General features: G+C 34.5%; 51 protein-coding genes (2 of these 51 cut by a window edge). 22 read left to right on the forward strand and 29 right to left on the reverse strand.

The genetic code is table 11. The annotated features are described in order from the left end of the window. A protein-coding gene (locus tag DOS84_RS11755) for a protein-disulfide reductase DsbD family protein (RefSeq protein WP_111410324.1) crosses the window boundary here: on the forward strand, positions 1-976 show its 3' portion. The gene continues 1,046 nt to the left of window position 1, outside the view; 976 of the gene's 2,022 nt are visible here — the last part of the coding sequence; its start codon lies beyond the left edge, outside the window; the stop codon is at positions 974-976. Positions 977-1,324: 348 nt separating this feature from the next. Here DOS84_RS11755 and DOS84_RS11760 read toward each other — a convergent pair whose 3' ends face one another. The 13 genes from DOS84_RS11760 to DOS84_RS11825 all read right to left on the reverse strand — a co-directional run bounded on the left by DOS84_RS11760 (position 1,325) and on the right by DOS84_RS11825 (position 13,043). Continuing rightward, on the reverse strand, positions 1,325-1,993 hold the full coding sequence (locus DOS84_RS11760) for an FAD-binding oxidoreductase (RefSeq protein ID WP_111410325.1): 669 nt from the start codon (positions 1,991-1,993) through the stop codon (positions 1,325-1,327). 5 nt (positions 1,994-1,998) lie between these two features. Further along, positions 1,999-2,772, reverse strand: a complete 774-nt coding sequence (locus tag DOS84_RS11765) for a slipin family protein (protein WP_111410326.1) — start codon at positions 2,770-2,772, stop codon at positions 1,999-2,001. A gap of 69 nt (positions 2,773-2,841) precedes the next feature. Next, entirely contained in the window at positions 2,842-3,687 is an 846-nt protein-coding gene (locus tag DOS84_RS11770; protein WP_111410327.1) for a class I SAM-dependent methyltransferase, read from the reverse strand. A gap of 242 nt (positions 3,688-3,929) precedes the next feature. Continuing rightward, on the reverse strand, positions 3,930-5,255 hold the full coding sequence (locus tag DOS84_RS11775; protein WP_111410328.1) for an ammonium transporter: 1,326 nt from the start codon (positions 5,253-5,255) through the stop codon (positions 3,930-3,932). 604 nt (positions 5,256-5,859) lie between these two features. Next, positions 5,860-7,176 carry an ammonium transporter gene (locus DOS84_RS11785; protein ID WP_111410330.1) on the reverse strand — a complete coding sequence of 439 codons (1,317 nt, stop codon included), beginning with the start codon at positions 7,174-7,176 and terminating at the stop codon, positions 5,860-5,862. Between the two features lie 339 nt (positions 7,177-7,515). Next, positions 7,516-8,586: an aminotransferase class I/II-fold pyridoxal phosphate-dependent enzyme gene (locus DOS84_RS11790; protein WP_111410331.1), complete on the reverse strand. Its 1,071-nt coding sequence runs from the start codon at positions 8,584-8,586 to the stop codon at positions 7,516-7,518. Positions 8,587-8,590: 4 nt separating this feature from the next. Next, positions 8,591-9,607 carry a dipeptide epimerase gene (locus DOS84_RS11795; protein WP_111410332.1) on the reverse strand — a complete coding sequence of 339 codons (1,017 nt, stop codon included), beginning with the start codon at positions 9,605-9,607 and terminating at the stop codon, positions 8,591-8,593. Between the two features lie 124 nt (positions 9,608-9,731). Next, entirely contained in the window at positions 9,732-10,109 is a 378-nt protein-coding gene (locus DOS84_RS11800; RefSeq protein WP_111410333.1) for a PH domain-containing protein, read from the reverse strand. 279 nt (positions 10,110-10,388) lie between these two features. Continuing rightward, complete coding sequence (locus DOS84_RS11805; RefSeq protein ID WP_111410334.1) at positions 10,389-10,820, reverse strand: hypothetical protein; 432 nt, start codon at positions 10,818-10,820, stop codon at positions 10,389-10,391. Continuing rightward, a complete protein-coding gene (locus DOS84_RS11810; protein ID WP_111410335.1) occupies positions 10,817-11,317 on the reverse strand; it encodes a GNAT family N-acetyltransferase in 501 nt (166 codons plus the stop codon). Before DOS84_RS11810 ends, DOS84_RS11805 begins: the two co-directional genes overlap by 4 nt. Positions 11,318-11,500: 183 nt before the next feature. Then, positions 11,501-11,872, reverse strand: coding sequence for a nuclear transport factor 2 family protein (locus DOS84_RS11815; RefSeq protein ID WP_165830429.1), 372 nt, complete (start codon positions 11,870-11,872; stop codon positions 11,501-11,503). A 10-nt stretch (positions 11,873-11,882) separates the two neighbouring features. Then, positions 11,883-12,248 (reverse strand): DUF2200 domain-containing protein, encoded by a 366-nt coding sequence (locus DOS84_RS11820; RefSeq protein WP_111410337.1) that lies wholly within the window; start codon positions 12,246-12,248, stop codon positions 11,883-11,885. A 315-nt stretch (positions 12,249-12,563) separates the two neighbouring features. Then, positions 12,564-13,043 (reverse strand): hypothetical protein, encoded by a 480-nt coding sequence (locus tag DOS84_RS11825; protein WP_111410338.1) that lies wholly within the window; start codon positions 13,041-13,043, stop codon positions 12,564-12,566. Between the two features lie 251 nt (positions 13,044-13,294). Between DOS84_RS11825 and DOS84_RS11830 the strand changes: the two genes are divergently transcribed. The 4 genes from DOS84_RS11830 to DOS84_RS11845 all read left to right on the forward strand — a co-directional run bounded on the left by DOS84_RS11830 (position 13,295) and on the right by DOS84_RS11845 (position 17,023). Beyond that, a complete protein-coding gene (locus tag DOS84_RS11830) occupies positions 13,295-13,735 on the forward strand; it encodes a CPBP family intramembrane glutamic endopeptidase (protein ID WP_111410339.1) in 441 nt (146 codons plus the stop codon). Positions 13,736-13,748: 13 nt separating this feature from the next. Next, positions 13,749-14,237, forward strand: a complete 489-nt coding sequence (locus DOS84_RS11835; RefSeq protein ID WP_111410340.1) for a DUF1905 domain-containing protein — start codon at positions 13,749-13,751, stop codon at positions 14,235-14,237. Between the two features lie 168 nt (positions 14,238-14,405). Next, the gene (locus DOS84_RS11840) at positions 14,406-15,383 is read left to right on the forward strand and encodes a Gfo/Idh/MocA family protein (protein ID WP_111410341.1); all 978 of its coding nucleotides are present in this window, start codon (positions 14,406-14,408) and stop codon (positions 15,381-15,383) included. A 104-nt stretch (positions 15,384-15,487) separates the two neighbouring features. Continuing rightward, positions 15,488-17,023 carry a YifB family Mg chelatase-like AAA ATPase gene (locus DOS84_RS11845; RefSeq protein ID WP_111410342.1) on the forward strand — a complete coding sequence of 512 codons (1,536 nt, stop codon included), beginning with the start codon at positions 15,488-15,490 and terminating at the stop codon, positions 17,021-17,023. Between the two features lie 208 nt (positions 17,024-17,231). On the opposite strand, the gene DOS84_RS11850 is transcribed toward DOS84_RS11845, so the two are convergent. The 7 genes from DOS84_RS11850 to panB all read right to left on the reverse strand — a co-directional run bounded on the left by DOS84_RS11850 (position 17,232) and on the right by panB (position 28,302). Further along, on the reverse strand, positions 17,232-18,521 hold the full coding sequence (locus DOS84_RS11850; RefSeq protein ID WP_111410343.1) for a DEAD/DEAH box helicase: 1,290 nt from the start codon (positions 18,519-18,521) through the stop codon (positions 17,232-17,234). A 367-nt stretch (positions 18,522-18,888) separates the two neighbouring features. Next, positions 18,889-19,749 carry a KPN_02809 family neutral zinc metallopeptidase gene (gene ypfJ, locus DOS84_RS11860; protein WP_111410345.1) on the reverse strand — a complete coding sequence of 287 codons (861 nt, stop codon included), beginning with the start codon at positions 19,747-19,749 and terminating at the stop codon, positions 18,889-18,891. A 76-nt stretch (positions 19,750-19,825) separates the two neighbouring features. Then, complete coding sequence (locus DOS84_RS11865) at positions 19,826-23,218, reverse strand: PAS domain S-box protein (protein WP_165830430.1); 3,393 nt, start codon at positions 23,216-23,218, stop codon at positions 19,826-19,828. A 745-nt stretch (positions 23,219-23,963) separates the two neighbouring features. Next, positions 23,964-24,731 (reverse strand): DUF2189 domain-containing protein, encoded by a 768-nt coding sequence (locus tag DOS84_RS11870; RefSeq protein ID WP_111410347.1) that lies wholly within the window; start codon positions 24,729-24,731, stop codon positions 23,964-23,966. A 573-nt stretch (positions 24,732-25,304) separates the two neighbouring features. Next, positions 25,305-26,633 carry an aldehyde dehydrogenase gene (locus tag DOS84_RS11875; RefSeq protein WP_111410348.1) on the reverse strand — a complete coding sequence of 443 codons (1,329 nt, stop codon included), beginning with the start codon at positions 26,631-26,633 and terminating at the stop codon, positions 25,305-25,307. Between the two features lie 72 nt (positions 26,634-26,705). Continuing rightward, entirely contained in the window at positions 26,706-27,395 is a 690-nt protein-coding gene (locus DOS84_RS11880) for an RluA family pseudouridine synthase (protein ID WP_111410349.1), read from the reverse strand. An 88-nt stretch (positions 27,396-27,483) separates the two neighbouring features. Further along, entirely contained in the window at positions 27,484-28,302 is an 819-nt protein-coding gene (gene panB, locus DOS84_RS11885; RefSeq protein ID WP_111410350.1) for a 3-methyl-2-oxobutanoate hydroxymethyltransferase, read from the reverse strand. A 216-nt stretch (positions 28,303-28,518) separates the two neighbouring features. Here panB and DOS84_RS11890 point away from each other — a divergent pair, with 216 nt between their 5' ends. Beyond that, entirely contained in the window at positions 28,519-29,862 is a 1,344-nt protein-coding gene (locus DOS84_RS11890) for a sigma-54-dependent transcriptional regulator (RefSeq protein ID WP_165830433.1), read from the forward strand. A gap of 103 nt (positions 29,863-29,965) precedes the next feature. On the opposite strand, the gene DOS84_RS11895 is transcribed toward DOS84_RS11890, so the two are convergent. After that, a complete protein-coding gene (locus tag DOS84_RS11895) occupies positions 29,966-30,487 on the reverse strand; it encodes a hypothetical protein (RefSeq protein WP_111410351.1) in 522 nt (173 codons plus the stop codon). A gap of 362 nt (positions 30,488-30,849) precedes the next feature. On the opposite strand from DOS84_RS11895, the gene DOS84_RS11900 reads away from it, so the two are divergent. The 12 genes from DOS84_RS11900 to DOS84_RS19445 all read left to right on the forward strand — a co-directional run bounded on the left by DOS84_RS11900 (position 30,850) and on the right by DOS84_RS19445 (position 43,971). Beyond that, positions 30,850-31,131 (forward strand): DUF7674 family protein, encoded by a 282-nt coding sequence (locus tag DOS84_RS11900; protein WP_111410352.1) that lies wholly within the window; start codon positions 30,850-30,852, stop codon positions 31,129-31,131. A gap of 112 nt (positions 31,132-31,243) precedes the next feature. After that, on the forward strand, positions 31,244-31,321 hold the full coding sequence (gene kdpF, locus DOS84_RS11905) for a K(+)-transporting ATPase subunit F (RefSeq protein ID WP_111410498.1): 78 nt from the start codon (positions 31,244-31,246) through the stop codon (positions 31,319-31,321). 116 nt (positions 31,322-31,437) lie between these two features. Beyond that, complete coding sequence (kdpA, locus tag DOS84_RS11910) at positions 31,438-33,159, forward strand: potassium-transporting ATPase subunit KdpA (protein ID WP_111410353.1); 1,722 nt, start codon at positions 31,438-31,440, stop codon at positions 33,157-33,159. Between the two features lie 9 nt (positions 33,160-33,168). Continuing rightward, positions 33,169-35,202, forward strand: coding sequence for a potassium-transporting ATPase subunit KdpB (gene kdpB / locus DOS84_RS11915; protein WP_111410354.1), 2,034 nt, complete (start codon positions 33,169-33,171; stop codon positions 35,200-35,202). Positions 35,203-35,271: 69 nt separating this feature from the next. After that, positions 35,272-35,826 carry a K(+)-transporting ATPase subunit C gene (locus DOS84_RS11920; RefSeq protein WP_111410355.1) on the forward strand — a complete coding sequence of 185 codons (555 nt, stop codon included), beginning with the start codon at positions 35,272-35,274 and terminating at the stop codon, positions 35,824-35,826. Between the two features lie 78 nt (positions 35,827-35,904). Then, positions 35,905-36,981: a porin gene (locus DOS84_RS11925; RefSeq protein WP_111410356.1), complete on the forward strand. Its 1,077-nt coding sequence runs from the start codon at positions 35,905-35,907 to the stop codon at positions 36,979-36,981. A 124-nt stretch (positions 36,982-37,105) separates the two neighbouring features. Continuing rightward, positions 37,106-38,233 carry a sensor protein KdpD gene (locus tag DOS84_RS11930; protein WP_111410357.1) on the forward strand — a complete coding sequence of 376 codons (1,128 nt, stop codon included), beginning with the start codon at positions 37,106-37,108 and terminating at the stop codon, positions 38,231-38,233. A gap of 1 nt (position 38,234) precedes the next feature. Next, positions 38,235-39,971: an ATP-binding protein gene (locus DOS84_RS11935; RefSeq protein ID WP_111410358.1), complete on the forward strand. Its 1,737-nt coding sequence runs from the start codon at positions 38,235-38,237 to the stop codon at positions 39,969-39,971. A gap of 152 nt (positions 39,972-40,123) precedes the next feature. Beyond that, positions 40,124-41,236 (forward strand): sensor histidine kinase, encoded by a 1,113-nt coding sequence (locus tag DOS84_RS11940; RefSeq protein WP_111410359.1) that lies wholly within the window; start codon positions 40,124-40,126, stop codon positions 41,234-41,236. Next, positions 41,229-41,915, forward strand: coding sequence for a response regulator (locus DOS84_RS11945; RefSeq protein ID WP_111410360.1), 687 nt, complete (start codon positions 41,229-41,231; stop codon positions 41,913-41,915). Before DOS84_RS11940 ends, DOS84_RS11945 begins: the two co-directional genes overlap by 8 nt. Positions 41,916-42,026: 111 nt before the next feature. Continuing rightward, positions 42,027-43,568, forward strand: a complete 1,542-nt coding sequence (locus DOS84_RS11950; protein ID WP_341537931.1) for a KUP/HAK/KT family potassium transporter — start codon at positions 42,027-42,029, stop codon at positions 43,566-43,568. After that, positions 43,525-43,971, forward strand: a complete 447-nt coding sequence (locus DOS84_RS19445) for a KUP/HAK/KT family potassium transporter (RefSeq protein WP_341537932.1) — start codon at positions 43,525-43,527, stop codon at positions 43,969-43,971. The genes DOS84_RS11950 and DOS84_RS19445 overlap by 44 nt, the downstream gene beginning before the upstream one ends. A gap of 122 nt (positions 43,972-44,093) precedes the next feature. Here the strand turns inward: DOS84_RS19445 and DOS84_RS11955 are convergent, their stop codons facing one another. Further along, a complete protein-coding gene (locus DOS84_RS11955; RefSeq protein ID WP_111410361.1) occupies positions 44,094-45,521 on the reverse strand; it encodes an L-serine ammonia-lyase in 1,428 nt (475 codons plus the stop codon). A gap of 211 nt (positions 45,522-45,732) precedes the next feature. Continuing rightward, entirely contained in the window at positions 45,733-46,185 is a 453-nt protein-coding gene (locus DOS84_RS11960; protein WP_111410362.1) for a hypothetical protein, read from the reverse strand. 281 nt (positions 46,186-46,466) lie between these two features. On the opposite strand from DOS84_RS11960, the gene DOS84_RS11965 reads away from it, so the two are divergent. Further along, on the forward strand, positions 46,467-46,634 hold the full coding sequence (locus DOS84_RS11965) for a hypothetical protein (RefSeq protein WP_111410363.1): 168 nt from the start codon (positions 46,467-46,469) through the stop codon (positions 46,632-46,634). Positions 46,635-46,707: 73 nt separating this feature from the next. Here DOS84_RS11965 and DOS84_RS11970 read toward each other — a convergent pair whose 3' ends face one another. Together DOS84_RS11970 and arsC are read right to left on the reverse strand one after the other, a co-directional pair. After that, positions 46,708-49,152, reverse strand: coding sequence for a TonB-dependent receptor (locus tag DOS84_RS11970; protein WP_111410364.1), 2,445 nt, complete (start codon positions 49,150-49,152; stop codon positions 46,708-46,710). 82 nt (positions 49,153-49,234) lie between these two features. After that, positions 49,235-49,576, reverse strand: coding sequence for an arsenate reductase (glutaredoxin) (arsC, locus tag DOS84_RS11975; protein ID WP_111410365.1), 342 nt, complete (start codon positions 49,574-49,576; stop codon positions 49,235-49,237). A 106-nt stretch (positions 49,577-49,682) separates the two neighbouring features. Between arsC and DOS84_RS11980 the strand changes: the two genes are divergently transcribed. Then, on the forward strand, positions 49,683-50,600 hold the full coding sequence (locus DOS84_RS11980; RefSeq protein WP_111410366.1) for a CPBP family intramembrane glutamic endopeptidase: 918 nt from the start codon (positions 49,683-49,685) through the stop codon (positions 50,598-50,600). A 36-nt stretch (positions 50,601-50,636) separates the two neighbouring features. After that, complete coding sequence (locus DOS84_RS11985) at positions 50,637-51,689, forward strand: AMP-binding protein (RefSeq protein ID WP_111410367.1); 1,053 nt, start codon at positions 50,637-50,639, stop codon at positions 51,687-51,689. Positions 51,690-51,769: 80 nt separating this feature from the next. On the opposite strand, the gene DOS84_RS11990 is transcribed toward DOS84_RS11985, so the two are convergent. From DOS84_RS11990 to glgP, 3 genes are all read right to left on the reverse strand, one after another. Further along, entirely contained in the window at positions 51,770-52,201 is a 432-nt protein-coding gene (locus DOS84_RS11990; RefSeq protein ID WP_111410368.1) for a DoxX family protein, read from the reverse strand. Positions 52,202-52,483: 282 nt separating this feature from the next. Next, complete coding sequence (locus DOS84_RS11995) at positions 52,484-54,112, reverse strand: acyl-CoA carboxylase subunit beta (RefSeq protein ID WP_111410369.1); 1,629 nt, start codon at positions 54,110-54,112, stop codon at positions 52,484-52,486. A gap of 185 nt (positions 54,113-54,297) precedes the next feature. Continuing rightward, positions 54,298-55,962 (reverse strand): alpha-glucan family phosphorylase, encoded by a 1,665-nt coding sequence (glgP, locus tag DOS84_RS12000; protein WP_111410370.1) that lies wholly within the window; start codon positions 55,960-55,962, stop codon positions 54,298-54,300. Between the two features lie 323 nt (positions 55,963-56,285). Between glgP and DOS84_RS12005 the strand changes: the two genes are divergently transcribed. Further along, positions 56,286-57,188 carry a phospholipase A gene (locus DOS84_RS12005; protein WP_243636372.1) on the forward strand — a complete coding sequence of 301 codons (903 nt, stop codon included), beginning with the start codon at positions 56,286-56,288 and terminating at the stop codon, positions 57,186-57,188. A gap of 78 nt (positions 57,189-57,266) precedes the next feature. On the opposite strand, the gene prfB is transcribed toward DOS84_RS12005, so the two are convergent. After that, positions 57,267-57,671 (reverse strand): peptide chain release factor 2 gene (gene prfB / locus DOS84_RS12010; RefSeq protein WP_111410371.1) (it continues 694 nt past the right edge of the window). Within the gene, positions 57,267-57,671 belong to an annotated coding region that runs on past the window's edge; the region does not span the whole gene.

A 57,671-nucleotide genomic window follows, 5' to 3' on the forward strand; every position in this document is an offset into this window, starting at 1 on the left:
TTTGGTGGATGCAGCTTCCAAGGGAGGAATTGCCCCGATAATCGGGATGTTCGGTTTTTCATTGGCTTTGGCTTTGCCTTTTATGCTTTTTGCAATGTTCCCAGGATGGTTGCATTCTTTACCAAAATCGGGAGGATGGTTGAATACCGTTAAAGTGGTATTAGGATTTTTGGAATTGGCTTTGGCGTTTAAATTTTTATCCAATGCTGATTTGGTTTTACAATTGCATTTATTGGAAAGAGAAGTGTTCTTGGTAATTTGGATTGCTATTTTTGGAACTTTGGCCTTTTATTTATTTGGAAAAATTACGTTGCCACATGACAGTCCGATATCACATATTTCGGTTGGAAGATTGTCTTTAGGTTTGTTAGTTTTGTCTTTTACAATTTATTTAATACCAGGACTTTGGGGTGCTCCACTTAAATTGATAAGTGCATTTCCTCCACCAATGGAATATAGTGAAAGTCCATTGGGTGTAGGCAGTTCGAATGTTGGAAATGCTTCGGCGGTCGTTTTGCCGGAAGGAGCAAAATTAGGTCCAAACCAAATTGTTGTTTTTGATGATTATGATAAAGGTCTGGCTTATGCTAAAACGGTGAACAAACCCATAATGCTAGATTTTACAGGACATGCTTGCGTGAATTGCCGAAAAATGGAAAACAATGTCTGGTCGGATGCAAGTGTGCTTCCAATTCTTAAAAATGAAGTTGTAGTAATTTCATTGTATGTGGATGACAAAAGACCATTGCCAGAAAGCGAACAGTTTGTTTCCAAATCGACTGGATCTGAAATTGAAACGATAGGCGATAAATGGACAGATTTTATGATTTCCAAATACAATACTAATACACAGCCGTTGTATGTTTTAACCGATTTGCAAGGTAATAGTCTCAACGAAAAGCAACCAACGATAAGTTACGTGAGTGTTGAAGAATATGAAGCTTGGTTGAAAGCCGGTATTTCAAAGTTTAATTAGTTTTTTTTTCGTAGAGGCTAGGTCATTAAGTAACTAATTCACTGAGATTAATAAGGTAGAATGGTTAAAAAAATAAATTAAAAATCCCAATCTTTTTTTAAGATTGGGATTTTTTGTTGATTGTCTTTTTTTGAAAAGTTCATATGCAGTCAAAAAGTATGTTGTTGAAAAAGTAATAATCTGATGAAATGCTAAAGCCGCGTAAGGGATAGTAGCAAGCTACCGAAGTAGCGCGGATAGCCCGACCGCATGAGGAAAAGGGGCAGCTAAAGATAACGACAAGTAAGCCCCTTTTTATTATGTGGTTAAGCCCAAATGAGTTTTAGTAAATTGATGAAGTTAATGTTTTTATTTTTCGAAAATCATGGTGTTTGCTGTTGCTCCAAGATCCAATAGGTGGCTAGTGATGTTTTTCACAAAATCAGTGGGGCCGCAGACATAAAAGTTTTGACTGAAGTCGGCAATGGTTTCAATTAGGAAATTGCGATCAATTCGTCTTTCTTGATACCCTATCACATTCTCCCGGGTGAAAATTTTTAAGAAATCTTTCTTCAACATTTTTTGTAATTCCTCAGCCATGATTACATCCTCCGTAGTTTTGTTGCTGTAAATTAGTTTGTTACCAAGTAGGTGTTGTTTTTTGTACAAATCACGGAAAATGGAAATAAACGGAGTAATACCAGCGCCTCCTGCAATAAAAGTTCCTTTTCCTTTGTATTGTATGGCTCCGAAAACATCGTGAAGAATCAATTCGGCTCCCGCATTGATGCTGCCTAGTTTATTTGTTACTCCCTCGTGTTCCTTGTAGATTTTAATCATGAATTCAAGATAATTCTGTTCCCTTAAATTGGTGAAGGTAAAAGGGCGTAATTTGTCTGACCATTCAGGAAGGTTTATGGAAACGTCGGTAGCTTGACCCGGAATAAAATCGTATCCGGCGGGTTTTTCAATCACAAAGCATTTTACGTCATGGGTAATGTAAAAAGCTTTTAATATTTTAACAATATGAGTATCCATATAGTTTAAGATTTATCTAATTTGCTTTCATTAGCAAGTTTTGTTAAACTTTTTGCGGCATTTGTGAAGTCTGATGGCATAAGGATTACGGTAGTGGTATTGTTGTCAATACCTATTTCAGCCAGCATTTGCATGCGTCTTAATTCTAAGGCAATTGGACTTTCTTCCATTTTTTTTGCACCTTGCGTTAGCTTTATGGATGCTTCAAGCTCCGCTTCAGCTTTTACAATTCTGGCTCTTTTTTCTCTTATGGCTTCTGCTTCTCGTGCCATGGCTCTTTGCATTGCTTCCGGAATTTCGACGTCTTTCATTTCGACCATTTCTATTTTTATTCCCCATGGTTCTGTTGCCGAGTCTACAATTTTTTGAAGTGTACCATTAATTTGTTCTCTTTCTCGTAATACTTCGTCAAGGGAATGTTGTCCGATAATATTTCGTAATGCAGTAACCGAGAATTGGTAAACAGCCTTATTGTAGTCCGCTACTTTGATAATTGCATTTTCAGGGCTCGTTATTTTGAACCACAGCACCGCATTTACTTTAATCGTTACACTGTCTTTTGTAATGGTTTCCTGCTGTTCAAGATCGACAGTTTTTGTTCGAATGTCCACCCGTTGTTGCCTTTCAATGAAAGGGATAATCCAATAGATTCCCGGGCCCATTATGTTTTTGAAACGGCCAAGTCTAAATACCACCGCTCGTTGATATTCTTGTGCAATCCGAATACCTCCTATAAAGAACATAACTAGTATGGTTATGATAATTTGTAAAGATGTCATGTTTGCTTTTTTAAGCGTTTTTTTGTTTGTGATTTGTTGTTTTAAGTGTTGTTAATTTGAAATCTGTCGTCATTTCTCCCCATAGATTATAAGTGCACTAGAATCAATAATAACATTGTTGTCAGGGTATTTTTGATTCACCAATGAATAGACTTCTTCTTTTATTTTTTGTCTCATGACATTGTCTGCTTTGCTAAGAGCGGCTACAACAGGAGCTGCAACATCATTCATTAGGCTCCAATAAACATCTGTTGTTTTACAATTTAATTTTCCTGCAACTTCATTTTCTTTAATGTTTTTAAGACCTGCTTGTGAAAATAAATCTGACATGAATCCGCTTTTGGAACAACGAAACATTCCGGGAGCGCCTGGTGGAGGGGGTGGTATCTCTATGTTCTTGCTTATTGTTTCCATGGTGGCGGTTATCCAGAAATTTTTTTCAGGAATGTTCCAAACGGCAGTTGCAATTTTGCCTCCGGGTTTAAGGACTCTAGTCATTTCTTTTATGGCTAATAGCATGTCAGGGAAAAACATAAATCCAAAGCGGCAACTGATGGCATCGAAAGTATTGTCTGCAAAGGGCAGTTCGCTAACGTCACACACTATGGTTTCAAAATTTTTGACCCCTCTTTTTTTTGCATTTTCTTGGGCTATTTCAAGCATTCCTTCTGCTAAGTCAGTTGCGATTACTTTTCCCCCGTTTAAATGAGATGCAATGGTCAGACCTGGTTCTCCTGTGCCTGCGGCAACATCCAAAACGAGAGCATCGTTTTTTAGATTGAGTAACCTTATGATTTCATCCCCCATTGGTTTTAGGAAATCCATTGTGAGTTCATCCCATTTTTTCCAACCAGGAGAAAACCTGTTCCAGGTTTCTTTTTGTTGGTTCCTAATTTGTTCAATTTCTAGTTCCATAATAGTATAATTTATTTGATCTTAATTATATTCTGGATGACACGACTTTGTAGGGGAAAAAATGGCGATTTGTGGGGTGTTTATTATTGTAAAATAAGCCTATAAATTTAAGAATATAATGTGTCTGCTTGTGTTAAAGTCATCATATATTTTACATTAGAAGGAAAGAGTAGTTTATGTATGAAAAAAAACACTCTAAAATAAATTCTAGAGTGTTTTTTGAAGTATTGGGAAATTGAGTTTTATAAGAATTCTCCGTGTTGTGAAATATCTAATCCAAGTTCTTCTCTTTCTTCAGTAACTCTTAGTGGAGTTATTTTATTTACAATGAAGAACAAGAAATAAGAGACACTGAAAGCAAATATAGAAACAAGAACCAATGCTTTCAATTGAATTAAGAATAAAGTAGGATCACCAAAAATCAAACCTTGGTTATCACCAACAATTGGGTTTATTGCTTTTGATGCAAAAACGCCAGTTAAAAGCATACCTACCATACCGCCAACACCGTGACAGGCAAATACATCCAAGGCATCGTCGATTTTTCCTTTAGGGAATTTACTCACAACAAGGTTACTTACAATACTGGCGATAATACCAATTGCCATAGCATGAGGAATGCTTACGAATCCTGCAGCAGGAGTAATGGCAACCAATCCCACCACGGCACCGATAGAAGCTCCCATTGCTGAAAGTTTGTGTCCCATAATTTTGTCAAGGAATACCCATCCCATTGCGGCAGCGGCAGCGGCTACTGTTGTGGTTCCTAGAGCTTGGGCAGCAAGACTACCTGCGCCTACAGCAGATCCTGCGTTGAAACCAAACCAACCGAACCATAATAAACCAGTTCCTAATAATACATAAGTGATACGAGCTGGGTTTGTTTTTTGTACTTTTCTTTTTCCTAAGAACATTGCACCTGCAAGAGCAGCCCAACCAGCACTCATGTGTACTACTGTTCCTCCAGCAAAATCCAATACTCCCCATCCAAAGAATAATCCATCAGGATGCCAAGTCATATGACATAATGGAGCATATACAAATAATATGAACAATACCATAAATAATAGATAAGCCCAAAAACGTACTCTTTCTGCAAAAGCTCCAGTGATTAACGCAGGAGTAATGATAGCAAATTTTGCTTGAAATAAGGCAAACAAAATAAAAGGGATTGTAGGAGCTAATTCCCAGGCGGTGTTAGCACTTACTCCACTAAAAAACAGGTTTGAGGTTGGATCACCAATAAAACCTCCAATTGAAGGACCAAAACAAAGTCCAAAGCCAATTACAACCCATAATATGGTAACTATAACCATAGCCATATAGCTTTGTAGCATAGTACTAATAACATTCTTTTTACCTACCATTCCACCATAAAAGAATCCAAGTCCTGGCGTCATTAATAATACTAGGGCTGTGGCTACAATCATCCAAGCCGTGTCTCCAGTGTCTAATTTTAATTCAACAACGTGTGCTCCAAGTTTGGATGATTCATTCAGTAAATGAATTGAAAAAATGGATAGTACCAGAATGGTGATTAGTATCACACTTAAAATAATTTTTCGCATAGTTTTCGGTTTTTAATTTTTTATAAAAGTATTAAATGATTTTATACCCTCCAAAAAATAAGGGTAAACAAGAGTCTTTTTATGGATATTGTATTTCATACCCCTATATTTTGATGGGTATTTAATTTTTGAAGTCAAAAAATAGAATGTGTTAATGGAATTTTAAGTTTTTTTTAAGGTTTGATCTTGAATTAACTGATTATTCATCAAATTATAGCCCATTTTGGTAATTAAGCGAACTTTTTGTTAATGATAACTTAAAATTGTTTTCTCTGCGATGAGTTTTAGCAGGGATTTATATTTAATTTTTTACGTCGGTTTGGGTGGAGGTAAATGGTGTTTTGAATACTTTTTTGTTTTTATCATTGTAGTCAAATTTGTTAAATTTATTAAAAATATGTTTAATATTTACAAATTATATTATGATTTATTTGTACTGCTTGAATTTACTCATTTTTTTGTTAAGGCTTTACTCTTAAAAAAGAGTGACCATTGTTCGGGAGTGATCTGCTTGATATAATGAATTTACTGATGGCTGAAATGGCGCAAAAAAAAAACACTCTAATTTCTTAGAGTGTTTTGGTTTTATAGTTGAAGATAGAAATTATAAATATTCTCCGTGTTGTGTGATGTCGAGTCCAAGTTGTTCTTTTTCTTCAGAAACTCTTAGAGGTGTGATTTTATTAACGATATAAAAAAGAAAGTAGGACATTATGAAAGCGAAAATAGAAACTCCAACAAGTGCAATTATTTGATGAGTGAATAATTTGGTTTCGCCAAAAGCAAGTCCTTGATTAATTACTGCAGGGTTGATATCTGTAGAAGCAAAAACTCCAGTTAATACCATTCCGACCATTCCGCCAACACCGTGACATGCAAATACATCTAAAGCGTCATCGATTTTAAATTTATGAAATTTACTAACAGTAATATTGCTGATTATACTTCCAATAATTCCCATAGTGATTGCATGTGGCATGCTTACAAATCCTGCTGCTGGTGTGATAGTTACCAGTCCAACTACTGCACCAATACAAGCGCCCATTGCGGAAAGTTTGTGTCCCATAATTTTATCAAGAAATACCCAAGTCATTGAGGCGACTGCAGCAGCAACGGTTGTTGTTCCAAGTGCTTGTGCGGCAAGACCGTTTGCTCCCATGGCAGATCCGGCATTGAAGCCAAACCATCCAAACCATAATAAACCAGTTCCTAATAATACATAAGTAATACGTGCTGGAGTTGGTTTTGGTGATTTGCGTTTTCCTAAAAAGATAGCTCCGGCAAGCGCTGCCCATCCTGCACTCATATGCACAACTGTTCCTCCTGCAAAATCCAATACTCCAAAATTATACAGTAATCCATCGGGATGCCATGTCATATGTGCTAATGGAGCGTATACAAAAAGTATAAAAAGCACCATGAATAATAGATAAGCCCAAAAACGAATACGTTCTGCAAAAGCTCCTGTTACTATAGCAGGTGTTATAATAGCGAATTTAGCCTGGAATAGTGCAAACAACAAAAAAGGAATTGTTGGAGCTAATTTCCATGAAGTGCCAATTCCGACTCCTTGAAAAAAGATATATGGTATAGGGTTTCCAATAATGCCTCCAATTGAAGGTCCAAACGATAATCCAAAAGCAATAAGCACCCATAAAACAGTTACGATAATCATTGCCATAAAGCTTTGAAGCATAGTGCTGATGACATTTTTTTTGCCGACCATACCGCCATAAAAGAATCCTAATCCAGGTGTCATCAGTAATACCAATGCAGAAGCTACAAGCATCCAAGCAATATCACCAGTGTCAAATTTTGAAATTTCTAAAAGATTTGTTTTGTGGCTAGTTAAAAAGTAATTAGAGCAATAGGATAGTACCAGAATCGTGATGAGAATCACACTTAAAACTATTTTCCGCATTTTGAATTATTTTATATTTTTTTGATGCAAAAATAAAAAATCATTTCGATCGCCCTGTTAAAACAGATGTGTGTTTGTTATTTTTATCATTTTTGTATTTTGAACCCCCTATATTTTAGATGGTGGATGTAAAAATCATTAAAAAATAACAATAATTTAATTTTGGTTGTTTTTTTGTCTACAATACAAAAGACTGATTGTATAAATTGTAGCTGTTTATTTCAATTTATAGTGAATTATCAGTTTGGAGTTATAGATCTAATAATTGAGTAATACATTGTTATAAAAAATAGAGTCGATTGCAATTAATTTTAACCTATTGGATCAAAATACTATAAATTACAACACAAATCTAATGTCACCTTCAAAGCCAGAATTCATTTGTGTAAAAGTATTCAGTTGTTGAACCATTTTATCCAAGTCGGTTTTGGTATGGTGGGCGCTAATTACAATCCGACTCAATTTTCCGGAAGCCGTTGGATAAGGAAAGGATGTTGGAATAATGTTATTGTCCAAGAGCAATTGCAGCAGTTCCTCATGGTCAAAATAAATTGCAGGATAATCTTTGGTAAATGTAAAAGCGGTGTTGGGAATTAAATGCTTGAAAACATAATTCAAGTTATCTTTTAGTTGTTGTCTTTGCAAATGATAAAGAGTTTGGGCATTTACAAAGGTTTCCAAAAAAGCAGGATTCATTCCAGAGGCTCCCACAAAATTTTGCTGTTTTTTTATTTTGTCTATAAATTGAGAATTCCCAGCAATAATGCCACCCGAAAGGCCTAAAGCTTTTCCCAGTGATGCAATAATTATTTTGTGATGAACATTTGGAAGTTCATATTGATTTAAAACACCTTGTCCATGATTTCCTAGGATTCCAATGCTATGAGATTCGTCAAGCAGTAAAGTAATTTCTTTATCACTTGGGATATCTTGAAGTACATCCAGATCAATGGGAGTAACTTCTAGCGACGGAATAGCATCCGCAACGATTCCAATTCTTAAAACGGTTGGATCGAGCAGAAAAGGATTGAGTTTCCCGCTTTGAATTAACGGTAACGAAAAGGGGTGCAATAAAGCGGGATGTGTATTTGGGAAATGAAAAACCAAATCGGTGGTGTGCTGTAGTTGTTCCAAAGCCAGTTTTCCAGCCAGCATTCCTGACGAAACGGTGACAACAGATTCGGTTCCTATTTGTTGAGCCAGTAAATCTTCGGCAGTTTTGTAAACGTCCAGTTGGATGTTCGCTGAACGGGAGCTTCCATAACTCGTTCCCCATTTTTGGAGGCTTGCCAATAGAATATTTTGGAACTCAGGTAGGGTCGTAACACCCAAATAATTGGTACCACCAAAGTATAGAAACTCTTCTCCGTCCTTATAAAATACTCTATTGGGGATCTCGTTTACCTCCATCAAATTATCGATTTATTAAACTGGCGCCTATTCCGTTTGAATCTGCATAATGAATAATTCCGTCTGTAATTGTAACACCAGTAGCAATATCTTCAGACAATAATAAAGCACCATCCATGTCTACATAATCTAACTCTGGCAGTAAATGTGCAATAGCTGAAATACCAACCGTGGATTCCGTCATACAACCCACCATTGTTTTCATACCATAGTGTTTGGCTTCGGCAATCATTCTTCGGGCAGGTGTAAGACCTCCACATTTCACTAGCTTTATATTCACCCCGTGAAAATGGTTGTGGCATTTAGCAACATCTTCCTCTACAATACAACTTTCATCAGCAATAATAGGTAGTACAGAATGTTTGAAAACCTCTTTATGCGCCGCCCATTGATCCGCTTTCATAGGTTGTTCTAGGAATTCAACACCCAGTTTTTTTAGGGCAATCGCATTATTAAGTGTTTCGGTAACCGTCCAGCCGCAATTGGCATCGATTCGGAAACGTGCATCGGTATGTTTACGCAATTCGGTAACAATGGCAATGTCGTCTTTGGTTCCCAGCTTAATTTTATAAATTGGCCAAGGCATTTCTTTTAACTTCATCACCATTTTATCCAATTTGTCAATCCCAATTGTATAATCGGTTTTAGGATTGTGCAAAGGAGAAGTTCCCCAAAGCTCGTATAGTTTTTTTCCTTTTTTCTTAGCATACAAATCATTGTAAGCCATATCCAAAGCGCATAAAGCGAACATATCATTTTTTAATAAAGCCGAAGCGGCATACCAAAATTCCTCAGGAGTTTCGTCATTGTGTGATTCTATAAACGGAATAATGGCTTCCAAATGAGCTCTCATACTATCCACCGTAATATTGTAATACGGATTTGAAGTCGCCTCACCAAAACCCGAAAATCCCTCGCTTTGCAATTCCACAATCAATGTAGGCTGAATATCGTGCGACTCTCTCGAAATCGTGAAAGTGTGCTTTAATTTGAGCTTAAAAGTGCGAATGATTATTTTCATAAGTGCTAGGTTTTAAAAGAGTTAAGATGAAGTATTCAAAAAAAAGGAGAAAGAGGCAAGAGGCAAGAAGAAAGAGTTAAGACAAAAATCTTTATTCTTGCTTCTTACCTCTATTTTCTTATAATTACTTCAATATATGCTGACTCAGGATTTGATATACTTCATTGATGTTATTTCCACCTTTGCCAAATTGTTTAGAAATAGGAGCATCTTCACCAGCCAGCCAAATCTTCAACTCGGCATCCATGTCCAGAATTCCAGCGCTTTCCTTAGAGAATTTTTTAATCGAAGTATAGGGAATCGAAAGGTAATCCACCTTACTGCCCACCAATTGTTTTTCGACCAAAATCAGTCTTTTATTCGTGAAAACAAACATATCCTTAATAACCTTGTATCCTTTTTCGATTCTTTCGCCATCTATCAATAAAGGTTCAAATTCCTTAGAAAGATTTTCAAGATTTACTTCCGATGCATTGCCTAAAATGGCATTAAATAGTCCCATGGTATTTTTTTAAAATTATTTGAATCAAATTTAAAGAATTTACTTGTTTCAGCATTACAATTTCAGACAAAATCACGGTTCTCATTTACTTCATCAGTTCTACAAAGATTGTGTGGGCGTAACCCCACGGCACAAAGGGGCTTATTTATAGTACCGCTTATGCAGCCCCTTTGTGCCGCGGGGTCGGGCTATCCGCGCTACTTCGGTAGCCAGCTTCTATCCCTTACGCGGGTATATAAGATCTTTAGGAAAAGCGAGCGAGTTTTGATTTTTATTCGCTTAATTTTTAATGAATTTCACGACTGAATATATAGAATTGAAAATTAACAGAACAATACTAACTAGAAAAATGAAAAGAAATCCTATTGGTAAATAAACGGCTTGCAATTCTGAAAGAAAGGGATGTGCAAAATAATATCCAGGAGAATAGGGCTGGGTAATGATGTCATATATCATGAAGTAAGTCAAAGGCATTGCAAAAAACAGTAGTTGAGCCCATATCAATTTCTTTGAAATGAATTTTTGGAAAGTAAATGATAAAAGGACAGGAATTAAAAATAGCAGCAATAAAACAATTCCAAAGTGAGAAGAACTTATTATATAATAAGTGTCATAAATATTAATTACTTGGTCTTTAGGACTGATAAATGAAAACAAAGCCAAAATTATTCCTAGTAGAATAAAGATTGTTATAGGAAGTTGTTTTTTCATGTGTTCTGTCTTAATTCGTATTCCATTTCGTCATCGTCCAAATCAGCAATTTTAATAAAGTTAAGGTTCTCAAGAAGCTTTATTGCTTTCTCATTTTGTTTAGTTGTTGCAGCCCAAACTCGTTTTAGTTGGATAGTATCTATTCCAAAGCCAATAGCCAATAGCATAGCCGAAGTCATAAAACCTTGTCCACGGTATTGCGGTAATAAAACACAACCAAGTTCGCCTGCTTCCCGGTCAAACCCACGATAGTAACCGCAAGTCCCAATAATTTTATTTGTAGCATTGTCTGCAATGCCCCAATGAATGGAATTCCCATCAAGATAGTCTTTGTTTATTTTATCTTGCATCTCAGTCGCTTCTTGAAGTGTAGTTGCCTGAATAGCATCATAAAATGAAATTTCAATAAGGTTATCAATGTCCTCAATCATAATTTCTCGCAACGAGATTGTGTCACCAGTGATAATTGGGAAAATGTCGTATGGAGGTAGTCTCATTTTATATGTTATTGGGCGTTAAGTTTTTTCTAGTGCTTGCTGGGGTTGGAGAATTGGTAGCAGTTTTTTTTGGCTAAACGAAAATACGAAAAAAGGAAACTCCACAAACACCATACTTTATTAAAAATGTAACCTCGTTCAAACGGATTTAAACGAGGTTATTTTTGAAAACTATTTTGGAAATTATTTTTTTGGCTCAACAACAGCAAGATTATTGATAAGTTTCCATTCATTATCCGTGTCCAATACGAGAGAATTATACGAAACAAAATGATTTTCGGCGCTTTCCAAACGCAGTTTTACGATAGCGATAGAGTCACTTTCATCAATGCTTTCAATGATCATTTTTCTGGGCAATCCGCCAAAAATGCCCTCTTTTATATTTGATAAGTATTTCTGTTTGTCAATAATAGTTATTCCGGGAGTTCCCATGAAGCCATTATTTGTAACCCTAAAATCATCATGAAGTACTTTGTCCAATAATTGTACATCACTTGTATCTCCTCCCTTAACAAAATGGGTTATGGCTTGATTTATTTTTTCTTTTTTTGTCATTATCGATAATTTATGCTTTCCGTAAAATCTTGTCCATCTTTTTTCCTTTCGCCAATTCATCCACTAATTTGTCTAAATATCGTACCTGTTTTGTCAACGGATTTGTAATTTCTTCCACCCGATAGCCACAGATAACGCCCGTAATTAAGTGGGCATTACTATTTAGTTTGGCTTTCTGAAAAAATGTTTCAAATGACAAATTTTCATCAATCAGTACTCGCAGATCTTTTTCATTAAAACCAGTGAGCCACTCAATTACTTGATGTAATTCTTCCTTGGTTCTTCCTTTTTTCTCAACTTTGACTACATAGAGCGGATATACCGAAGCAAAAGTCAGTTTTGCGATTCGTTCATTGTGTTCGGTTGTTGTTGTCATGCTTAACATTTAAAATTGCCCAGTATGAAGTGAGTAAATATTGTCTATAATTTTCACTTGTCACAAGAAGGTTGGTACTAAATTAAGTTCATTATTTGGATTAACCAAAACATTCCAATATCAAAATTTGCTATTAAATTTTCGAAGAATTACTAAAACAAGTTACTTTACATTAATAATAATCTGGAGATATAAGGATTTCTTCTATATTGTTTGTTTTCTTCGAAATTCTAATCTCTTTTAAACAAGTTCCTTTTTCATCTTTGGTTTCGCAGTGTATTAAAACTTCATCAATAAGTGTATCATTTTTGTTCTTTACAAAAATTTTAGAGAGTTCATTGTTGGTATAATAAAAATATACTGTGTGTAGAAAGGTGGAAAATTATCTACTATTTTATTAATCGTTCCATTTTTGTTATAATGATAAATGGCTTCATTTTGTTTGTACTGTTTTTTGGTATAGCAGCTGATGCGTTCCCGTTGCTTAGGTTTCCAACGTGTTTTACAGTAATAAGGTTCTTTATCTGGATAAGATTCCACTACAAACCATAATTTCTTTTTGCTTTCCTGCAATAGATTACCCGTAGCGTCTAGAGTTTTGGAGTATTTGATTCGGCCATTTTTGGTAAAGAGCATTTGCTTTTTGCGCAAAAGCTTTTTCTCATTATTTCCAACTACATATGTTTCTTCGGTTGCTGATTTTATTCTTTCAGGCAGCAGTTGTTTCTTAGTATCCTTTTTTGTGGCACATGATTGTACTAAAAACAGAAGAATAATAAAAAATAAAACTTTCATAATCGTAAAGTTTAGTGATATACTAAGTTACGGATTTTAGAATATCAGGTGAAAAAATAATGCCCTGATGTATGCTTCAGAATGCCCGATATACGCTTCGGAATCTCATTTGTAATCTTCAGACAAGTAATTACCCTCTTTCTATTAATTTTCACGGTCATCGGATTGCTAGTTTATTGCTGCTAAGCTATTTTTGGTTTATAATTTGTATTTTCGTTTACCATTAAATTCGCTAACAGAAAGCTAACAAGATGAATGAAGAAATAAAATCTGCGTTAATTAGAGTAGTTCCTTTTGTGATGATTTTGGCAGGTTTGTTTATTGCCAGCAAAAGAAGAAAAATTGACCGGGCAGTAGATTTGGGTTTGCAAAAACCAAATTCAATGACTCACTTTTTCTTTTTTACTTTTGGATTTCTGGGATTTATTCTATTGACAGAATTTTTTCTTTATAAATTGGGAATTTTAGAAATAGACAAATGGAATCATGCATTCTTTCCTTCCATCATAAGAATTGTTGGTGCCGTCATTTTGGCGCCAATATCCGAAGAACTTATTTTTAGGGGTTTGCTTTTGAGTAAGCTTTCCAAAAAAGTAAATTATGCTAGACAATTTACAAAATCAATTTATACTCCAATTGCGATGCATATTATGGGAAATTTCTTGGCCACATTGGAACGGTTTATTTATTAAATGATTAGATTTTATGGTAACAAATAAATTTCCAGCAGAAATTCAAATAATAGGAGTGAACCCATTTGTTTTTCTGCCAGACTCCGTTTTGGATTCCATTTTCAAGGAAGCCAATAAAGACAAGGGAAAAATCCCTGTCAAAATAAAAATTGAAGGACATGAGTTTATTCAAACACTAATTAAATACAGAGGACATTGGCGGCTGTACTTAAATACGCCCATGCGAAAAATAGCCAAAAAAGAAGTAGGGGATATTGCCACTTTTGAAATTGCTTTTGACCCAGAAGAAAGAGTAGTTCCGATGCATTCCAAATTAATCCTAGCACTAAACGAAAATCCAGATGCTCAAAGAATCTTCGACAGTTTAAGACCGTCACTTCAATTGGAAATTGTTAGGTATATATCGTTTTTAAAGACCGAAGAATCCATTGATAAAAACGTTTTGAGAGCTGTAAACTTTTTACTTGGAAAAGAAAGATTTATCGGGAGAGATAAACCTTAATATTGTTTAACCGCAAAGTTCACAAAGGAAGCCCAAGGCACTGAAATCTTTGTAGACTTCGCATAATTCTTTGTGAACTTTGCGGTAATTTTTAGGTTAACATTACCAAATACAGCTTTCAGGTTCTTTAAAACCCTTATATTTACTTATTAAAAAGACAAGTCTCTAATGGGAAATAGTATAAAAATAAAGTGGGGAATTATTGGTTTGGGAAAGATTGCCAATCAATTTGCCAAGGAATTACAATTAGTCAAATCGGCTGAGCTTTGTGCAGTAGCTTCCAGAAATCTTGACAAAGCCCAGGAGTTTGCGAATCTTTTCCAATGTCCAAAAGCGTATGGATCGTATGAAGAACTCTTTCAAGACGAAAGTGTCGATATCCTTTATATTGCCACACCACACGATTCCCACGCAGAGCTAACCATCAAAGCATTGCAAAACAACAAGCATGTGTTGTGTGAAAAGCCAATTGCTTTGCATTATCAAGATGCTTTGCAGATGATTAAAACGGCCAAAGAATGCAACAAGTTTTTTATGGAGGCGTTCTGGACTCGTTTCAATCCTTCGGTGCGGGAAGCGCTGTATCATGTTCAAAACGGGGTAATTGGCGATGTGAAATACCTTAATGCTGATTTTGCTTTTGCAGTCGAAGACCTTGAAGGTAATAGAATGACAGATACAAAACTTGGAGGGGGTTCATTGATGGATGTTGGGGTGTATCCCTTGTTTTTGGCTTATTTGATGATGGGAATTCCCAAAGAAATTGTGGCTAAATCTAATTTTCATTCCACTGGTGCCGACTTGCAAACGTCCATCATTTTGCAATATGAAACAGCCCAAGCAATATTGCATTCCAGTTTTTTATCTTCTTCTAATTTAAAAGCTTCGATAAGTGGCACTCAAGGCCGCATTAATCTAAATTCTCCTTGGTACATGACTGAGTCCTATACTTTAATTCAGGATGACCATAAAGAAAAAATCAAAAGGCCAACTCTTGGTAAAGGTTATACCTACGAAATTGAAGAATGTCATACCTGTATCAGGGGAAAGGAAATAGAAAGCCAGCTTTGGTCGCATCAAAATAGCCTGGATCTTATTTCAATTGTGGATGAAGTCAGGAAGCAAATTGGGTTGGTGTATTTGTAAATTAAAATGTATTGAAACATAAAATTGTTATATAAGTAAGAATTTGATTAAATATTTTTGGTTTGAAGTAAAATAGTATTTACATTTAAACAAAACTATTTTATATGTTAATCAAAGTTTACGGAAGTGCTGTTTTTGGAGTAGATGCAACAACCATCACTGTGGAAGTGAATATTGATAAAGGTGTAGGCTATCACTTGGTAGGTTTGCCAGATAATGCTATAAAAGAAAGCAGTTATCGCATTGCTGCCGCCTTGAAAAATAATGGTTACAGTCTCCCTGTTAAAAAAATAACCATCAATATGGCTCCCGCCGATTTACGGAAGGAAGGTTCAGCCTATGATTTGACCCTTGCCATCGGGATTCTTGCCGCATCAGGACAAATCAAATCAGATGAAGTGGACAAATACCTGATTATGGGTGAACTTTCACTTGACGGAAGTTTACAGCCTATAAAAGGGGGACTTCCTATTGCCATTAAAGCCAAAGAAGAGGGTTTTAAAGGTTTCTTCCTGCCTAAACAAAACGTAAAAGAAGCGGCAATTGTGACTGGTCTTGAAGTTTACGGTGTGGAGAATGTATTGGAAGTCATTGATTTTTTTGAAGGAAAAGGAACATTAGTGCCCACTACTATAGACACTAGAGCCGAGTTTTATAAGACCTTAGATTTTCCAGAATTTGATTTTGCCGAAGTTAGGGGACAAGAATCTATCAAACGGTGTATGGAAATTGCGGCTGCGGGCGGACATAATATTATTTTGATAGGTCCCCCAGGTTCTGGAAAGACGATGATTGCTAAACGATTGCCTAGTATTTTGCCTCCAATGACTTTAAAAGAAGCTTTGGAAACCACAAAAATTCACAGTGTTGCAGGAAAAATAAAGGATGTCGGCTTAATGAATCAGCGTCCTTTTCGGAGTCCACATCATACAGCTTCATCAGTGGCGCTTGTGGGAGGAGGAAGTTATCCGCAACCTGGCGAAATTTCGTTGGCACACAATGGAGTTTTGTTTTTGGATGAATTGCCCGAGTTTAAACGTGAAGTACTGGAAGTAATGCGACAGCCATTGGAAGATAGGGAAGTAACCATTTCGCGGGCAAAATTTACGATAACGTATCCCTCGTCATTTATGTTGGTGGCAAGCATGAATCCGAGTCCGAGTGGATTTTTCAATGACCCGGATTCTCCCAATACTTCATCTCCTCATGAAATGACTCGCTATTTGAGTAAAATTTCCGGTCCCTTATTGGATAGAATTGATATTCATATTGAAGTAACGCCTGTTCCTTTTGATAAATTAACCGAAAAAAGAAATGGGGAAAGTAGTGTAGAAATAAGAAAACGTGTTACTTCGGCTCGTGAAATCCAATCCAAAAGATTCGAAGAAATAGATCATATTCATTATAATGCACAAATGAGTTCGAAACTAATACGCGAGCATTGCGCTCTCGATGATGCTTCGTTGCAATTGTTGAAAACCGCTATGGAAAGATTGAATCTTTCTGCCCGTGCTTTTGACAGAATTCTGAAAGTCTCCAGAACTATAGCCGATTTGGAGGGAGTAGATGTGGTTGGTTCCGGACATATCGCCGAAGCTATTCAGTATAGAAGTTTGGATCGTGATGGGTGGTTGGGGTAGAAGATCGCAGATTTTTGTTTGCAGATTTTAGAAAATTTGAAGGAAATAAAAAACGTATAATTTAGCCCCGATTGCAGTGGAAATCCTTTTCCTTTTTTCTTTAAAAAGGAAAAGATTGCAACATAAAGCGGGACTTATCTTCAAAAGAAACGAAAAACTTCTGCTCCTAAAAAATTATACAAATCTGGTTCTTGGATAGCTTTAGCAATTATCTAGTAGTGCGCCTGTCGTTATTTTGACTTGGACGTCTTGGACCAAAACTATTAGTTGTGCTTCTGCTTGTCGTATCAGTTTTTGGTTTCTTGGGAGTTGAATTGCGCTGTTGTCTCCCTTGGCCTTGCTTTATGGGTTCAGTTGATGCGTTAGGATCTGGTTCAAAACCTTTAATGTTTTCTTTGGGCAATTTCAGGCCAACCAATTTTTCGATATCGCGTAAAAAAACAGTTTCATCTGGACTAAATAGAGAAATAGCTTCTCCACTGGCTCCAGCTCTTCCTGTTCTACCAATTCGGTGAACATAATCTTCTGGAATATTAGGCAATTCGAAATTAATAACATGTGGTAACAATGGAATGTCCAAACCACGAGCAGCGATATCTGTAGCGATCAAAGCGGTTAGGCTTCCGTTTTTGAAACCGGCTAAGGCTTTGGTACGTGCGCCTTGGCCTTTATTGCCATGAATTGCTGCTGCTTTAATACCGGAACTGATCATGCTTTCCGTCAGCTTATTGGCGCCCTGTTTGGTACGTGTAAACACCAAAATCTGTTTCCAGTTGCCCTCCGTAATAAGTTTAATTATCAATTCTGTTTTTTTCTCTTTTGCAACAGGATATATTTTTTGAATGATAGCATCGACCGTTGTATTTTCGGGAGTGGCTTCAACCTGAACTGGTTTGTGCAAGATACCCATTGCCAATTTCTTAATGTCTTTTGAAAAAGTTGCGGAAAATAACAAGTTTTGTCTTTTTGGAGGCAAAACTTTCATCACGCGCTCAATATCTCTTAAAAAGCCCATGTCCAGCATTCGGTCTGCTTCATCCAAAACCAAGATTTCAACTTTAGAAAGCGATATTAAACCTTGATTTTGCAAATCGATTAATCGACCGGGAGTTGCTACTAAAATATCCACACCTTGACGCAATTGACTAACCTGTGGATTTTGGTTTACACCGCCAAAAATTACGGTACTGCGTAAATCTAGAAACTCACTGTATTCTTTTATATTAGCTAATATTTGTGCAGCTAGTTCTCGTGTTGGGGTTAATATTAAGGCACGAATGGGTCTGTGGCTTAAGTGTTTTCCTTGTGATAACAATTGTAATATTGGAAGTGTAAAGCCTGCCGTTTTTCCTGTTCCTGTCTGTGCAGATGCTAAAACGTCTTTGCCTTCTAAAATTGGTGGAATTGCTTTTTGTTGTATTGGGGAAGGGTTTGTGTACCCTTTTTTGCTGATGGCTTTTAATAAAGCATCAGATAAGCCTAATGAGTTGAATGACATAAATTATGATTATGAAGCAAACTTTATTATTTAGTTTACTCCTTTAAGTTGGCGCAAAGGTACTGCTAATTTATTTGATCTGCCTTTGATTACTTTAGATGTTTGATTTGAGATAGATGGATGTTGTTTTAAGTTGTTGGAAATTGTAGTTTGATTAATGCTATTTGGAGCAGAAACATTTGATATTTCATCAACAGTTGTCCCGCTTTCCGTTTCAATCTTTTGTGCCGAACCCCGGCACAAAAGGATTTCTACTGCAATCGCGGCTAGGCGAGATATTTTGTTTTTTTATCATCATCAAAAAAAAACAATAATTGCACTCAGGCTTTGAATTTATATTGTCATTGCGATTGCTATTGAATCTATTTTAATTCAGCTCTGAAAAAGTATCTCCTTTTTTGAAATCTCCTGAAACAAAACCTCTTTTGAACCAATACATTCGTTCTTCGGAGGTACCGTGGGTAAAGGAATCAGGAACTACTTGACCTTGCATTTTTTTCTGGATTGCATCATCGCCAACTGCATTTGCGGCGCTCAATGCTTCTTCAATATCACCCTCTTCGAGCATTGCATTTTTATTTTCGTTATAATGCGTCCAGAGACCTGCATAAAAATCAGCTTGCAATTCTAAAGAAACAGAAAGCTTATTACTTTCTTTTTCGCTTTTGTTTTGTTGCAATTGATGCACTTTTCCAGAGGTCCCCAATAAGGTTTGTATATGGTGTCCAAATTCGTGTGCCATCACATATGCAACTGCAAAATCGCCTCCTTTAGCTCCAAACTTAGTCCGCAGTTCTTCAAAAAAAGACATGTCCATATAAATGGTTCTGTCTCCAGGACAATAAAAAGGGCCTGAAGCCGAACTGGCTCCTCCGCAGGCGGTTTCAACCTGACCACTAAAAAGAATAAGTTTTGGGGCTTCGAATGTCAGGTCGTTTTCTTCAAATATTTGGGTCCAAACGTCTTCATTATCCGCCATTAGTGTTTTGACAAATTCACCTTCCGTTTTTTCTGCATCAGTCAAAGGCCTGGTTTCGGTTTGCGTGGTTTGCTGTTGGTTGAATTGCTCTAAAATTGGGGTAATCATTTGGGCATTTTCACCTCCAAAAGCATTTACAAGTAAAATAATAATTCCAATTATTCCGCCGCCAATAGCGGTTTTACCTCCGGAGGACATACCTCTGCGGTCTTCTACATTATCGCTTTGTCTTCTGCCAATCCATTTCATATCTAGTTCGTATTAGTTTTATAATGATATTACTGCCATTCTCCATTAACTTTATGATTTTGTAATCAGGTCAATTTTATAATGCGTTGCTTTTTGCTTTTAACCATTTTTCTAAAATGTCTTCAAGTGTTTTCTTTACAATTGGTTTGGGTACATAGTCGTTCATGCCAGCTTCTATACATTTTTCTTTTTCACCCATCACGGTTCCAGCGGTAAGTGCGATAATAATGGTGTCTTTAAACTGCTCGATTTCTCGAATTTTTTTTGTGGCTTCATAACCGTTGACTAAAGGCATTTGGATGTCCATTAAAACGATATCTGGAACAACTTCCAATGCTTTTAAAAGAGCCTTTTCTCCATCAACAGATTCATAAATTTTACATTTTGGAATAATTTGTTTGACTAATGTTTTGGTCAAAAGCATATTGATTTTGTTGTCTTCAACAATCAATATTTTTGGCTCTTCATTTTCTAATGTTAAGGTACGATTTTCGGAGATGTTTTTTTCTTTATCTATCGCTTTTTTTTGTTTTGATTTATTACTGCTTTTTAGCTTTATATCAAAGAAAAATGTACTCCCTATGTTGAATTGACTGTTTATCTGTAGTTTACTGTTCATTAGTCCCAGTAATTGATTTGAAATAGTCAACCCTAATCCTGTTCCTCCAAATTTTTTGGTTGTTGAACTATCTTCTTGTGAAAAGGCCTGAAAAATTATTTTCTGGTTGTTTTTTCGAATTCCGATTCCAGTATCTTTTACTGAAAAACGCAATGCGGTTTGATTTTTTTGAATTTCCAATGCTGAAATGGTAAGATCTATTTTTCCTTTATGCGTAAATTTAACAGCATTGGTTAATAGATTGATAAGTACTTGCTTTAAACGGATGTAGTCTACCCAAATGTATTTTGGCACATTTTCCTCAATAATATAGTTTATTTCTAAATTTTTGGAATGGGCTTGATAATTGATCAGTTCTTTTATTTGAAGGATAATGTCATCGATACAATATTTTTCTATATTGAGTTCTAGTTTTCCAGATTCAATTTTTGAAAAATCCAAAATATCATTTACAACTTCCAATAAAATGTTAGCCGATTGATTAATGGTGCTCATGTACTGTTTTTGGGTATTTTCCAGTTTAGAATTCATTAATAGATCAGTATAGCCAATGATTCCGTTTAAAGGAGTTCGTATTTCATGACTCATGTTGGCAAGAAATTCTGATTTAGCTTTATTTGCAGCTTCTGCCAATTCTTTTTCCTTGACGATGGACTCATTTTTTTTCTTTTCGGTAATATCAATTAATATACCTTCCATGAAAGCAATTTCACCATTCTTGATAATTGAATCCCCAAACTCCTCTACCCAAACAATGGAACCATTTTTATGTATAATTCGATAGATAACATGAAGTGGTTTTTTTTCCTCCAGAGCAATCTTATTTTTCAATAAAACATTTTCTAAATCTTGAGAAAGGATTAAGTCTATAAAATATATTTTATTTTCTAAGAAATCAGATTTCGGGTAACCTGTTAATTTTTCTATTTCGTCATTAAGGTAAATTTTAGTATATTTTTCATCATAATTTGATAGAAAAACAGTTCCTGGGATGTTATTTGCGAGTAATCGGAATCGTTCTTCACTTTCTTCAATAATAGCTTCGTTTATATTTCTTTCGATAGAGGAGGATATGTTTTTTACCAATAAATGTAAAATAGAAATTTCATCGTTACTCCAAATACGCTCTTTGCTTGAATCATCAAATACAAAAAAACCATCAAATTCATTTTTAATAAAAACTGGAAATAACAGCATTGAATCTGGGTTCAAATTCTTTAAAAATAATTTTATCCTTTCATTTTGAATTTTATCTTTTATGCTTTCAAAAAATTGTTGAGGCGATAAGTCTTTTATATTATTGTCAAATTCAGAAAATGAGAGGTTCTGTAATTTAGGGTGTACTGTGTCAAAATCTTGCAACTCATTTGTCCACATGCATTTTTGGTCAAATAAATGCGTTTTTGAATCTTTCTTAAAATAGGAAATCCGTTCAGATAAGGTTATTTTGCCAAGCTCATTTATAATTCCCATAATGAGTTTGCTAGTACTTTTTTGCAATAAAAATTGATTGGTGTTTTTATTGATAACCAAAAGAAGTTCACTTTTATAGGCTAATTTTCGTTCGATTTCTAATCGCATTTGAGAAGCCAATGCAATTACAATCAGATCTGAGATAGATTTTGCAAAATTAATATCCTCGTTGTCCCAATTTCTAATTTCGCCAGTACTTTCGTACGAAAGTATGCCTTTTAATTCTCCATCTATGAAAACAGGTGTGTCGAGTGTTGAAAATATGTTATTGCTGTAAACATATGTGCTTTTTATTTTATTGTTGGTTGCATAAGATCCAATATCTGATTGTACGACTTGAAGCTTACTTTCAATTTTCTGGAAATAACCTAGATTTTCATGTCTATAAAATCGAATTTCATTTTCTAATATGTTTGTTTGTGATTCAAAAAGTTTATTGCAAATAATTTTATCCTTGTCGTATATCCAATAACTAGATCTGTTTACACCCAATGTTAAAGAGGTAATTTGTAGAATTCTAGTGATAGTTTGGTCAAAATTGCCATTATTAGAATGGTTAGATACCGCTATATCCTTTAACGTTTTGCTGTATTTTTCTATTTTGTATTGTCTTTTTGATTTTTCATTTTCGATGTTTCTTAAGAGTGTAATATCTCTTGCAATTCCTGAATAGCCATCAATTTCTCCAAAACTATTTCTTCTGATAAAAACATTTTGAGAAATCCATAATTCACTTCCATCCTTTTTGATAATAGGAAATTCAAGTGTGGTAAAATTTTCTTCAATATCAAGAATGTTTTGGTAAAAACTCATGGTATTAGTTACGTAATCTTTTCGTATTATGGAAGAGAAATTTTTATCTAGGAATTCCTCTTTTGAATATCCTAAAATTTTTATTGCGTAATCATTTATAAAGGTGAATTTTCCTTTATAATCAGCTTCAAAAATGATATCGACGGCAGTTTGAATTAAGTTTTCGTACTGATTTCGTATTTTTATTTCATTAGTAATATCTTGACCTATTCCAATTATGGAGTCTTCGGAAAATTGTTTGTCAATCCATTGGATAAATTTATATTCTCCGTTTTTACATTTTAATTTTCTAACATATAATCGGTTGTCTACAAAATTTGTATGATAATTAATGCCAATAAATTCAGGATCTTCTGTTAGTTTCCAAAATCCCATTCCCATTACCTCACCTGGAGTATAACCTAAAATAGAAATAATGGTATCACTGCAAAAAGTAACTTCTCCTTTTTTGTTAGTGGCTATTGTAAGCGAGTTCCCTTTGTTTACAATTTCATTGGTAAAATTAAATTTCTCTTGGATTTTTGTTATTGAAACGTGTCTTATATGGTTTATGATAAATACCATAATACCATAATTGATTAGTATAATAGCCCTTTTGACAGGGACTAAATCAAAAGCAAAAATTAAAAATAAATAGCCAAAGACAAAACTTGAAAATATCCAATATTTTTTTATTGGTTTAATGATAATATAGGAAAAGAAAAATAAAACTATAAATGCATAAGTGGGAATAATATCATTCTGTAGAAATATAATATTGTATCCAATTAACATCGAATAGAGATAAAATAAGAAGATATAGATAGTTTTAATTCTATCATACAAATATTTTGATTTTTCACTTATTAAAAATAATAAAAGAAAAAAACAACCTATTGAAAAGTTGTTGATTAATAGGCTTTTGGGTCTGACATGAAATAATTCAAAGAGTATCTCTAAAAATGGAATTATTAGCCCCAGAAATAATAAATAAAGTTGGTATTCTCTTTTGTCTGATTCTTCTACAGGAAGGTTATCTATGTTTTTTAAAATGGAGTTAATTTTGGTGTTTGAATACAATAATGCTATTATTAATATAACAAGTATTACTAATAGGGTTATATTTCTATAGCTTTTCATTATTATATATGTTGACTCTAAACTTAATGACATAGCAATGCAAACTAAGCTTGGTAGAGAAAAGTTGAATTTTAAATAGAGCAGTATGTTACAAAATAATAACATAGATTTTTGGGGTAACTATTTGATTAAAATGTTTACTTCTATGATTTGGTTTTTAAAACTTTATTATTAGATAAATTGAAGTTATTTATTCGATTTCTTGTGCATCAATTCCAACAATAGCATTATAAATTGCATAATTCATAGAATACAGAAACGGTAAGGTAAAAAATACACCGATACAACATCCTATAAAACCTACTAATGAACCAATAAAGGCGACAATTATTAATCCAAGAATAACAAAAGGTTGTTTGAAGATAATCAGAATGCTGTATTTCATAGCTTCAATTGCTTTTAAATCACCAAAAATTATAAGTGGCGAAACAAGGAGTGTGATATAAGAAATGAAATAAGTGATTACTTTTCCAAGTAATTCAAAATGAACATATGAAAGCAAAGTAGCTTGTGCAAAACCAATCGCTGAAATTAAAAATGTGGATATGATAATTTCTTTAAGATACGGCAGCTTATAATACCCAAATAAATCGGAAATATGAAACTCTTCATCTCGGTCTCCACAATGTGCCATTTTTAAAAATGCTGCCTGAAAGGGACTTAATATGCAAGATACTATCAGTGCTATACTACCAAAAACTAAAAAATTAGATTCGGACAGATTTTCAACTTTCAATTTTTCTGGGGAAAGTTCGCGTGTCATTGCAGTAACTCCCATCACGGATACTAACGATACTCCAATGAAGATGACAAATAAAACGCTAAAAATAAAAAGAACTAATCCTGCATATAGAGCTATCTTTTTATAGTTCTCGAAAGCATGATTAAATACGTTAGCGAAATCAATTTGGTATCCATTTTTTTTAATATCCTGTAATCTTTCTTGTGTTGGGGTCATTTTGATTAGATTAATTATGTTGGTTAGATTGAGTTATACTTTAAAAATTGTTTTTCAAATAGTCTTTAAATTGTTTTTTCTCAGATTCCAGAATCAAAAATTATATTGATTTTGAAATTAATGGACAAATTTACTATTTTTTATTCTTTAAGAGTTAATATGGTATTTATGGTAAATTTCGTGGTTATTGACAGTTTAATCATCAAATTTTTAATAGCTAGTGCTTAACTTTTGGAAACAAAGGTCAAGATATAACTTCTCCTGTTTATCTTTAAAATAGAGTTAAATAGTCCGATAATTTTAAAAGCAAAGTACTTGATAAATATCAGAATTCCTAAAAAAATAAAAATAATTAGTTGGAACAGTTTTTTCTTAATAACCTCAGTAAAATCACACTACTTTGGCGTAATTAAATCCTTACTTATTAGTGAGTTTTTTAAAAAAATAAGATTATTTGGGAATTTGCAGGGAAGTTATGGGGTGAAAAATCACTTAAACCAACAGCTTAGGTAGCTAGTTTTAAAAGAAGTAATCTTGGGTATTTTACAGATTCACCAGCAAATTTTTCATTTGCTAAAGCCAATTCAGTATTTTCTTTAAGATATTTATTTTGTTGGCATAGGGAGCATATCGTAAATCCAAATCCAGCCAATTTGCTTTTTTTACAATTCCTTTCTTATGGGAAAAAGTATCAAAGCTCAATTGGCCATGATAGGCGCCGATCCCACTATGGCCAACACCACCAAAAGGAAGTCTTTTGTTGGTAAAATGAATAACCGTATCGTTGACACAGCCACCTCCAAATGTAAAAGTGGTAACTATTTTTCTAGCAAATTTTCTATCGTCGGTAAAAACGTATAATGCTAGTGGTTTCTCGTATCTTGAAATGGTTTGCGATATTTCTTTTTCGTCTCTATAGCTGATTATTGGTAATATAGGCCCGAATATTTCTTCTTGCATCAGTAAACTGTCTAGCGAATTTTCTTCAATTAGAGTCGGAGCAATATAGTGATCTTCAATATCAGTTTCACCACCAAAAATTACTTTTTCGGGTTCAATCAAACTCATTAATCGTATACAGTTTTTTTCGTTTACAATCCGAGCAAAATCTGGAGATTTCTTTGGGTTTTTACCATAAGCTTTTGTGATTTCTGTTTTCAAAAATTCAACAAAATGGCTTTTCATGTCTTCTTGAATCAAAATATAATCAGGGGCAATACAAGTTTGTCCTGCATTCATAAATTTTCCCCATACAATTCTTCTGGCGGCCAATTTTAAATTGGCTGTTTCATCAATAATACAAGGATTTTTTCCGCCTAATTCAAGTGTTACGGGGGTGAGGTGCTCAGCGGCTGCTTTGGCAACAATTTTTCCAACTGCAACGCTTCCGGTAAAGAAAATATAATCCCAACGTTGTGCTAATAATTTTTGTGCGGTTTCAACACCACCTTCAATTACTCTTACATGCTGATGTTGGAAAGATTTTTCAACAATTTTGAGTAATATCGCCGAAGTTTTGGGCGTCAATTCCGATGGTTTTAAAACTACTTGATTACCCGCAGCAACAGCAGATACCAAAGGACAGATCGCTAATTGAAAAGGATAATTCCAAGGAGCAATGATCAAAACTTTACCATAAGGTTCTTTTACAATATAGTCGGTTGAGGGAAAATTAAGAACAGAAGGGAATACTCTTCTGATTTTTGACCATTTTCGGATGTTTTTTATAGTGTCCTTTAATTCGGATATAACATAGCTGGTTTCGGTGGCAATTGACTCAAAAGGTGGTTTTTTGAAATCATCATATAAGGCCTGGATGATTTCATTTTCATGCTTGATAATTACATCCAACAATTTAATTAAAGCTTCTTTTCTTGAACTAATGTTTAATTTGTAATTCATTGCAAAACAGGTTATTTATATACTGCAAGTTAAATTTTAAAATTCATATTTAATATTTTTTTCATTAAAATATTAAATAACTTTCCAAATAACTTCGTCTGGAGTTGGGGCAATAATAGTAATTTCTTCTTTAGAAACGGGGTGGACAAAGACCAGTTTTCGGGCATGAAGATGAATCCCTCCATCGGGATTGCTTCTGTCAAAACCATATTTCAGATCCCCTTTTATTGGGGAGCCAATGGCAGAGAGCTGTGCTCTTATTTGATGGTGTCTGCCAGTGTGCAATTGAATTTCGAGACCGAAATAATTGTCCAATTCTTTGATGATTTTATACTCCAAACTGGCCAATTTACTGTCGGGAACTTCTTTTGCATGTGCTTTTGAAGTATTGTTTTTCTCGTTTCTCTTTATATAATGGACAAGGATGTCTTCATTTTTGGCAGGTCTGTTTTTGACTACCGCCCAATATGTTTTTTTGGTTTCCCTGTTACTGAATAATTCATTCATTCTAGTCAAAGCTTTACTGGTACGGGCAAAAACCACGATTCCCGTAGTAGGCCTGTCTAATCGATGCACTACTCCAAGAAACACTTCACCAGGCTTGTTGTATTTGTCTTTAATGTATTCTTTTACAACATCACTCAATGGTTTGTCGCCTGTTTTGTCACCTTGAACAATATCACCTACACGTTTATTGACCACAATTAAATGGTTGTCTTCGTGTAGGATTTGGAGATTGTTTTTATTTGAAATTACTTTCATTAGATTTTTTGAGTTACTGAGAGACTAAGACGCTAAGTTCCTAAGATAAAACAAACTTAGAAACTTAGCAGCTTAGGAACTTAGTGTCTTAATATTGTTCTTTCTCGTTTGGAAAGTCCTCAGATTTTACGTCTTCTACATACTGACTGATTGCTTTAGTCATTCCTTCGTATAGATTCATGTAACGTCTCAAGAAACGAGGACTGAATTCATTGTTCATACCTAACATATCGTGAATAACCAATACTTGACCATCTACACCGCCACCAGCTCCAATTCCGATAACAGGAATAGAAATACTTTTGGCTACTTTTTCGGCTAAATTTGCAGGAACTTTTTCGATAACAATTGCAAAACAACCTAATTTTTCCAATAATATGGCATCTTCGATTAATTTTTCGGCTTCTTGTTCTTCTTTGGCGCGTACGGTATAAGTCCCAAATTTATAAATGGACTGTGGCGTTAATCCCAAATGTCCCATAACTGGAATTCCTGCATTCAATATTTTTTTGATGGATTCCTTGATTTCCTTGCCACCTTCCAGTTTAACGGCATGACCACCACTTTCTTTCATGATTCGGATAGAAGAGCGTAAAGCCTCTTTAGAATCGGATTGGTAGCTTCCAAAAGGTAAATCTACTACTACTAAAGCTCTTTCAACAGCCCTAACAACTGATGATGCGTGGTAAATCATTTGGTCCAATGTGATAGGTAAAGTCGTTTCGTGACCAGCCATAACATTGGAGGCAGAATCACCGACCAAAATCACGTCAATCCCGGCTGTATCCACAATTTTGGCCATGGTATAATCATAAGCCGTAAGCATAGAGATTTTTTCTCCATTTGATTTCATCTCGATTAAGGACTTAGTGGTAATTCTTTTGTAATCTTTTTTTATTGCAGACATTGGATTTATGATTTTAATTCCGAAACGCTCGGTATTGATTTTATTTTGTGAGTGTAAAAGTAATAAATTGAATTTTTTTAAATTGAATTTTTATAAGGAATATCAAAAAGTAGGCTAGCGAAATTATGAGATTGCTATTTAAGGAAACTATTTTGAAGAATTTCCATAACAAATAATTAAAATAACTAATTTTGGAAATTGAACTCACAAAATCAAATTTTGAAAAATATCCTCATTATTGACGACGAAGAAAAATTGCGTCATCTTCTTGCCCGAATCATACAATCGGAAGGATTTGATGTCTTTGAAGCTCCTGATTTAAAGTCTGGTTTCAAGAAATTGGAAACTAATGATGTTGATGTTGTTCTATGTGATGTAAAACTTCCCGATGGCAATGGTGTTGATTTTCTTCAAAAAATCAAATCTGCATTTCCATTAACAGAGGTCATTCTACTAACTGCTTTCGGTAAAATTTCGGATGGAGTTCAAGCGATGAAAAATGGTGCCTTTGATTATATTGTAAAAGGCGATGACAATGATAAGATTATACCGCTGTTGTATAAGGCTTTGGAAAAAGTGCAATTGCAAAAGAAAGTCAAACAACTCGAAAAACGAATTTCCGATACATATTCTTTTGACGGCATTATAGGTAAATCAAAAGGTTTGGAGCAGGTAATTGATTTGGCCAAAAAAGTTTCAACAACAGATTCGACGGTGCTTTTAACTGGTGAAACTGGAACAGGTAAAGAAGTTTTTGCGCAAGCCATTCACGAAAACAGCAACAGAGCCGGAAAATCGTTTGTGGCATTAAATTGCAGTACTTTTAGTAAGGAAATTTTGGAAAGTGAATTATTCGGACACAAGCAAGGAGCTTTTACAGGAGCCATAAAAGACAAGAAAGGTTTTATTGAAGAAGCCAATGGAGGAACTTTATTTCTTGATGAAATTGGAGAGATGCCATTGGAACTGCAATCTAAATTGTTACGGGTTCTAGAAACCAATGAGTATATTCAAATTGGTGATACCACTCCCAGAAAGTCCAATTTCCGTTTGATCGCCGCTACCAATCGCGATTTGAAAACAGAAAGTGATGAACATCGTTTTCGTTCGGATTTGTATTTTAGATTGAATATTTTTGAGATTAAAATTCCACCTTTACGAGAAAGAACAAAAGATATCGCACCTTTAACTTATTATTTCGCCGAAAAATTTTCATTAAGAGGGAATAAGAAAGAATTAATCATTGATCCTGAATTTCTTCATAAATTAGAAACCTATCATTGGCCAGGTAATGTCCGCGAATTGAGAAACGTGATTGAACGTTCTGTAATTCTAGTGGTTGATGATATTTTGACGCAAGATCTTTTGCCTTATGAAATTCAACACCAAATGGATCATACTAACAAAACTTTATCAGCATTTTCGATGCAAAGTGTTGAAAAACTTCATATTCAAAAAGTATTGAACTACACCAAAGGGAATAAAGCTGAAGCAGCACGTTTACTTGAAATAGGTGTTGCAACGCTTTACCGAAAATTGGACGAATACAATATTCAGTAGCAAAAAAAATCGTTTTGAGAACTGCCTGTCATTTTGAGAGGCTTTTTTATGTTCTTTTTGTTGTGTAAAATTTCAAAGCGATGTAATTTCTTTAATTATTATGCTACGATTTTTTTGAATTGGAAGTGCTATTTTGCAAATTGAGCATAAGATTAAAAGCAATCAAAAAAGAAAGCGTTCCCAAAATGGCGATGCCAAAATTGGCCTTTTCCGCGGTATGTTTGACAATATCGCTTTTCTTTTTGATGGCGATCGTATTCAATTTCAAAATATAAAATATGTTTTGACGAATTTGACTTCTTAAAGCTTCATCTTTCCAGTTTTTTTTCAAAGAATCGAAATTACTCTGAAGAGTATGAGTTACTTTATTTTCGCCAACTTCGGTAATATTCCCCATCTGTTTGGTTAGATTGGCTTCAAATAGAGCAATTGCTTTTTCTTTATTCGAATTATTCTCGTCCAACAAAAGGAGCATATTTCTAGAATACTCAAGGGTATTATAATTGTCTTTCAAAATGTTTTCAGTATCATTTTTAATCGAGAAATTATAGTATCCACTCACTAACGAGAGTGAAATTATCATTAGAAAAAGCAATCCAATTCTTAAGTTCAGTTTAATTTTCATTTTAAAGCGATTATATGATGTTTGGACTAATATTAGTATTGATTAATGAGGTAAAATATTGATTTCTAGATTATTTATCATAGGTTCTAATTTACAACTCTTAACTTTCTAATCCTAATTTATGACTATTAACTTTTAAGACGTTAGCTGTCGGGTAATATAAAACCAATATTTGATTGATGAAAAAGACTTGAAATAAATTTATCGTTTTGAGAAAAGCCTATCATTTTGATAGGCTTTTTTTATACCTTTTTTTGGCACGACAAGGTCAACACTATAGGAAACAATGCTTTATGATTTTTTGCTTTTTTTGGAATACTTTTTGGCATATGGGACAAAGAACAAAATAAACCATTACCAAAATGAAAAATAAAATAGCAACGATTTACGAAAAAGCAGAGCGCTTTGCCGAAATCACAAAAATTGCAATTATAACCGGAAATATTAGCCGGGCCAAAAGATGTTTGGCACTTGCCGAAAGATTATTTGAAACAGGAAGCAACGAAACAAAGAGCGCTATTTCGAATGTGTATGTTTTTTCGGTTTCCTCTTTTATGGAAGTGCGTCATTGTACAATTTCGAATCTGTTTCCAAAATCGTTGAAAGCAGAATACATTAAGCAAATCAATGCTTCTGGAGTTTAAATCTAACCTTAATTTTAATAATATGATAATTACTATTCTTTTACTCGCATTAGGAGCCTTACTCTTTGCGATTTGTTTTAAATCCGTTGAATTTTTTGAAAAAATCTAAATCATGACAGCACTATTTATTGTTGCACTTGCCGTATTCGGTTACTTGGTTTATGTATTGATCAAACCCGAAAAATTTTAAAAATGAAAAAGGCAGATAAAAAAGTATTCGTAGTAATTATGGCTTGGACATTAGCCTTTATAATGCTTATTATTTTCTTATAAAAGCCGAAAAAATTAATTTCTAACAAATAAAATATGAACACAGAATTTTTTGGAGTAATCAGTATTTTTATTGTCTCGATTGTTTTGGCTATTCCTATAGGAAGGTATATAGCCAAAGTGTATTTGGGGGATAAAACAATGCTTGATGCCCTTTTCAACCCCATTGAAAAATTTATTTTCAAAATCAGTGGTATCGATTCCACTGAAGAAATGAACTGGAAACAACATTTGAAAGCGCTTTTAAGCATAAACATGGTTTGGTTCTTTCTTTGCTTTTTCATTTTAATTTTTCAGGGAAGTTTACCTTTAAATCCAGATGGAAACCCGTCCATGACACCGGATTTGGCATTCAATACTGCTATTTCATTTGTAGTGAACTGTAATCTGCAGCACTATTCAGGTGAATCAGGTCTCTCTTATTTGGGACAACTTATGTTAATGTTCTTGCAATTTGTTTCGGCAGCTACGGGAATGGCTGCTGCTGCTATGGTTTTTGTTGCCATGAGAGAGAGAGCCACGGACAAATTAGGAAATTTTTATAATTTTTTTATCAAAAGTTGTACCCGAGTTTTATTACCTCTTTCTGTTCTTGTGGCTGTGATTTTAGTATTTAGTGGAACTCCAATGACATTTGAGGGGAAGGATAAGATCGTGACTTTGCAAGGGGACACAGTCGAAGTTTCTCGTGGACCAGCAGCAGCATTTATTGGGATCAAACATATAGGAACAAACGGTGGAGGTTTTTTTGGGGCCAATTCGGCACATCCTTTGGAAAATCCAACTTATATTACGAATGCAGTCGAATTGTGGGCACAATTAATCATCCCATTTGCAATGATCTTTGCGTTAGGTTTTTTCCTTAACAAAAGAAAATTCTCTTACATCGTTTTTGGAGTAATGACGGTTGGATTTTTACTCTTGGTCATACCAACAGTTATCAGTGAATTAAACGGAAATCCTGCCATAGAAAAGATGGGCATAGCTCAAACTACAGGAGCTATGGAAGGCAAGGAAGTTCGTTTTGGCCCTGCCATTTCAGGATTCTGGAGCATTGCAACTACTGTGATTTCTACTGGTTCTGTCAATAGCATGCATGATAGTTCGATGCCTGTTTCTGGTTCGATGCAATTGTTGGCCATGATGGTCAATGCCTTCTATGGAGGTTGTGGAGTTGGATGGTTGAATTTTTACATTTTTATAATTCTGGCTGTATTTATTTCGGGTTTAATGGTGGGACGAACACCGGAATTCTTAGGGAAGAAAATTGAAGCCCGCGAGGTAAAAATCGCAGCTATGATTGCTATTCTTCATCCTTTATTGATATTGGCAGGAACAGCTTTAGCTTCATATTTTGCAGCCAACAATACAGCAATGGGCTATTGGTTTAGCGGAAACGCAACTGGCTGGCTGAATAATCCTGGTCACCACGGATTCTCTGAAATGTTGTATGAATATACCTCGAGTGCAGCCAATAACGGTTCTGGTTTTGAAGGTTTGGGTGATAATAATCCATTTTGGAATATCAGTACAGGAATTGTATTGCTGTTGAGCCGCTTCATTCCTATAATTGGACCATTAGCCATAGCAGGATTATTGGCGAACAAAAAATACATTCCGGAAAGTGCAGGAACTTTAAAAACCGATACGACTATTTTCGGTGTGATGGTTTTTGCCGTAATCGCGATTATTGCCGCTTTGTCTTTCTTTCCAGCATTAGCTTTGGGGCCATTGGCAGAATATTTTACATTAAAATAATATAAAAAAATGACTAAAAATAAATCCAATTCATTGTTTGAAAGTAAGCAGGTGAAAGATGCCTTGGTGCAGTCTTTTGTGAAGTTGAACCCAAAAACAATGTTCAAAAATCCGGTAATGTTTACCGTTGAAATCGGGACTGCCATTATGTTTGCGGTGTGCATTGCCATTTTATTTGGCGCACAGGATCAAGGTAGTTTTGTTTATAATTTAATTATCTTTTTAATTTTATTGGTCACACTTTTGTTTGCCAATTTTGCCGAGGCGATTGCCGAAGCCAGAGGGAAAGCGCAAGCTGACAGTTTGAGAAAAACGCGTGAAGAAACACCTGCACGACAACTTATGGCCAATGGAGAAATCAAAAACGTAAGTTCTTCAGCTTTAAAAAAAGGTGATGTTTTCATTTGCGAAGCGGGTGATTTAATTGCCACCGATGGTGAAATTATCGAAGGATTGGCCACCATTGACGAAAGTGCCATTACTGGAGAAAGTGCTCCTGTCATTCGAGAAGCAGGTGGAGATAAATCATCGGTTACCGGAGGTACAAAAGTGTTGTCGGATAAAATTAAAGTAATCGTGACTTCAGAACCAGGGGAAAGTTTCCTTGATAAAATGATTGCTTTGGTTGAAGGAGCAAGCCGTCAGAAAACACCAAATGAAATTGCTTTGACAATTCTGTTGGCAGCTTTTACTTTAATCTTCGTAATTGTTTGCGTGACCTTGAAACCGTTTGCTGATTATGCAAACACACCAATTACGATTGCTGCTTTCATTTCTCTTTTTGTGTGTTTAATTCCAACGACTATTGGTGGTTTGCTTTCTGCCATTGGGATTGCGGGAATGGACAGAGCTTTACGTGCCAACGTAATTACAAAATCAGGAAAAGCAGTGGAAACTGCAGGTGATATTGATGTATTGCTTTTGGACAAAACGGGTACAATCACCATAGGGAACAGAAAAGCGACTAATTTCTATCCAGCCGAAGGAGTTATGCTGGAGGATTTTATCAAATCGGCAGTATTAAGCTCACTAGCCGATGATACTCCGGAAGGAAAAAGTATCGTGGAATTGGCTGGGGCGGAAGTTTCTCAAAAATTATCTATTGAAGGCGCTACTTTAATCAAATTTACTGCTGAAACAAGAACCAGTGGTGTCGTTTTAAGGGACGGAACCAACATCCGAAAAGGTGCTCAGGATGCAGCCAAAAATATTGCGCTTCAAGCGGGTAATGTTTTCCCGGCAGATATTGCAGAAAGAGTTATCTCTATTTCTTCAAAGGGAGGAACACCATTGGTAGTTGTTAAAAATAACGAAGTTCAAGGTGTTATTGAATTGCAGGATATCATCAAAACTGGAATGAGAGAACGTTTTGAACGTTTGAGAAAAATGGGAGTGAAAACCGTGATGGTTACAGGGGATAATCCTTTGACAGCTAAATTTATCGCAGATAAAGCCGGTGTCGATGATTTTATTGCCGAAGCCAAACCTGAGGATAAAATGAACTACATCAAAAACGAGCAACAACTTGGTAAGCTCGTGGCAATGATGGGTGACGGTACGAATGATGCTCCTGCTCTTGCTCAAGCCGATGTTGGTGTAGCTATGAACAGTGGAACTCAAGCTGCAAAAGAAGCTGGTAATATGGTCGATCTGGATAATGATCCAACCAAGTTAATTGAGATTATAGAAATTGGAAAACAGCTGTTGATGACCAGAGGAACACTTACTACTTTCTCAATTGCGAATGATGTTGCCAAATATTTTGCTATTGTTCCAGCACTTTTCATCACTGCGATTCCAGCTCTTGAAGGATTGAATATTATGCATTTGCACAGTCCCGAAAGTGCCATTTTATCTGCCGTGATTTTCAATGCGATTATCATTCCGATATTGATTCCATTGGCATTGCGAGGTGTTGATTATAAACCAATCGGTGCGAGTGCCATTTTGAAAAGAAACCTTTTGATTTATGGTTTGGGAGGAATAATTGTTCCTTTTATAGGGATTAAATTAATTGATTTGGCAGTTGCGTTATTTATGTAGAAAGAAAGATTCTAAGACACTAAGAATCTTAGAGTCTTAGAAACTCAAAACCTTAGAAACTATAAAAAAATGAAAAATATATTTTCAATATTAAAATTCACCACATTATTGGTGGTTTTATTCTCCGTTATTTATACCATGGCAATTTTAGGAATTGCACAACTAGCCCCAAATAAAGGGAAAGGGGAAACCATTTCCGTAAATGGAAAAGTAGTGGGGTATCAAAAAATTGGTCAAAAATTTGACAAACCCAATTATTTCTGGGGACGGCCTTCGGCAGTGGACTACAATGCCGCAGGAAGTGCAGGAAGTAACAAAGGACCAAGCAATCCGGAGTATTTGGCTTTGATACAAAAAAGAATCGATACTTTTTTGATCGCGCATCCGTATTTGAAAAAATCGGAGATTCCTTCGGATATGGTAACGGCTTCGGGTAGTGGTTTGGATCCAAATATTTCACCAGAAGGTGCTATGATCCAGGTAAAAAGAGTAGCAAAAGTAAGAAACTTATCTGAGGAAAAAGTGAAAGCATTGGTGGAAACCAAAATAAATAAACCATCGTTAATGGGAACTTCAACAGTAAATGTACTGGAATTGAATGTGGCTCTGGATGAGTTGAAATAAAAAAATAACCCTTTCAGATTTACATCCCCGGCCAGGGATCTGAAAGGGCATTGATTAATAAAAATCTAAACAAAAATAATGAAAAAAATAATAATTGCAGCTTTAATAGCTGTTGGTTTTACATCAATTAATGCTCAAGAAGTGTCAAAAAGTCCAATTACGTTTTCTGGTTATGTGGATATCTATTATAGTTATGATTTTGGGAAACCGGATAATCATATAAGACCAGGTTTTATATACAGTTATAATAGAGCAAACGAAGTTAATTTGAATTTAGGAATGGCCAAAGTGAATTATACTAAAGAGAGTGTTCGTGCCAATTTTGCCCTTATGGCTGGAACTTATGCCCAATACAATATGGCGTCAGAACAAGACCTGTTGAAAAATATTTATGAAGCTAATGCAGGCGTTAAAATATCGAAAGGCAATAATCTTTGGATTGATGCTGGAGTTATGCCTTCGCATATTGGCTCTGAAAGTGCGATTGGGAAAGATTGCATGACTTTGACTCGAAGTATTGGTGCTGAAAATTCTCCTTATTATGAAACAGGAGTGAAGGTTGGATATACTTCTCCGTCTGAGAAATTGTATTTGGCGGCAATGTATTTAAACGGTTGGCAACGCATTCAAAAAGTTGATGGTAATCATACACCGGCTTTTGGAACTCAGGTGACTTTTAAACCAACCGGAAAAGTAGCATTAAACTGGAGTACTTATGTTGGAAACGAACAGCCTGATATTGATAAGAAATGGCGCTATTTTAATGATTTTTACGGAACATTCAAATTGACCGATAAAACAAGCGTCATTGCAGGTTTTGATATTGGATCACAACAATCTGCAAAAGGAAGCAGTGATTATGATATTTGGTATACTCCGTCTGCAATCATTCAATACAAGCCAACAGACAAAATTCAATTGGCAGCTAGAGGAGAATATTACCAAGACGAAAAAGGAGTGATAATTCCAACAGGAACATCAAATGGTTTTAAAACCTATGGTTTCTCGGCAAATTTTGATTATTTGCCAACAGAAAATGTAATGTTTAGAATAGAAGCCCGAACTTTGAATAGCAAGGATGATGTCTTTTTGAAGGACAACAATTCAACAAATAGTAACGTGTGCATAACTACATCTTTGGCTATATCAATTTAAGGTAAAAACAATAAAAGAAATCTTTATTGGAAACCATTAAGGAATTAAGTTTGATAGCACTTGATTTCTTAATGGTTTAAAAAGTTTTATTTAAGATGAAATGATTCAACTGTTAGTTTAACTTATGGATAACGAAAAAGAAAATAATGTCAAGCACTTTCTGGATTTAATTCAAAAATCACGTAAAGGAAAGTTTAAAGTCTATATTGGGATGAGTGCCGGTGTGGGCAAAACTTACAGGATGTTGCAGGAAGCCCACACGCTGTTGAAAAACGGAATAGATGTGAAAATTGGATATATCGAAACACACAATCGTAAGGAAACGCACAATTTGTTGGAAGGATTACCTGTAATTCCTCGTCGGACTATTTTTTACAAAGGAAAACAACTCGAGGAAATGGATGTACAGGCCATTATCAATTTGCGTCCAGAAGTAGTAATAGTTGATGAATTGGCACACACGAATATTGAAGGCAGTAAAAATGAAAAACGCTGGCAAGATGTTTTGGAGATTCTGGAAGCAGGAATCAATGTTATTTCGGCTGTAAATATTCAGCATATTGAGAGTTTAAATGAAGATGTAAAACGAATAACCAATGTTGATGTTCTCGAGCGAGTTCCTGATAATGTACTGCGAATGGCTGATGAAGTTGTAAATATTGACTTGACTTCGGAAGATCTAATCGACCGTTTGAAAGAGGGGAAAATTTATACAGCCGACAAAATTCAGACTGCTTTGAGTAATTTTTTTAAGGCTGAACAAATTTTGCAATTGCGTGAATTGGCTTTGCGCGAAGTGGCTAGTCAAGTAGTTCGAAAAGTGGAGAATGAAGTGCCAAAAAATCTAGCTTTGCGACATGAAAAGTTGTTGGCCTGTATTAGCAGTAACGACAGAACGGCCAAAATTGTGATTCGAAAGGCAGCTCGATTAGCCAGTTATTATAACAGTGACTGGTACGTTTTATATGTCCAGACGCCAAAGGAAAGCAGTGATAAAATTGCACTTGACAAACAACGACATTTGATCAATAATTTTAAATTGGCCACACAATTGGGAGCAGAAGTAATTAAAGTAGAAGCCAAAAATATTACAGATACCATGTTGGAAGTGGTTAAGCAAAAGCAAATTACAACAGTTTGTATAGGGAAACCTCATTTCAATTTATTTAAAGTAATTTTGTCTACAACCATTTTCAACAAATTGTTGAATAATTTGTCTTCATCTAATATTGACCTAGTAATTTTATCATAATATGAGAATTAAAACTAAATTAAATTTAGGAGTTGGATTGTTATTTGTAATGATAATTATCCTGACATTAGTCAGTGCTTTTTATATTTTTTCGATAAAAAAAGATACCGAAAATATTCTAAAAGCTAATTATAATACATTGGAATATTCTCGAAATATGTTGCATTCATTGGATGAGATAAATGGTGATGAAGGCAAGGCAATAGTTATGTTTGAAACTAATCTGAACAAACAAAATAAGAATGTAACTGAAGTTGGAGAAAGAGACGCAACTCGCAATTTGCAAAAAACTTTTGCTCTTTTGAAAGAAAATAAAAAAAGTGAGGCTTTAAAAAATCAAATTCGTTTGGATATTTTTGAGATAATGAAGCTCAATATGAATGCCATAAAACAAAAAAGTGATATTGCCAACAGAACAGCCGAAACGGCCAATATGTGGATTGCTATAACAGGTACACTTTGCTTTTTGATAGCTTTTAATCTTTTGGTGAATTTACCTAATAATATTGCCAATCCTATCAAAGAGCTTACAGCAAGTATCAAAGAGATTGCCAATAAAAATTATTCAGAACGAGTGCATTTTATGAATCATAATGAATTTGGCGATTTGGCTAAATCATTCAATACAATGGCACAAAAACTCGAAGAATACCATAATAGTAATCTTTATAAATTATCGTTTGAAAAGAAAAGGCTGGAAACCCTGATAAACAATATGCATGATCCTATTATTGGTTTGGACAATCAAGGATTGATTTTATTTGTCAATGACGAAGCATTGAAAATTATTGGATTGAAGTCTGAGGATGTTCTTGGAAAAACAGCAATGAGCTTAGCACTGACAAATGATTTGATGAAATCATTAATTTCGAAAAAACTAGAAATTGGATCTAAAACTTCGGGGCAAAAAGAACCTCCGATGAAGATTTTTGCCGATGGAAAGGAAAGCTATTTTGAGAAAGAAAATGTAAATATAACCATTCAGCCCACTGGTGAATACCAAACGATTAATATTGGCGATGTAATAATTCTAAGAAACATAACCCCTTTTAAAGAATTGGATTTTGCCAAGACCAATTTTATAGCCACTATTTCCCACGAATTAAAAACACCAATTTCGGCTATAAAATTCAGTTTGCATTTATTGGAAAGACAGCAAACGGGGATTTTAAATGATGAGCAAAAACATTTGATAGAAAGTATCAAAGAGGATAGTGAGCGTTTATTGAAAATTACTGGCGAATTATTGGAACTGTCACAAGTAGAAACTGGTAATATTCAATTAAATATAGAAAAAAGCGATCCTTACCAAATTGTTCATTTTGCTACCGAAGCCATAAAAGTGCAAGCGGAACAAAAACAAATAGAACTGCTTGTTGAAACGGATGCTGGTCTTCCCATGGTAAAAGCGGATAGCGAAAAAACATCCTGGGTGCTAATTAATTTTTTAACCAATGCTATCCGATATTCTTCTGAAAAAAGTATGATAAAAGTGAAATTGGAAAGTGATGGTAATCAAATTTTATTTACGGTTGTTGATACGGGAAAGGGGATAGACAAGCGCTATCTATCCAAAGTTTTTGATAAATATTTTCAAATTCCGGGAAGCCACAAAGCGGGAACCGGATTGGGACTAGCTATATCCAAAGAATTTATTGAAGCTCAAGGAGGTACAATAGGAGTTGAAAGTGAACTGGGCTTGGGAAGCACTTTTTATTTCAAATTGTTGAGCGCATAAGCTTAAAATGTATGTTTCTGTTTAGTTAAAACCAAATTTATAACAGTTAATAAAGTAAATCTTTATAAAATCTTTATACTCTGGTTTATTATATTATAAAATACTTACATCATATCCTTTAACTTTGCCCTCTGAAAATTAACATAAAGGGTATGAGTAGTATTTTGGATCAAATCAAAATAAAAAACCAATATTTAGTAAGCATACTATCTATCGGTTCTGTAGCTTCATTGTGTTTGTTTACTCGAGATTATTTAGACTATAAAATTGTAGGTTATATTTTATTGGTGGTAGTTTCGGTGTTGTCTATGTTTTTGGCTATTTTGCCGTTACTTCTTAGTGCTGTTTTGAGTGCACTGACATTGAATTTTTTCTTTATTCAACCATACTACACTTTTCACATCAGTGATGCCGAAGATTCATTACTATTGGTGTTATTCTTTATTATTGCACTTGTAAATGCGGTTTTAACCAATAAAATTAGAAGAGCCGAAAAAATATTACAGGTAAAGGAGGTCAGAGTCAATACCATGAAACTTTACAATGCATTACTTGACTCCTTATCCCATGAATTGAGAACTCCTATTTCTACAATTATGGGAGCAATAGATACTATTCAAAGTAAATCAGTACATATTTCCGAGGAAAATAAAGAGAATTTATATACCGAAATAGAAAAAGCTTCTTTACGATTGAATCACCAAGTAGAAAATTTATTGAATATGTCGCGGTTGGAATCGGGTGTGATTCAGGCCAAAATGGATTGGTGTGATCTGGAAGAATTGGTTTATAATGTTTTGGATCATCTAAAGGATGATTTGCAATTTCATAAAGTGGTCGTAAAAACTGATGAAAATTTACCGCTTTTTAAATTGGATTATGGTTTGATGCAACAGATTATTTTTAATTTGGTTTTTAATGCCGCACAATACACCCCCAAAGGCGCTAAAATTGAAATTAAGGTTTCCTATAATGCAGATGTCGATTTTGAATATAATCCCCATAAATTAGCTCCCTGCGTGATTACAATTACCGATGATGGCATTGGATTTCCAGAAAATGAAATTGATAAAGTTTTTGATAAATTTTACCGATTGCAAAACTCAAAAACGGGGGGGACTGGACTTGGTTTATCTATTGTAAAAGGATTTGTCGAAGCACAACATGGAAAAGTAATACTTCAGAATAGGGAAGATGGAGGTTCGGTTTTTACACTTAGTTTTCAGACATTAACAATGAATACCAAAGAAATTTCTAATGAATAAGAGTGCTCAAATTTTAGTTATTGATGATGAAAGTCAAATAAGGAAGCTACTGGAAATCACTTTGAATTCAAATGATTATAGAACAATTTTTGCCGTTGACGCAAAAGAAGGAATGTCTATGGTTGCCAATTATCAACCCGATTTGGTTATACTTGATTTAGGTTTACCAGATGAAGACGGTCAAGAAGTTTTGAAACGATTACGCGAATGGTATACCAACCCAATTATAATTTTAACGGTAAAAAGTGCCGAAGAAGAAATTGTAAAAGCACTTGATAGTGGAGCCAATGATTATTTGACAAAACCGTTTCGTACACAAGAACTATTGGCTAGAATTCGAACCGCTTTACGAAATTTGGCACCTAATGATTCAGAACCAATTATTGAGTTTGGCACTGTTTCTATGGATTTTACATCTAGGATTGTGAGATTGAATAATGAAATTTTGAAACTTACAACCACTGAATATAACTTGCTTTCTATTTTTGTAAAAAATGAAGGACGAGTATTGACCCATCAATATTTGCTGAAACAGGTTTGGGGAAACAATTATGCCGACCAAACGCAATACCTTAGGGTTTTTGTGGCACAGCTTCGAAAAAAAATAGAAGAAGACCCTAACCATCCTAAGTTTATTATCACCGAATCGGGTGTAGGTTACAGATTTAATACCAGTTAAACCAATTAAATAGTTGTAAAAAAAAAATGTAATATGGAGTGCACAAGCATATCATATTGAGATTTCTATGCTCTGAAAGAAATGAATTAAAAGAATAAAAAATTAACAAAAATGAAAAAATCAACGGCTCAAAAAATAACAGCCGCAACACTTTTAGTTGCGCTCGGAATTATTTATGGCGATATAGGAACCAGTCCCTTATATGTTATGAAAGCCATTATAGGGGAAAGAGAAATATCGAAATTACTAGTTTATGGTGGTATTTCCTGTATATTTTGGACGCTTACTTTTCAAACCACATTCAAATATGTATTACTGACACTTTCTGCAGATAATCATGGAGAAGGAGGGGTATTCTCTCTTTATGCATTGGTTAAAAGATTTGGAAAAGGAAAATTAATAATTCCGACCATTTTGGGAGCTACGACACTTTTAGCGGATGGAATTATTACACCACCTATTTCTGTAACATCGGCTGTTGAAGGATTGGGAGGTATTGTTCCTAATATTCCAATTTTGCCAATTGTTATTGTTATTATTTCAGGACTATTCTTTTTTCAACGTTTTGGTACTCAAAAAGTGGGTTTCTTTTTTGGTCCTGCCATGGTTATTTGGTTCTCCATGCTTTTTGTTTTGGGGTTTACCCAAATCTTGCAACATCCAGCAATCTTGACAGCTTTGAATCCTTTGTATGCTTACGAATTATTGGTTGAATATCCACACGGATTTTGGTTGCTGGGAGCCGTTTTCCTTTGTACTACTGGAGCCGAAGCTTTATATTCGGATTTGGGACATTGCGGAAAGGAAAACATTAGAACTACTTGGGTTTTTGTAAAAATTGCATTAGTTGTTAATTATTTGGGACAAGCCTCTTGGTTAATGAATCAAAGCAATCATTTCTTGGAAGGTAAAAATCCGTTTTATGCGATTATGCCGCATTGGTTCATATTATCAGGTGTGATTATTTCGACTTTTGCGGCAATTATTGCTTCACAAGCCTTGATAAGTGGTTCGTTTACGTTGATAAACGAAGCCGTTTCCCTTAATTTTTGGCCCAGAGTGACTATGAAAAATCCAACCAATTTGAAAGGTCAAATTTATATTCCGTCGGTGAATACCATTTTATGGGTTGGATGTATTTTAATGGTTTTGTATTTTAGGACCTCTTCAAATATGGAAGCGGCTTATGGATTTTCGATTACTATTGCCATGTTAATGACCACGGTTCTTCTTAATTATTATTTGATTTATATTAAAAAATTAAACAGAATTCTTATTGGTGTAATCATAGCTATTTTTGTAGCCATTGAAATAGCCTTTTTTGTTGCCAATATTATTAAGATCAAGGAACGTTGGATGTTTTTGTTCTTCGAGCTTTTTATATTTATGACAATGTACGTTTGGTTCTTCTCCAGAAAAATCAATAATAAATTTGTAAAATTCACCAATTTGACTGAGTATACCGCTAAGTTGGAGGAATTGAGCAATGATATTACAATTCCGAAGTATTCTACGCATTTAATTTATTTGTCAAAAGCGGACAGGAATTATGAAATTGAAGAGAAAATATTAAATTCAATTTTTTCTAAAAAAACCAAAAAGAGCCGATGTGTATTGGTTTTTCCACATCAACAGAACCAATTCTCCTTTTGATTTGAATTATGAAGTTATTGAGTTGTTGGACGATAAAGTAATTAAGATTGTCTTGAATATTGGTTTTAGAATCCAGCCAAAAGTAGAATTGTATTTTAAGCGAATAGTTCAAAATCTTGTTGATAATAAAGAACTGAATTTGCATATCCGTGCTGATGGTTCAACGAAGTATAACTCAGAACCTGATTTTAAATTTGTAATTATTGAAAAATTCTTGTCTGTTGAAAATGAATTTGCCATAAGAGATGGACTTCTATTGAATTCCTATTATATACTAAAAAACATGTCACTATCAGATACCAGAGCTTTTGGACTTGATAAAAGTGACGTGGTTTTAGAAGAAATTCCTATTGTGTACCAACCTATTTCTAAATTAGACTTGGACAGGAAAGCGATTAGTTAGCGGATTCCGTTAGTAAGCAAAAAAAAGATTTCAGATTAGAAGATTAACCTTCCTGTTCTGAAATCTTTTTTTTATTCTTGTGCTTTCTGTATTCTAAAATCTGCCTTCTGTAATCTAAAACCTTAACAATCCGCCATATTCACTGCAATTGCGAGTCCGCCTTCGGAGGTTTCTTTGTATTTGGAATTCATGTCTTTGGCCGTTTGCCACATGGTATCGATTACTTTATCAAGAGATACTTTAGCGTTTTTGGCATCAGTTTCCAGGGCAAGTTCAGCGGCGTTAATGGCTTTTATAGCTCCCATCGTATTTCTTTCGATGCACGGAATTTGTACCAAACCACCAATAGGATCACAAGTTAAACCTAAATGGTGCTCCATGGCAATTTCGGCCGCCATTAGGACTTGGTCTGGAGTTCCGCCCATCAATTCACATAAGGCCGCAGCTGCCATAGCACTTGAAACACCAATCTCGGCTTGACATCCGCCCATTGCTGCAGAAATCGTTGATCCTTTTTTGAAAATGCTGCCTATTTCTCCGGCAACCATTAAGAATTGTTTGATTTCTTTTTCGCCAGCTTGGTGATTTTCAATAACTAAATAATACATCAAAACAGCAGGAATTACTCCAGCACTACCGTTTGTTGGAGCAGTTACCACTCTTCCTAACGCTGCATTTACTTCGTTTACAGCCAATGCAAAACAGCTTACCCATTTTAGAATTTGACGAAATTTCACTTCGGTTTTTCTAATTTCTTCAAGCCATTCTTGAGGATTGGAATAGTTTGACAATCCGATTAAATTTTGATGCATATCGAAAGCACGTCTTCTTACGTGTAGTCCGCCGGGCAGAATTCCTTCGGAATGACAGCCAATATACATGCATTCTAACATAGTATGCCAAATGCGCATTAACTGATAATGAATTTCTGCTTCCGGACGCATGGATTTTTCGTTTTCATAAACGATTTCCGAAATGAGTTTATTTTCTTTTGTGCAATAGGCCAAAAGCTCAGTGGCTTTATCAATCGGGAAAGGAAAAGCACATTTTATGGCTTCTTTCATGTGGGCATTTTCTCTTTCTTCTTTTACAACAAATCCTCCTCCTATAGAATAAAAGGTAGAACTGTACTCGGTTTCATCATTGAAATGGGCCGTAAAAGTTAATCCATTGGCATGAAAGGGAAGAAAGTTTTTATTGAAAACAATGTCTTGAAGAAAATAAAAAGGAATATGGATTTGATTTCCTAAATAGATTTCGTTTTTAGCTTCAATCAATTTGATAATTCCATCAATATCTTGGATAGGGATGTATTCAGGATCCTGACCGCTTAGTCCGAGCATAATGGCTAAATCAGTCGCATGTCCTTTTCCGGTTAATGATAGAGAACCATATAAATCAACTTTTACTCTAATTACTTCATTGACGTCATATTCACTTCTCAGTTCATTTAGGAAACGTTCAGCCGCACGCCAAGGACCAAGGGTATGCGAACTTGATGGTCCAACACCAATTTTCAGCATATCAAAAACTGAGATACATTCTTCCATAAAAGTTTAATTTTTTTGATCAACAAATATAATTATTAATTAAACTATAATAGAAAAATTTATATTCAAAAATGATAATTTGATAATATTAGAACATAATGGCATTGATACTTTGATGGATTGTTAAAACGGATAAATATAAATGATGATTTTGCAACTTCTTTTGAAGATGAATTATTCCATATTTATGACCTGGAATAGTTTTAAAGAATTAAATTCGTGGAACTGCATAATACTCGTGATTGTATTTACCAGCAACGCAAAAAGCGCCACTAATCAATACTAGATTTTTGATAATGTACTGACCTACCAAAGTTGGACAGTATGGAAACGAATCAAAACATATTTTGGGCAATATAAAAAGTGGAAAAAAGGTGGCAGCCATATGAAACAGCAAAATTATAATGGTAATTGGGATTAATTTTTTGAATAAAAAACCCACTCCTATACATACTTCAACAAACCCTAAAGAGGGAATAAAAATTTCTGGTTTAAACCAAAAAACGGTTTGTTCCACTAGCTCACCAGCAGGGCTCATTCCTATTAACTTTAAAGTGCCAAACCATATATACACAATTGCCAATGCATATCTCATGAAATCGACACTGTGTTTTTCCATTTTTTTGCTAATTTGAAAATATAAAGAATAGAATGTCTTGCTCATTGATGTGTTTTTTTGGGTTTATTTGCTTTTTGGTAAAACAACGATGCGTAAATTAAATTAAAAAAACGGAATAAATGCTATGTTTTTTTGTGATTACTGATGTTTATTTTGTTAAAAAGAGATTAATTTTTTGAATACCAGATAGTAAAGCTGTATTGCTCATTTCTAATTATTATTGATTTTAAATAATTTGTAAATTGCTCTATAGTTTTTACCGATTTTATTGGTGCGAAAAGATTTAAAACTTATATTTGTCGCTACATTCAAAAATTCCGGAAAACATGTTTGAATTTCATCAGTACTTAGGCTTTTTACTTTTCTTAACCATCCTTACAATGGGATTTTGGTTAATGTTTTTCCTAGTTGGTTTCGTATCCTATTGGGTAGGTGGAGCAACTTGGGAAGCTTACAAAGAAAAGAGAGCAAAACAAAAAGAAGAAGAGGCATAGTCTTATTTTTACTTTAAAATAAAAAAGGATTCGTTATTACGAATCCTTTTTTTATTATATCTGGTGTTTGAAATTATCCTGGGAAATCTGCATCTCCACCACCTTCATTTTTAGGCTGTGCATTCTTTTCTTTATCGTTTTTAGATTTATTGAAACGGTAAGTGAACGATAAATTGAATTGACGTTTACGAAATTGCATTTCACTATATGATGTTTGGTTTTCAAGATAAGTATAAGATCTCATAATTCTCGTGTTGAAAATATCACTAATATTGAACGCTAATGTAGCTTTGTCTTTCATTAGATCTTTACTTAAAGCCGTGTTCATGCTAAACTGATCTAAACTTTTTCCTTGTGCTGTTTTTTGAGCCCCATTGTAGGTAGCATTTAATTGCCAGTCGATTTTGTATGGCAACGTTAGTTTTGAACCAATTCTGGCGAACCAATTATTTGCCTGGTTATCAAGATTTTGAACTATAAGGTCACCGTTTGTATCCGTATAGCTGTGCTCTCCAGTTGTTTTTACATTATATAAATTGAAATTACTGTTTATTCTCCATATTTTGAACGGGTTGTAATTTAGTGTAAACTCAAAACCAAATTTTTGTTCTTTTCCTAAGTTAATTGGTTGACTTTTAATTACCGGAATTCCATTTACATCATCACCTGTAGGAGATCGTACAAAGCTGAAAACATCTTTGGTGTTTTCAAAATAAGCAGATGTATTAAATGTTACTTTTTCCCAGCGTTTGATATATCCAACATCAAATTTGTCAGTTAGTGAAGGGTCTAAGTCAGGATTTCCTTGAAAAATATTAACGTTACTTGAATAGTTTACAGCAGGGTTCATGAAACGTCCTCTTGGTCTTGTTAAACGTTTGCTGTAGCTTGTAGTAAAGTTACTTTGATCTGAAATTTCATAACTGATAAAAGCACTTGGAAACAAGTTGTTGTACTTTTTGGTATTGAAATCGTTGGTGTCTAATAAGTTTACATGAATATTGGTGTCTTCCCAACGTAACCCAAATAAATAAGAGATTTTATTCTTTTTAAAGCCATACTGGGTATAAACAGCATTGATGTTTTCTTTGTATTCCAAAGTGTTTGATAAATTATCTATTCTTAATCCTTGATCGTCAAGAACATAATATTCGTTATTTAAATCACCAAAATTCCCTTTATATCCAGCTTCAAACTGACTTCCTTCTCCTAGTGGGAGTACATAATCGGCCTGTAATTGTCCTTGTTTTTGAACTTGGTTATTTAAGGTGTTGTTGTAATTGTCAGAACCTGTAATAATGCTTTGGCTGTCATCAGTATTTCTTGAGATAGATGCATCAACAGTAAGTTTGTGTCCTTTATCGTTGAAGTTTTTAATTAGGTTTGAAGTATATGAGGCGTTTTCACTACCAGTATCTCCAGTGTTCAAACGGTAAGTGGAACCCGTAAAAGTATGGGATGCATCATAGTTGTTGTAGTTGATTAAATCATTGTCATCACCACTATTCTTTTCGTAATTGATAGCATTTGTCCAATAAGTATTCGGTGCTACTGTCCATTCAACACCAGCTCTTCCATTAAAACCATCTCTGGTTCTCTTTGTTTCACGATCTTCATCTAAAAAGTTTTTAATAGAACCGTCTTCATTAAAATATTCTGAATTGGTTTTACCGCCGCCTTCATTTGTTCTGTGGTTGTAACCCGCAGTAGTGAAATAGTTAAATTTTTCTGTTTTATAATTCACATTAGCACTTAAACCATAAGTCTCAGGAATACCTGTTGACGCTATAATAGTTCCGTTGAAACCTTGGTTTTTTCCTTTTTTAAGGATAATATTGATTATTCCAGAACCACCTTCCGCATCATATCGTGCTGATGGATTAGTGATAACTTCAACTTTATCAATGGCATCAGCAGGAAGTTGTCTTAAAGCTTCTGCAATATTTACGGCATAGGATGGTCTTCCATCGATTAAAATTCGGACATTGTCACTTCCTCTTAAGCTTACATTTCCTTCGGTATCAACAGAAACAGAAGGGACATTGTCTAAAACATCACTTACGGTTCCTCCTTTTACCATCATATCCTGACCAACGTTGTATACTTTTTTGTCCAGCTTTATTTCAACTGATGATTTTTCGGCACGAACAACTACTTCGTTCAATTGTGAAGCATCATCTTCAAGTGCAATGGTGCCAAGTGAAGTTTTCTCGGCTATATTTTTTCCTTTTATCTCGATTGATTTAAAGGAAATAAATTCAATAGAGATATCATAAATTCCAGGAACTACATCAGCTTCAAATTCCCCTTTTTTATTTGTAATCCCTCCGGAAAGGGCTTTAGGATTTTTTTGATTTTTTAAGGTGACAGTAGCGTCTTCTAAGGGTTGGTTGCTGTTTTTGGCTACAATTTTTCCGGTCACTTTGATTTTGCTGAATGTTGGAAGACCTTGTTGAGCAAAGTTGGATAGTCCTAAAAATAGAAACAATAGGACTACTGTAAATTTAAAATTTTTCATTTAGTAATAAGTAAGATTTCTCTATTGGATAGAGAAACCAATAAAAGGTTTAAAGATGATTTTCTTAAAATAATGTTAATATCTATATAAATGGAATTACCTTATCCAAATCACGACCGACAATTGCTTTATCTCCATTAACTACGATTGGTCTTTCAATAAGAATAGGATTTTCGACCATCGCTTGAATTATTTCATTTTCAGTCAATGTTTTTCCTTTGAAATTTTCGATCCAGATAGCTTCTTTTTGGCGAACAAGCTCAATTGGTGTTAAATTTAGTTTTTGAAGTAATGTGGTCAACTCAGCTGCTGTTGGTGGAGTGTTGAGATAATTGATGATTTCAATTTCTTTATTGGATTCTTTCAAAACGAGTAAGCAGTTTCTTGATTTTCCGCAACGTTGATTGTGGTATATTTGTATCATTTTTGTAGGTGAGATTTGGTTTATACTAAAATAAAAAACTACTTTAGTTCGAACAAAAATAAGATTTGAAATACCATTTTAATTAAAATTATAGAAAAAATAACAAATGTTTATAGAACAAGGAATTGACAGAAATAATAAATTTTGGAAATATATTTTAGGTTCAATGTTTATAATTGGGGCTTCTTTTGTGGGGCAGTTACCAATGTTGACATTGCTATTGTTTCAAACTTCTTTTCGGGGGAAAACTTATCCAACCACCGATGAAGAATTGTTGCATTTTTTTGAACCAAATTTGAATTTGTTTTTACTACTCATTTCGTTTGTGTTCACTTTAGGCGGAATTTGCTTTGTAGTTCGGTTTTTGCATAAGCAAACATTGCTTTCCATTGTTACAGGCAGGAAAAAAATGGATTGGAAAAGAGTGTTTTTCTCTTTTTTTGTATGGTCGCTATTTACAATAATTTCAACACTGTTGATGTGTTATTTAAATCCATCAGATTTTAAAATTAATTTTCAACTCATTCCTTTCTTGATTTTAGTCGTTATTGCCACTCTTTTGGTACCAATTCAAACCAGTGTTGAAGAATTAATTTTTCGTGGTTATTTAATGCAGGGATTTGCCAATTTGTCGAGGAATAAATGGTTTCCGTTATTGACGACATCCAGTATTTTTGGATTGATGCATTTTTTCAATCCAGAAGTAGCTAAGATGGGCAATATACTTATGATTTACTATATTGGAACAGGACTTTTGTTAGGAATAATGACTTTAATGGATGATGGAATGGAATTGGCTTTGGGTTTCCATGCTGCAAATAATTTAATTGGAGCATTATTGGTAACATCGGATTGGTCTGCTTTTCAAACTTATTCCATTTTTAAAGATATCTCAGAACCTAAGGCTGGACTTGATATTATCTTCCCTGTTGTTGTTATTTATCCTCTACTTTTGCTTATATTTGGCTTAAAATACAATTGGTCTGGTTGGAAAGAAAAACTAACAGGACGTATTGTAAAATAGTCTAAATTAAATACCCAAAAAATCAAAACAACCATTATGGATAATACAATAACATACAAGAATGTGCACAACCATTTTAAATTAAATGGATTTCATTTGACAAAAGAAGATTTATGCAGAATAGCTTATAGTTTTATAAAAGAAGGAGAAGATTTTGAGCAGTCGGTCGGTGATTTTTTATTAGACTGGTTTGATGACAAACCATATATCGACATGTATACTTCAGGAACGACAGGAAACCCAAAATCTATTAGGATTGAGAAAGATGCAATGGTTAAATCAGCTATAGCAACTGGAGATTTTTTTGATCTTCAGCCTGGAAATAGAGTTTTGCATTGTTTGCCTGCCAATTATGTTGCGGGCAAAATGATGTTTGTCCGTTCTTTTATCTTAGGCTTGGATATGGATTTTGTACCCCCAAGCTCTCATCCTTTGGAACATAATGATCAAAAGTATGATTTTGCGGCTATGGTACCGCTCCAAGCCAAGAATTCAATTGACAAATTATCGAATATTAAAAAGATAATAATTGGCGGAGTAAAAATTCATAAATCATTGGAACAGGAATTGATTAAATTACCAGTCGATATTTATGAAACCTATGGAATGACAGAAACAATTACACATATTGCTGCCAAGAAAGTGGGAGTGGAAGCTTTTACCACATTGCCTCACGTAACCGTTTCGGTTAATGAAAATCAATGTTTGGAAATTGTAGCCAAAAATATTGGGAGCGAAAAAATAGTAACCAATGATATCGTAAAATTGATTTCAGATAATCAGTTTATTTGGTTAGGACGTTTTGATAACGTAATTAATAGTGGAGGAATAAAAATTATGCCGGAGCAAGTGGAGGCTAAATTATCTACTCTAATACCAAGACGCTATTTTGTGAATGGAGAGCCTGACGAAACTTTAGGAGAAAAAGTTGTTCTTTATGTAGAAGGCTCACCTATGGATATTGACCATTCTGTATTTGATGTTTTGGATAAATATGAAAAACCAAAAGAAATTGTTTTTATTCCTAAATTTAAAGAAACAGCTACCGGTAAAATAATGAGAGAAGAAAGCAAAAATATAACTGTCTAAATAAAGACTAATAGATACAAATAAAAAAGAGAGGATGGTTATTCCTCTCTTTTTTGTTTTGATATAAATTTTGGTTCGAATCATTTTTGCATTTTAAAAAAATAATCCGCCGAATTTTTTCCGCTTCCGTAGATTAGGAAAAATATGCATACTGCTAGTGTTAGTATTGCTAATAGTAAATTTTGGTGATGCATTTGTCCCATAAAATTAATAATAATGGCGCAGATTAAAATAGGTAATTGAGATATGATGGCCCAACGTGTCAGCAGGCCAAAGAAAATTAAAATACCTCCAATTAAATGTGCTGGTGCTATATAATGAATTAGAAACATACCAGCTCCAATACGGTCTATTTTGTCTATTGGTGTTAATAAGTCAACTAAATATTGAATGTTTGAAAAGAAATAGACTCCTTTCATAAATAGAAAAACGCCAAGAGCCATTCTAAGTAAATCCACGGGTAAATAAGTATGTGCATTGGCCCACTTATTTAAGCTTTTTACATTGTTCATATTGTCTTAAGTTTTAAATTAGTTACACTAAGTTACTAATAATTAATGATATATGAATAGTATTTTGTGATATTTATTATTGATATCTCTTTTATTTAATATTGTAATTATACTATTAATAAAAGGGTGTTGATAAAAATAGTATACTTGATCGTTTACTGTTTTTTAAAGGAGGTTTATTTTAAGTCTTGTGTAGTTGGTTATTTTCTGTTTTTTTTATAAAAAAAACTCCTAAAAAATAGGAGTTTTATAAAATCTTCAAAAACCTGAATTAATTTACTATTAAACCTGAATTACACCTAAATTAAATTTCTTTTCGATAGGAGCGTGGTTAGCGGCTTCAATACCCATAGATATCCAAGTTCTAGTTTCTAGAGGGTCTATAATTGCATCCGTCCATAAATGAGCGGCGGCATAATAAGGGGAAACCTGTTCGTCATAACGGGCTTTAATTTTGGCAAATAATTCGGCTTCTTTGGCTTCGTCCACAATTTCGCCTTTTCCTTTTAGAGAAGAAGCTTCAATCTGTGCCAATACTTTGGCTGCTTGTGTACCTCCCATTACAGCCAGTTCTGCACTTGGCCAAGCAAAGATTAATCGAGGGTCGAATGCTTTACCGCACATGGCATAGTTTCCCGCACCATATGAATTTCCAACTACGACGGTGAATTTCGGTACCACCGAATTGGAAACGGCATTTACCATTTTGGCGCCGTCTTTTATGATTCCGCCATGTTCGGATTTTGAACCGACCATGAATCCAGTCACATCTTGAACAAAAACCAATGGAATTTTCTTTTGATTGCAATTGGCAATGAATCGGGTTGCTTTATCTGCAGAATCCGAATAGATTACACCGCCAAATTGCATTTCACCTTTGGTTGTTTTAACCACTTTTCTTTGATTGGCAACTATTCCGACGGCCCAGCCGTCAATTCTGGCATAACCCGTAATAAGCGATTGACCATAACCTTCTTTGTATGCTTCAAATTCAGAATTATCTACCAATCGATTGATGATTTCCATCATGTCATATTGTTCGTTTCTGGCTTTTGGCAAAATGCCGTAGATGTCTTTTTCGTCTAAGGCAGGTTTTTCTGCTTTGATGCGATTGAATCCTGCTTTGTCAAAATCACCGATTTTATCGACAATATTTTTTATTTTGTCTAATGCATCTTTGTCATCTTTTGCTTTGTAATCTGTTACTCCAGAAATCTCACAATGTGTTGTCGCTCCACCCAAAGTTTCATTATCGATACTTTCGCCAATGGCAGCTTTGACCAAATAACTTCCGGCCAAGAAAATACTTCCTGTTTTGTCTACAATTAGAGCTTCATCACTCATAATAGGCAGGTAAGCACCTCCAGCAACACAACTACCCATTACTGCCGCAATTTGTGTAATTCCCATACTGCTCATTATGGCGTTGTTTCTAAAAATACGACCAAAATGTTCCTTGTCTGGAAAAATTTCGTCTTGCAATGGCAAATAAACACCAGCACTATCCACCAAGTAGATGATTGGTAAACGATTTTCCATTGCAATTTCCTGTGCTCTAAGGTTTTTCTTTGCAGTAATAGGGAACCAAGCACCTGCTTTTACAGTGGCATCATTAGCTACGACAATGCATTGTTTTCCTTTGATGTATCCTATTTTGACAATTACACCTCCTGATGGGCATCCTCCATGTTCAGCGTACATTTTTTTACCTGCAAAAGCGCCAATCTCAATAGATTTTGCATTCTCGTCCAATAGATAATCAATACGTTCCCTGGCAGTCATTTTGCCTTCGGCGTGAAGTTTTTCGATTCGTTTTTCGCCACCTCCAAGTTTGACTTTGGCAAATTTTTGTCTGAGTTCAGACAGTAAAAGTTTATTGTGATCTTCGTTTTTATTGAAGTTTAAATCCATAGGTGTAAAATGTATTTTTTGTAAAGAGTGCTAATTTACGAAAACGATTGAAATTTTTCTATTTATATGAAAATTTTTAAATTTTTAGCAATTTAATGTTCTTTAAAATCATATAAAAATAAAAACCTCGCTATTTTTCCAGATAACGAGGTTCAATATTTAATTTTAATTCTAAAATTATGGATTTAGTTGTACATTTTTGTATAATATTCGTCGACCATTCGGGCAGAATCAAAATAGGGTACAATTTGTTTCATGCTAGTTTCTACCAGATCCCACCATTCTTCGGGTGTGTCGTAATATAACGGCAGTATTTCGTCTTCCAGCATTCGATATAAATTATCTAAATCCATTTGATCTTGTTGGTAAGAAGGTAAATTGTGATCGACAATTGGTAACACAAACGAATTTTTGGTTTGATTTAAATCTTTGAATTCACGAACCCATCCGTCATTAGTCGAAAAATTAATGGAACCATTCATAGCGGCAGTTACTCCCGATGTTCCGGAAGCTTCTCTGGTTACTCTTGGATTGTTTAGCCAAATATCGGATCCTTTCTTTAATTGACGGGATAATTTTAATTCATGACCTATAAGCACCGCCATATTCTTGAATTCTTTACTGATATGCGAAAGATTGTCAAAATTATGAATGGCTCCATAATCTGTTGGGTATGGTTTGCCTGCAAAAATAATTTGAATAGGTCTTTCGGTATCGTTCATTAAACTTTTGAATTTTTCAAAATTGCGAGTAATCAAATCGGGTCTTTTATAATCTGCAAAGCGCCTTGCCCATACAATAGTAAGAATTTCGGGGTCAAATATTTTTCCTGTTTGATCTGCTACAACTTCAAATAGTTTGGTTTTAAGTCTCTTTTTTCGATTTATTAATTCTTCCCGGTCTTTACTTGCATGAGCATCATCTAGCCAAGGATCTACCCAGTACTTTTTGTTCTGGGCATTGGTGATATGCGTTATTGGACAAATTCCGCTGAAATCTTTCCACATATCCCTAGAAACTTCTCCGTGCAATTTGGATACTCCATTTGCTTTGTGGCTCAATCGTAATGCCACTAGGGAGTGGTTGAAAGTGTTGTCTTGAATTCCTGTTATTTCTCTAACAGTTTCTAGAGGTATACCGTCAAAAAAACTTAAATTTTCGAGTAGATAAATATCGTGTTTTTCATTTCCGGCTTCTTCTGGAGTGTGGGTAGTAAAAACCATTTTTTCTCTGATTTTTTCAACGCTTTTGTATTTATTGTACAAATGAAAGACTGAAGAAACGGCATGTGCTTCATTCAAATGATAGATATCCGGTTCGTAGTCCAAAGCGTCCAATAATTTGGCTCCGCCTAATCCTAAAACCATTGTTTGGGCTATTTTGGCACTTGGATCAGAATCGTATAATCTGAATGTTGTTGATTTGGCCAGATAATCGTTCTCTGGCAAGTCAGTGGAGAGGAAAAACATGGGCACCGTCCCAAAGATTTCCGGTTTCAGGAAATAAGCCCTAATCCAAACATCATGATTGTTTATTTTTATGGTGAATCGTATGTTGGTATCTTCAAGGAAGCTATAGTTCTTTTCCCTGAAAAGTGAACCCATCGAAAGATCTTCTTTTAGGTATTGGTCATAATATCCTTTTTTCCACAAAATTCCGATTCCGATTAAGTTTTGTTTTAAATCATATGCAGAACGCATGTGCGATCCTGCTAAAAAACCCAATCCTCCAGAATAGATTTTAAGGCATTGATCGATTGCAAATTCCATGGAGAAATAGACTGCTGACTTTTTATATTTTTTATCAAATGCGTATGGATGTTTGTATTTTTCGGGTAAACTCTTACTCATATTTTGCAGGTATTTAAAGTTTGATACCTAACAAATTTAAATAATTTGTTTGTTAAATTGTGCGTTTGAATGTTATATATTGTGTTTGTATATTATTATTTATCAGTTTCTTGAGCGATATCGTTTTAGAGATGGTTAATGTAAAATTTGTAAGTGATTTTAAATCTAAAGAGCTTATTTATAGTTTGAATTTTTAAATTATCCTTAAATACTTTTTATTAATTTAAATTCAAAAACTAAAACGTGAATTATATAAATTTTAAAACAAAAAGTATAACAGCTGGTCTTTAGCGTGATTCTAAATTTGGGCAAAATTTAAAGCTGTGCTAAAAAAAATCTCATTCATTTTATTTTTTCTTTCTGTTTTTTCATCAAATGCTCAAGTTCAAGCTTTATTCAATGATAAAGTTGAACTGAAAACCATGGTTTCCCGTTGGGAATTAGACTCCACTGCTGCTAGAGGGACTTTTTTGGTTACTCCTTACAAAGCTATTTATGTTTTACCTTTTGTATGGACTAGTAATCCAAATGAGCAGCCCCATTCGGGAAATCCATCACCAGAATATATCCCGCCAGCTAAGGTTGATTATGATGTTGTCGAGATGAAATTCCAGCTGAGTTTTAAAACTAAAATTTTGCAGGGTTTTTTGTGGGGACATGCCGATTTGTGGGTAGCTTACACCCAAATATCGCATTGGCAAATATATAATTCAGAATTATCACGTCCATTCCGGGAGATTAATTATGAACCCGAAGTAATTCTTAATTTTCCTGTAAAGTTTAATGTATTTGGATTTAAGACCAGAATGATTGGTGTTTCATTTGATCATGAATCAAATGGAAAAAGCTATCCCAATACCAGAAGCTGGAATAGGGTTATTATGATGACTGGTTTCGAACGAAAAAATTGGAATATTTACATTAGACCTTGGTATGTAGTTCCGGAATCCAAAGGGGATAATCCCGATATTTCAAACTATATAGGTAATGCAGATGTGAATATTATTTATTCCAAAAACCGAAGTGTTTTAACTTTTATAGGAAGTCATAATTTTAGTTTTAATGGAAAAATGAGAGGGAGTTCCACCTTTTCCTGGGCTTATCCAATAAAAGGAAATCTTAGAGGATACTTGCAGGTTTCACACGGTTATGGAAATTCATTGATTGATTATAATCACGATCAAACTACGGTTGGTGTTGGAGTTTCATTAATTGAATGGCAGTAGTTTTTTTCTAGTTTTCAGTTAACAGATAGCAGTATTCAGTTAGTAGAAAACTGGAAACTGCTATCTGAACACTGCAAACTATTCTTCTTCGCGTTGTCCCATCATCATCAGGTAGGCTTTTAGAAAGCCATCGATATTTCCGTTCATTACGCTGTCAACGTCGCTGGTTTCATGTCCAGTTCTTACGTCTTTTACGAGTTTATATGGTTGCATTACGTAATTACGTATTTGTGATCCCCATTCAATTTTCATTTTTCCGGCTTCAATATCGCTGCGTTGCTCTTGTTGTTTTTTAAGCTCAATTTCATACAATTGAGAACGCAACATTTGCATCGCCCTGGTTCTGTTGTCGTGTTGTGAACGAGTTTCGGAACACTGAATCTGAATTCCAGTTGGTTTGTGGGTCAATTGCACTTTGGTTTCCACCTTATTTACGTTTTGACCTCCCGCACCACTCGAACGCGCGGTTACGATTTCGATATC

The sequence above is a fragment of the Flavobacterium aquariorum genome, assembly GCF_003254745.1.
In the GTDB taxonomy this organism is placed as follows: Bacteria; Bacteroidota; Bacteroidia; order Flavobacteriales; family Flavobacteriaceae; genus Flavobacterium; species Flavobacterium aquariorum.

What these genes read in the sequence shown, in the direction of transcription:
- DOS84_RS11760 (WP_111410325.1), bottom strand. Translation starts at nt 1,993, where the DNA reads ATGGATACTCATATTGTTAAAATATTAAAAGCTTTTTACATTACCCAT.
- DOS84_RS11765 (WP_111410326.1), bottom strand. Translation starts at nt 2,772, where the DNA reads ATGACATCTTTACAAATTATCATAACCATACTAGTTATGTTCTTTATA.
- DOS84_RS11770 (WP_111410327.1), bottom strand. Translation starts at nt 3,687, where the DNA reads ATGGAACTAGAAATTGAACAAATTAGGAACCAACAAAAAGAAACCTGG.
- DOS84_RS11775 (WP_111410328.1), bottom strand. Translation starts at nt 5,255, where the DNA reads ATGCGAAAAATTATTTTAAGTGTGATACTAATCACCATTCTGGTACTA.
- DOS84_RS11785 (WP_111410330.1), bottom strand. Translation starts at nt 7,176, where the DNA reads ATGCGGAAAATAGTTTTAAGTGTGATTCTCATCACGATTCTGGTACTA.
- DOS84_RS11790 (WP_111410331.1), bottom strand. Translation starts at nt 8,586, where the DNA reads ATGGAGGTAAACGAGATCCCCAATAGAGTATTTTATAAGGACGGAGAA.
- DOS84_RS11795 (WP_111410332.1), bottom strand. Translation starts at nt 9,607, where the DNA reads ATGAAAATAATCATTCGCACTTTTAAGCTCAAATTAAAGCACACTTTC.
- DOS84_RS11800 (WP_111410333.1), bottom strand. Translation starts at nt 10,109, where the DNA reads ATGGGACTATTTAATGCCATTTTAGGCAATGCATCGGAAGTAAATCTT.
- DOS84_RS11805 (WP_111410334.1), bottom strand. Translation starts at nt 10,820, where the DNA reads ATGAAAAAACAACTTCCTATAACAATCTTTATTCTACTAGGAATAATT.
- DOS84_RS11810 (WP_111410335.1), bottom strand. Translation starts at nt 11,317, where the DNA reads ATGAGACTACCTCCATACGACATTTTCCCAATTATCACTGGTGACACA.
- DOS84_RS11815 (WP_165830429.1), bottom strand. Translation starts at nt 11,872, where the DNA reads ATGACAAAAAAAGAAAAAATAAATCAAGCCATAACCCATTTTGTTAAG.
- DOS84_RS11820 (WP_111410337.1), bottom strand. Translation starts at nt 12,248, where the DNA reads ATGACAACAACAACCGAACACAATGAACGAATCGCAAAACTGACTTTT.
- DOS84_RS11825 (WP_111410338.1), bottom strand. Translation starts at nt 13,043, where the DNA reads ATGAAAGTTTTATTTTTTATTATTCTTCTGTTTTTAGTACAATCATGT.
- DOS84_RS11830 (WP_111410339.1), top strand. Translation starts at nt 13,295, where the DNA reads ATGAATGAAGAAATAAAATCTGCGTTAATTAGAGTAGTTCCTTTTGTG.
- DOS84_RS11835 (WP_111410340.1), top strand. Translation starts at nt 13,749, where the DNA reads ATGGTAACAAATAAATTTCCAGCAGAAATTCAAATAATAGGAGTGAAC.
- DOS84_RS11840 (WP_111410341.1), top strand. Translation starts at nt 14,406, where the DNA reads ATGGGAAATAGTATAAAAATAAAGTGGGGAATTATTGGTTTGGGAAAG.
- DOS84_RS11845 (WP_111410342.1), top strand. Translation starts at nt 15,488, where the DNA reads ATGTTAATCAAAGTTTACGGAAGTGCTGTTTTTGGAGTAGATGCAACA.
- DOS84_RS11850 (WP_111410343.1), bottom strand. Translation starts at nt 18,521, where the DNA reads ATGTCATTCAACTCATTAGGCTTATCTGATGCTTTATTAAAAGCCATC.
- ypfJ (WP_111410345.1), bottom strand. Translation starts at nt 19,749, where the DNA reads ATGAAATGGATTGGCAGAAGACAAAGCGATAATGTAGAAGACCGCAGA.
- DOS84_RS11865 (WP_165830430.1), bottom strand. Translation starts at nt 23,218, where the DNA reads ATGGTATTTATCATAAACCATATAAGACACGTTTCAATAACAAAAATC.
- DOS84_RS11870 (WP_111410347.1), bottom strand. Translation starts at nt 24,731, where the DNA reads ATGACCCCAACACAAGAAAGATTACAGGATATTAAAAAAAATGGATAC.
- DOS84_RS11875 (WP_111410348.1), bottom strand. Translation starts at nt 26,633, where the DNA reads ATGAATTACAAATTAAACATTAGTTCAAGAAAAGAAGCTTTAATTAAA.
- DOS84_RS11880 (WP_111410349.1), bottom strand. Translation starts at nt 27,395, where the DNA reads ATGAAAGTAATTTCAAATAAAAACAATCTCCAAATCCTACACGAAGAC.
- panB (WP_111410350.1), bottom strand. Translation starts at nt 28,302, where the DNA reads ATGTCTGCAATAAAAAAAGATTACAAAAGAATTACCACTAAGTCCTTA.
- DOS84_RS11895 (WP_111410351.1), bottom strand. Translation starts at nt 30,487, where the DNA reads ATGAAAATTAAACTGAACTTAAGAATTGGATTGCTTTTTCTAATGATA.
- DOS84_RS11900 (WP_111410352.1), top strand. Translation starts at nt 30,850, where the DNA reads ATGAAAAATAAAATAGCAACGATTTACGAAAAAGCAGAGCGCTTTGCC.
- kdpF (WP_111410498.1), top strand. Translation starts at nt 31,244, where the DNA reads ATGACAGCACTATTTATTGTTGCACTTGCCGTATTCGGTTACTTGGTT.
- kdpA (WP_111410353.1), top strand. Translation starts at nt 31,438, where the DNA reads ATGAACACAGAATTTTTTGGAGTAATCAGTATTTTTATTGTCTCGATT.
- kdpB (WP_111410354.1), top strand. Translation starts at nt 33,169, where the DNA reads ATGACTAAAAATAAATCCAATTCATTGTTTGAAAGTAAGCAGGTGAAA.
- DOS84_RS11920 (WP_111410355.1), top strand. Translation starts at nt 35,272, where the DNA reads ATGAAAAATATATTTTCAATATTAAAATTCACCACATTATTGGTGGTT.
- DOS84_RS11925 (WP_111410356.1), top strand. Translation starts at nt 35,905, where the DNA reads ATGAAAAAAATAATAATTGCAGCTTTAATAGCTGTTGGTTTTACATCA.
- DOS84_RS11930 (WP_111410357.1), top strand. Translation starts at nt 37,106, where the DNA reads ATGGATAACGAAAAAGAAAATAATGTCAAGCACTTTCTGGATTTAATT.
- DOS84_RS11935 (WP_111410358.1), top strand. Translation starts at nt 38,235, where the DNA reads ATGAGAATTAAAACTAAATTAAATTTAGGAGTTGGATTGTTATTTGTA.
- DOS84_RS11940 (WP_111410359.1), top strand. Translation starts at nt 40,124, where the DNA reads ATGAGTAGTATTTTGGATCAAATCAAAATAAAAAACCAATATTTAGTA.
- DOS84_RS11945 (WP_111410360.1), top strand. Translation starts at nt 41,229, where the DNA reads ATGAATAAGAGTGCTCAAATTTTAGTTATTGATGATGAAAGTCAAATA.
- DOS84_RS11950 (WP_341537931.1), top strand. Translation starts at nt 42,027, where the DNA reads ATGAAAAAATCAACGGCTCAAAAAATAACAGCCGCAACACTTTTAGTT.
- DOS84_RS11955 (WP_111410361.1), bottom strand. Translation starts at nt 45,521, where the DNA reads ATGGAAGAATGTATCTCAGTTTTTGATATGCTGAAAATTGGTGTTGGA.
- DOS84_RS11960 (WP_111410362.1), bottom strand. Translation starts at nt 46,185, where the DNA reads ATGAGCAAGACATTCTATTCTTTATATTTTCAAATTAGCAAAAAAATG.
- DOS84_RS11965 (WP_111410363.1), top strand. Translation starts at nt 46,467, where the DNA reads ATGTTTGAATTTCATCAGTACTTAGGCTTTTTACTTTTCTTAACCATC.
- DOS84_RS11970 (WP_111410364.1), bottom strand. Translation starts at nt 49,152, where the DNA reads ATGAAAAATTTTAAATTTACAGTAGTCCTATTGTTTCTATTTTTAGGA.
- arsC (WP_111410365.1), bottom strand. Translation starts at nt 49,576, where the DNA reads ATGATACAAATATACCACAATCAACGTTGCGGAAAATCAAGAAACTGC.
- DOS84_RS11980 (WP_111410366.1), top strand. Translation starts at nt 49,683, where the DNA reads ATGTTTATAGAACAAGGAATTGACAGAAATAATAAATTTTGGAAATAT.
- DOS84_RS11985 (WP_111410367.1), top strand. Translation starts at nt 50,637, where the DNA reads ATGGATAATACAATAACATACAAGAATGTGCACAACCATTTTAAATTA.
- DOS84_RS11990 (WP_111410368.1), bottom strand. Translation starts at nt 52,201, where the DNA reads ATGAACAATGTAAAAAGCTTAAATAAGTGGGCCAATGCACATACTTAT.
- DOS84_RS11995 (WP_111410369.1), bottom strand. Translation starts at nt 54,112, where the DNA reads ATGGATTTAAACTTCAATAAAAACGAAGATCACAATAAACTTTTACTG.
- glgP (WP_111410370.1), bottom strand. Translation starts at nt 55,962, where the DNA reads ATGAGTAAGAGTTTACCCGAAAAATACAAACATCCATACGCATTTGAT.